This is a genomic window from Microbacterium xanthum (assembly GCF_034531355.1).
Classification (GTDB): Bacteria; Actinomycetota; Actinomycetes; order Actinomycetales; family Microbacteriaceae; genus Microbacterium; species Microbacterium xanthum.
Map to the genome: position 1 here is coordinate 224409 of NZ_JAWHUE010000003.1, position 56886 is coordinate 281294.

Consider the following 56886-nt stretch of genomic DNA (forward strand, 5'->3'; position numbering starts at 1 on the left):
CCCTCGCCCGTCCCGCCCTCCGCGACGAGATCGCCCCGCTGCTGTGTGCCCGCACAGACCTCACGGGGACGGCAGGAAGCCACGATGCGCTGGAGGAGTGGAACGGGGCATCGTGGTACGCGCACGCCCGGCGACCGCGGCCACTTGTCGACCCCGTCACCGGGCTCCTCGCCCGCATCGTCACGCGCCCCGTCGACCCTGAGGCCCCGCCCGGCTTCGTGCATCTGCACGCGGAGCTCCCCCACCTCACGAGTGCGGATCGGAGGTTCCAACCCGACCCCCTCGCCCCGGCCGGCGGGTTCCGCACCGGTACCGGCCCCGGCGACGAAGCGGTCCGCTCCGGGCTCGCACACCTCTGCGGCGCGTACCTGGGACAGGGCCGGATTCGGCTCGCCGACGCGGCGAGCCTGCGCGCCGCCGGAGACGAGGTGCTCACGGTCGACCAGTGGCGCCCGCACCCACCGGAGCTCCACGACCAGCCGGGGTTCCCCTTCACCCGGCTCGGCGACCACGACCCCACGTGGTGGTTGCGCGGCGCCGCGTCGGATGTCACGTGCTGGGTGCCCCTGAGTCTCGTGCACGCCGGATACCTCGCTTCCGAACTCGACCCGCTCCCCCGCACCAACGGGCACAACCTCGTCGGACTGGCTGCGGGGTTCACCGCCGAGGAGGCACGCGACCGCGCCGCCGCGCACGTCATCGCCCACGACGCGGTGGCGCGCTGGTGGGATCGCGGTGACGAGCTCGCCGACGTGTTCGCGCCGGAGACGGTCGACGACGCGTGGGACGGATGCGCGTGGGCCCTCCGCATCCTGGCTGTGCCCTCGCCTCTGGGTGTGCCGGTGCGACTGGCCGTGGTCGACGATCCGGAACGGGACGTGGTCGCGCTCGGGTTCGCGTGCGCACGCGAACCCGCCGAGGCCGCCGAGGCCGCGGCGGCCTCGGCGCTCGTTCAGCACGCATCGGCGCGCGACCTCCTTGCCCCGGCCAGCCTCATCCGAGAAGCGGCGGCGCTCGGCAACGGCGGCGTCGCCGGGCTGGCTCCGTTCGACCCCGGACGGGGATATGCCGATGCGTTCGCCGACCCGCGCCATCTGATCGACCCGATGTGTCACCTCCAGCGCGGTCTCGACCCGCGCGTGATCGCCGACACGCGCCGCCGGACGACACCGGCGGTTCCCCGAACGCCCACAAGCGACACCGCGGGGACTTCCACCCCGAGGCAACGATCGCCCTGGGAGGCGCTCGACGGGTCGACGCGCACGGTCGTGGTCGACGTCGCGACCCCGGACGTCCGCGAAGCAGGGGCTCACGCGGTCCGCGTGCTCGCCCCCGACCTCCGCCGAATCGACGTGGCGGCGTTCGACGACCCGCGCCGCGCCCGCCATCCGTATCCCGGGTGGTGACCTGAGATCCCCGGCGCGCTCACGTGTTCGCATCCGCGGGCTCGTCGGCATGGGCGGCCCCGCCGGAACGACGCGCCGGCGACGAGTGCGTCGATAGACTCGCCCCACCCCGCGCATCCCGACCCGGCGCGGCACGCAGGAGACATGACCCCACTCGCACTGATCCCCTGGCTCGACCCCGAGACGATCATCGATGCCGCCGGCCCGTGGGCACTCCTCGTGGTGTGCGCGATCATCTTCGCCGAGACGGGGCTGCTCATCGGGTTCCTCTTCCCCGGAGACAGCCTGCTCATCATCTCCGGGCTGCTCACCCACACCGTCGACGTGTTCCACGTGAACATCTGGGTGGTGTGCTCGGCGATCGCTCTCGCCGCGTTCATCGGCGGGCAGGTCGGGTACTACATCGGCCACCGCAGTGGCCCCGCCCTGTTCGAGCGGAAGGAGACAGGTCTGATCAGCCGCAGGAACGTCGAACGCACCAACGCGTTCTTCGACCGGTTCGGGGGCCTCGCGATCGTCGTCGCCCGTTTCGTGCCTGTGGTCCGCACCTTCGCCCCGGTCGCCGCCGGCGTCGGTCACATGCCGCTGCGCGTCTACACGCTGTACAACTTCATCGGTGCGGTGCTGTGGGCCTTCAGCTTCACCCTGCTCGGCTACGTCATCGCCTACATCCCGTGGGTGAGCGACTTCGTCACCCGCTACATCGACGTCATCCTGCTCGCCGTCGTCGCCGGCACCGCGATCGTCGTCGGCATCCACTACGTGCGCGAGCGCCGCGCGGCCCGAGTCGAGGCCTGACAGCGCTACGCGAACATGTGCCGCAGCACGTCCAGGTCAGCCTCCTCGAGCGCCTCGGCGATCATGTCGACATCGGAGCTGCGAGGGAACATCTCCGCCAGCCCGCCGGAGAAGATCGCCCGCATCTCCTCGATGTCACCGACGTGCACGGCCGCACTCATCTGCTCCATCGCCCGTTGATACGGGATCTGCTCGTTGAGGTCACCACCTGACCGCACAAGCCGCGAACGGCGTCGCGCGACGCACCCGGGCACGAGCGATAGCCCGATTTTCCGCGCGTCACCGGAGGACGGTGCGGCTGGTCGCGGTGGCCTCCAGGCGCAGGCCCTCGGGCACGAAGAGCGTGACGACCGGTGCATACCAGACGTCGGCGACCGTCACACGTGACGAGACGCCGTCCGGGGATCCCGCGTCCACCAGCACCGCGTCGGCGCCCACCGCGCCGAGGAACGTCTCCGCCTGCTCCGAGACCGCGGCGTCGGTCAGCCGTGCGACCGGCTCGCCGGCGACGACCGTGAACACGAACCCGTCGGCGCCGGCGAGCGCCGCACCGTCGGCGAGGGCGTCCACCCGCTTCTGTGCGAGGTACAGACTCGTCGCGGCCACACACAACAGCACCACGACGAGTGCGAGCGCGAGGTAGCCGAGGGTCAACGGCAGGATGCTGCCGGTGTCATCCGCCGCGACGGTGCGAAGGGCCCTCGGCGCGCTCTGTCGAGCGGCGACCACCGCCCGGGCACGCGCGATCATCCCTCACTCCAGGTGCGGGAGACCTTCTGCACCGACGTCGCTTCCACCGGCACTTGTGCGAGCCGGTCGAGCCCCAGGACGTCCGGCACGAGCGGCAGCGACACCGTCGCCGCCACCGTCACCACGACCAGGGCTCCCGCCTGCGGGCATTCCCCGGCCGGTCGACACTCCACGTCGATCGTCACGGCGCGCGAGTCCATCCCGTACTCGTCGACGACGGAGGCGAGGATCCGATGCGCCCGATCATCGGCTGCCGACGAGCCGCTGGAGGTCGAGATCGCCCGCGCGATATGACGCGCGGCGGCTTCGGCCCCGAGAGACTGGTGCTGCACCGTCGACAGGGTGATGACCAGGTAGACCAGGGGGACGAGCAGGAGCAGACCCACGACGATGAACTCCAACGCCGCCGACCCCGAATCGTCCTGCCATTCGAGGCCTCGGGCGCGGTCAGTCGAAGCTCTCCACCGGCGCATGAGCGGTCACCTCCATCGCCCTCGGAACACCGAACAGCCCTGCCAACGGCAGCGTGCCCCGCACCGTCACGGCGACCGCCGGGTGATCGAGGTGCGACGTGTGTGCGATATCCACCTGGGCCGCGAACGCCGACCCGACGGTGCGCTCGATGATCTCGCGCGTGCGGGCCGCGCCCTCACCGAGAGTCGTGTCTGCCAGCGCCGCGCGATGAGCTCCCTCGACCGCGGCATCGTGCACCACGTTCCGCACGTAGAGCCCGACCCCCAGCTGCAGCACCGCGAGGGTCAGCGCGGTCAACAGCACCCCGACGAGCACGAACTCGGCGGGAGCCGAGCCTGTCTCGTCCGCGAGCGCTGCCCGCACCCGCCGTCGCAGCGCCGCCACGCTTCAGAAGCCGGACACGCGATCGATCGCCTGCTCGAACAGGCCGGCCAACGCCGGTCCGGCGAGCGCCCAGATCACGACGACCAGGCCCGCCGTCATGAGCGTGATGAGCACCCAGCCGGGTACGTCCCCGGTCTCGTCCTCGAATGAATCGACGAGACGGGCGCGAACCGCCGCCTCCAGCCGAGTCCACCATCGCAGCATCCGCATCTCCTTCTGTCTCATCCGACCCCCAGCCGCAGCATGAGGATCCCGGGGAACACCGCGAACAAGACGCTCAACGGCAGAATCAAGAACACCAACGGCACAGGCATGGCACTAAGGTACCTTTATGGACTGCGTCATCTACACGCGCATCAGCCTTGATCGCACGGGTGAGGGGCTAGGTGTGGCCCGCCAGGAGCAGGAATGCCGCGCGCTGGCTGAGCGCCTGGGCATGACAGTCGTCCACATATACAGCGACAACGACATCAGCGCCACGAGCGGCAAGGTGCGCCCTGGCTTTGAAGCCATGCTGAACGTCCAGCCCCCGGCTATCGTCGCCTGGCATCAGGACCGGCTGCTGCGCCTGACCCGCGACCTGGAGCGCGTCATCGCCCTGAACGTGCCTGTCTACACCGTCACCGCTGGCACCCTGGACCTGACTACACCCGCAGGCCGTGCGGTGGCGCGCACCGTGGCCGCGTGGAGCCAGTACGAGGGCGAGCAGAAGGCCACACGTCAGGTCGCCGCCAACGTGCAGCGGGCAGCCAGCGGCGTGCATCAGGGGCGGGTGGGCTACGGCTACCGACGTGACGGCGCGTGTATCGTGCTGGAGCCTACCGAGGCCGCGACTATCCGGGCTGCGGTGGCGCGCGTGCTTGACGGTGAATCGTTGCGGGCGATCTGCAAGGACCTGGATGCGCAGCAGGCACCGACGCCAGGCCGGGGCGCGCGGTGGAACACCACGACCTTGAAGCAGCTATTGCTCAGGCCCAGCCTGGCCGGGTTGACTGTACACAGAGGGCAGGTGGTAGGCAGTGCTCCGGATGACTCCCCCCGCGTCATCGACGAGGACACCCACGAACGGATCAAGGCCGTGCTGACTGACCCGCTGCGCCGTACTGCACCGGCAGGCCGCTCACCGAAGTATCTGCTGGGCGGCATTGCCCGGTGTGGTCGCCCTACAGGCGAGCTGGATGAAGCCGGCGAGCCGGTGGAGTGCGGCGGGGTGATGGTGCGCGCGGTGGGGCGGAAGACGCGCCAGGCCAACGGCAACGAGAAGCGCCAGCCGCCGAGCTACGTGTGCCGCGAGTGCTACCGCGTGCGCCGCAAGCAGGACCCGGTTGATGCGCTGGTCGAGGGCATCGTGCTGGGCCGCTTGCAGATGCCCGACGCGACGCAGTTGTTCAGTCAGGGCGACCCGGCTGCGGTGCAGGATGCCCGCGACAGCATCGAGGCGCTGGATGCCCGCCTGGCCAACGCTGCCGACATGTTCGCCACGGGTGACATCAACGCGGCCCAGCTCACGCGCATCACTGAGCGACTACGGGCTGACCGGGTGCAGGCTGCCGCCGCCCTGGATGCTGCGCTGCCTGGTGCCGTCCCTGCTGAGCTAGTCGGCCCCAACGCGCGCCAGGTGTGGGACGGGCTGTCCATGGACGTCAAGCGCGCTGTGCTGGATACCCTCGTGACGGTGACCATCCTGCCCAGCGGCAGCGGCAAGGCGTTCGATCCGGACTCCGTGCGGGTCGCGTGGAAGAGCTAGAGGATTCACCGTCGCGGCTCACTCCCTATGCTGAGCCCATGCTGCACACGCCATTGCACCGAGCACTCGGGGAGCGCCCGGGACCCCTCACCGATCAGATGATTGACGACGCTGTCGCCCAGGGCATTGCGGAGGGCGACGAACTCGACTGGAAGACAGCTCTCCCTCCTGAGAAGAGCTTTCGCGACTCGGACATAGTGAAGGACATCGCAGCGTTTGCGAATGCAGGTGGCGGCATGCTCGTCTTCGGCGTGACGGACACCGGCGCTGTAGCGGACGGTCGCCACGACGCGGGTGAGTTAACCGAGGGCTACGAACGCACCATCCGGCAGGTGACCATGGCGGCCATCACTCCCCCAGTGTTCGGGGTCCAAGCCTTTGCGATACCTTCCACGACTGGCATGCGTGCAGTCGCACTAGTGATCCCAGCGAGTCCGGATGGCCCGCATCTGGTGTATCGAAATGACCAGTTCGGTGCACCGCTGCGCACCGGGGCGGACACGCACTGGATGAGGGAGCGCGAGATCGAAGCCGCGTACCGGTCTCGCTTCGAAGGCCGTCGCCGAGGCGAGGAAGAACTGCAACAGATCTACGACGACCTAGCATCGGCCGCCGGTAGGACTGAGTGCGCGGTGCTCGTCGGAGCTGCAAGGCCCCGGAGCAGAAGCTCGAGACGTGGCGAGCCTGACGCGGTGCCGAGCCTTATCAATCGCGCAACCTTGCTGACCCGCTGGTGGCTGGCAGAGGCCGACAAGTACAGTCCGCTCGAGGATGTCCAGCCGTATCGGCCCCGCCCGACACTCGACGGACAGTACTTGCCACCGGACAATCCCGGCGACTATCGGGAAGCTCACGCTGTGGTGCTGGACGACGGGTCGCTGGGCCTGTCTTGGCGCGCCGGAGGCCACGTGCGTGACAAGTCCGGCAAACACCACGACGTGCATCAGATCCCCACACTGGCCGTAGAAGCCTTCGCTGCCGCATTACTTGCCATGGTCCATGCCGTCGCCGCAGATGGTCCGGCTGGAGACTACGACGTCGTTCTCGGCGTTGAGTTCGAGGACGCCGCTGGCCTGACACCCGAGTTCCATGAACGCAACGCTGCCCCTCCGGCGGGAGTGCATCGACCTCTCGGTGGGCGCTTCCGTGCCGTGCGGGCCGCCGTGGATCCGTCGGTAAGTGATGCTGATTTCATCCGAGCCGCGATTGCGCTCGCAACCTCCGCGCTTAACCAAGTGGGATTCAAGAAGCCCACGATCCTCGACCCGATGCTCCCCCCACGCCCGCGAGAGTGGGGCTGGTGATCCATTAGCCGGAGAGGCTAGTCGCAGTTCATTTGCTTGAAGGGTCCTGTTCAGGCTTGCCGGTACTACTGCCCTGCCTGCCGTCTACGCTCGTTCTCCAATGTCTGCGCAAACTTCGTCCGCAGCAGTGCGTGCATAAAGACCGACCGCATAAGCACGACGACCTCGAGGCATGACGCCACGAAGAGAACCGAGAGCACCCCGAAGAACCACGGCTCGAGGCCAGGTGGGAGGAACTCGGCCGTCGCAGCAAACCCGACTGCGCCCAAGAGGGTCGCGACCTGAACGCCGACCGCGATCATGAACGGCCGCAAGAAGCCGAGCACTCCGGAATCCGATGCTTGGAGGAGCCGCAGGTAGGAGTCCGACAGCAAGGACGTTACGAGCGCGACGCCGGCGAAGACGATTGCAACCAGGGCTGCCGCTACACCGACGTACAGGCTCGCGACTTCAATGCGATCCCGAGGCGTTCCCAGTGCGAACAATCCGACTGCCAGTCCGATACCGAGAACGAAGCTCGCGGCAGTTTCGACGGAGAAGACGTCGCTCAGCCGCAGGCGCCCAACTGCACGCCAGAAACCGACCTCGCTACGAACTTCGCCCATTAGTCAGCTGCCGCCTCTCCGTCTGGCGCTCAACCGCATCAAGCACGCTGCTGGTCGCAGTTTCCCAGTCACTTCCGACAATGTCGATCGAGGTGCGTGCGACCTGCTTCCGCTGGTCATAGTGAACTGTTCGCCCCCGCCGCTTCCCTTTAGCCCACACTCGACCGAATGCGTATCGCAGAGCTGCGACCATGAATCCTTGCGTGGTGGGGTCTTCTTGGACGGCTTCTTTTTTGAGCCCGGTGGTCTCGTCTCGCGCCCGAATCTCCTCTTTGATTTGATCTGCCTCGTATGCGTCGAGTCGTTCAAAGAGCTCTTGGAACTGCTCCTCACCGTCCGGATTGGGACGCTCAAAGACCATGCGCAGGGTCAGCAGTTGGTCTAGGTCTTGCAACCATTCGTAGAACTCCTGAGAATCCCCGAGGGGCTCAACGCTCCACTCCGTAGTCGCGAACTCCGTCTGCCGCTCGCCGAGGTTGAGGATTTGGCTGAGGACATCGCCCAGGACGGACTCGGTGGAGAAGGACGGGTTCTTCAGTACCCCCAGGATGCGTCCATCTGATGAAAACGCCACGGGAGACACGGCGCTCTCGTCTCGGGCCACGAGGCGGTCCATCCAACTGTGTTGCTCCTCATCCCACGACTGGTTGACAGCCTCGCCCGAGCGCGCCCAGCCCAGGCGGCCAGTGAACGTCCCGCGCTCTCGGTTGAATCTAAGGTCTCCGAGCCTCCAGGTCCGTTTGTACTGCGTGCCGCTGGTAGCCGGCTCGGCGGGTTCCAGAACGCGCTCTAGATGGCCAAGTAGATCAGGGTCCGGATGGAACAAGGACGGGTCGCCACCGATCGGACGCCGATTGATCCTGTAGAAGAGAACCTCCTGACCCGGCTTCGCGAACCACATCTGACTATTGCCGGCACTCTCGACTCCGCCGCCGCTGCCCCCATCGGCCATTCAGGGCCCCTTCCCCCATGTTGCCCTGAACACTAGCGGAACCGAGTGGGTACGAATGATGCGCCGCTTCCGAGGGGCATGCAGGAGCGACCTCAGTCTTCACTCTTCTCGGCAACTGCCAAGTACGCTCGGCTTACGACGTCGTCAATATCGACGATCGCCTGGTTGAAGGCCTCCGCGTGGACTAGCGCGTTCGCGCGCATCTCGGAGTGAAACTTCACAAGGTCCGCTTTACGCTTCATCGTCATGCTGACGCCGATTGAAGACGCGTAGTCCTGAAAATCGAGTTCCCACCAACGCAGGAGACGTTTGCTCCACGCGATGTGGCCGAATTCAGACACGAGCACGGATCGCAGTGTCGTGGTCATCTTGTAGAGCTCGTTGCGCTGATCAGTCGCGAGCCGACCGAGCCTGTTCAGGTTTGCGGCGACACTCGACAAATCAGCTGGAATAGGCGCAACTCCAAGGTTCGTCTTCGTGATCGTGACGTATCCGCCTGCCATGGCTGCGAACTGATTCGCAGCGATAAACCGCTCACTGAAGGGCGTCGAGTTCAGGAGCGCCACTAAGCCGTATGCGTCAAGCTCGCTCAGCGGAACCACAACAACGGTTGACTTTGCAGGCAGGTATGTATGCGGTGTGGAGACCACAGCCTCCACGCGTTGAGCCATACCCGCGACAGCGATCATTGACTGCCCAAGCCACGCTTTCGGTTTGGGCAGGTCGGCCTCCGCCACAACCGGAGCGGTGTACACCTGCTTGATATACCTCATCGGCCAAAGCGCCCAGTCGACGCTGTATGGATCGATGGTGCCGGTATTGATCACCTTCAGTTTCGTCATGGCGCTGGCATCATCGTCGAGCACCTCCTTGAGTGCGTACGCTTCTGCGACCGCAGCCGCCGAGTGCACAGCAGCGATCGCTGAGAGCGGTCGAGTTCCGGCCGGCGGCGCCTCATGAAACAGTCCATCCCAGGTGCCGGTTCCCGGGAGCTCGACAAGAACGACCTCGTTATGGGGGCCAAGACCAGAAGCAACCTCCACCGTTCCTGTCGATGGCGCTTTGCGGGTCGTGACAATCACCGGATAGACATCAACGTCAAAGATGCCGTCGCGGGACACATCCGTGATCGAAACCAGAGAGCCGTGGTCTTCGATGTATTCACGAAGGGCCTGCGCGTACGGAGCGCTGACGATCTTGTTGGGGACGATCATGGTGCAGACTCCCCCACTCCTCGTGAGGTCGAATGCTCGCTGAAAGAACGGCACGAACAGATCCCAGTTGCCACTTGCCGAGGTGAACGCGCCCGTGATGAACGTTCGCTCCAGCGGCGAGGTCCGGACCATCGTCTCGGAGTCGACATACGGCGGGTTCCCGATGACCACATCAAATCCGCCGTCTCCGAAGACGTCGGCGAACTCGGCTTCCCAGACAAGAGCGCGGGCTCCGGCTACCGCATGGTCGGAAATGAGGCTGTTGCCACAGCGGATGTTCGCGTCCAGGGTTGTCAGCTGCTGCCCCTTTCGAGCAGACTTCAACCACAGGCTCAGCTTGGTAATCTCAACCGATCCTGCGTTGACATCCACGCCAAAGAGGTTCTGCTGGAGGATCTCCTTGATGAAGTCTTCTCCCGCAAGCAAATCATCGCCAATTATCTGCGCGATGCGCCGATGCTCGGCAGCGAGGTAGTCAAGCGCTCCGACGAGGAAGGCGCCGGACCCACAGGCGGGGTCGAGCACGCGAATATTGTGCAGGAACGTCCGGTACTGCATGTACGCCACGCGCTCAAGTTCCGCGTACTTCTTGTCCCCGATTCGCTCACGGAGGTTGTTGTCTCGAATGAAGCGCTCCTCCGCCGTGCGTAGGTACCGCCCCAGAGACTCGTCGATGATGGACCGGACCGCAGCCTCGGGAGTGTAGTAGATGCCACCCATCTTTCGCTGCGACAAGTTTGACTCAGCGAGAGAACCCGTAGATGCGGCTGCACTCTGGATGAGTTCGAGATCGTTGATGGACTGTTCGAAAATGTGGCCGAGAATGGAAACGCTGAGGTCCTCCACGAAGTTGTACTGGCTCAGGTTGGCGAGGTCCCGCAGGGCCGCGTCACCGATATTCATGGAGTCGAGAACGTCATCCTTCGCGTAGAGGCCGCCGTTGAAGCCACGCGCAATTCCGAGTTTTGCGCTGCCCTGATCGACCGCCTCGAAAAATGACCGGAACGTGGACCATAGGCTTCCGAACGAGCTAGCGTCCCCGTCGCGCAGCACCCGAGCAACAGTCTTCTCGGGAAGAAGGCCACGGTCCTCTGCGAAGCAGGCGAACACAATTCGGTCTACGACCTTCTGCGCCTTGTCGATCACCACGGCGGAATCAAAACCGCGGTCGCCGTTCAGCAGCCAGATGCTGCTAATGAGTCGTGCGCGCGCGTCCCGGTAGTCCGCGTAGAACTGGCGCCCGATCTCCTCCTGCTTGCCCCGAATGTCCAGGAGCATCTCCTGTGTGGGCGTCTTGCCCACCGGCGCCACGAAGCGACTACTGGCCAACAAAAGGTAGAAGACCCTGAATGTCAGGTAGTCGTCAGCGGGGTCCACGAGGTCGTCGAGCGTCCACGCCTCGTAGTCCAGTTGGTTGTCGTTATAGAGCCGAAACTCGTAGAAGTTGCTGACGATAACAAACTCGCAACCCCGATACTGCGGGCGGTACTTGAAGCCCTGCTGCACGGGGCTTAGGTTGCCGTGGTTCTTCTGAGGCCTATCCAACGAGATCGACGCGCCCTTTAGCTCAACCACTGCAACAGTTCGCTGCATTTGAGCCGCAGAGTCGAACCAACCAATGCGAGCGTCCGGAATTTGTCCCGTGTCAGTAGAGGACTTCGCCTCGAACGTGAAGGGCGACGCGGGCTTGTCTACATAACCGAGCACGACGCCAAACATGTCGCGGTTGTACGCCTGCTCCCGAGACGTTTCGTTGTCGGCCTTCAAAGTTCCATTGTGATAGTCGTTCTGCCACGCTCTCAGCGTCTCAATCTTGACCGCCAGATCGGGGATCTGCAGGTCGGCCGCTAGCTCACGCAACTGGAACTCACCGAAAAGACTCGCCACCCTCGCAGACTAGCTGAGGGGACATATGCCCCCTCGCGCGACCCGCCACCCATCGCTCACAACCCCCGCGCGCTTGCCATCCGCGCGCCCTGCTCATCGCTAGACGCAGTGTCAGCAGCCCGGAGGCGCTTCTGCACCTTGGCGACTGTGTTTGCTGACCACGGCTCTCCCAGTGCGGTGCTGAGACCCTCCGCGTTCAGCTGCGCAGCAACCGCGGCCAGCGTGTGCGTAGCGCGCAACTCGAGCAGACGATCTCCCGTAGGCCTGGGCAGGACCGACACACGCCCCATGTGCCTGCCTTGACGCTTCGCAGCCTGCATCGCAGCTGACGTGCGCTCCCCGATGACCTCCCGCTCCCACTCGGCCACGCTCATCATCACGTTGGCCACAAGCTTGCCCGTGGGGGTGCTGGTGTCCACCCCGAGGTCGATAGCGACGACGGCCCACTTTCGCGCTGCGGCCAGCTTGAGGATGCCTGAGAAGTCATGCACGCTGCGGCTCAGACGGTCGAGCTTCGCCACCACGATGCCGTCAATGTCACGGCGCTTAGGCAGGACGTGCAGCCGGGTAAGCGCGGCCTGAAGCTGGGGACGATCCATGCTCTTGGCCGACAAGCCCTCGTCCACGTAGTAGGTAACCTCCCACCCGTGAGCGTCGGCATATCGCTGGATCGTGTCTCGCTGAGCGCCCAGGCCCAGCCCGCTGGTCGCCTGCTCTTCCGTCGACACCCGGAGGTAGCCGACCATCGTTGTCATTGGGTGACCTCGGTCTCAGCCACCGACGTGACGTGCGTTTCCTGCGCCTCGTCGGCGGGCCACTCGTCACGAGCGAGTTGCTGAATGGCGTCGTGGTGACGGCGGAGTGTCGCGTTCACATGATCTCCCTGAAATAGAACATTTGTTCGACTGCATTAAACTATGCCGCAAGGGGACCCTTCAGGCCAGCAGACTGCTGAACACTGGTTTCATTCGCTGAGCGTTAAGCGCATCTACAGTCGACGCTGTCCCGCCGTCTGAGATGTCAGGCTCCGCCTGCGGCCTTCACTGCGGCGAATTGATGGTTGCGGCTGTGCCCCTGCTCTGCCATGCTCTAAGCAACCGGTCGTCCCTTCGACCGGTGGGCACCGACCAAGCGGGCCGCATATCAAACCATCTGACGTTTGTTGCGCGCTTGAGACGGAGGCTCCGAGATGATTGACATCGGCTACATAGTCGCTCCCCTTGCCGGGGTCTATGTGGTGGCTCTTGTGATCGCTGTGGCCAAGGTCTTGAACCTCAAGAGCTTGATTGCTGTCTGGACCGCGCACCTCGAGATGCGTGCAACCGCCCGTGCAATGCGCGCCTCAGGGGCGTCGGACAAAGCGGTCGCACGATTCCTCGCGGACCACTCGCTGGCCCGCGCAGGTCAGTCGCCATAAGGCTTCCACTCCGCCGGGCGTGCTCGCGCGAGCGTCCTCTAGCTGAGCCGAAGCGGTGCCCTGGGGCTTCTGGCTCCCGTTCCCAGCCACAGGCGAAGAGCCCCCGGCGGGTGCCGAGGGCATCTCAAATCTGGGCGATGCACCGCCCAGCAGGGCGCGGCAAAAAGGGGGTCCGAAGAGCCGCGCCCAGTCTTGCGGTCTGTTCCGTCTGCGCTGAGAACGTGATCGAGTTGTTCGAGCGCGCTATTCAGGTCGCGCCACGCGGCGTCAGGGCTCATGACGTCTTCCTCCTGCGCAGCGTGGGGCATGTCCACACAACCGCGAGCGTTTTTCAGTAATCGCAGGCCTCCGATCCCGCGCTCTTGACGCTGCGCAGCGGTACCGACGACGTGGTACCAGTACCGGACCCCGGTACCGCTCGATGCCTGTACTTGCAGGGAAAAGGTGCGGTGGTACTGGGTGGTACCCCTCCTTATAGGGGGGTACCGCCGGTACCGCAGTACCCTGGACGTGAGTGGGCCTGGCCCGGTACCGAGGAATTGTCATAAGTTGCCCTCTCGTGCGGACAACCACGGGCAGCTGTCGTCGTGGATGACGGTCAGGTGATGCACGCCGAACGCGTCAACTTCTAGCCGAGTGCGGACGTTACAGTCGGGGCAGTGGTAGGCGCGGGCGAAGCACACTGCGCGGGGGTCGAGCTCAGGCATTGGCCATCGCCTCCCGGTACTGCCGCAGGGCTTCCAGCGCACGGGGACCGCCCCACTTCATGCGGGCCATGACGTCACGCTTGGAGGTAGGCGCAGGGTCAAGCGCGCGCAGCTTGTCCACATCTGACTCGACCATCTGCACCTCAAGCGAGCGGGTCGGCGGCTTGACTGGTGCGTCCTGCGGCGCGAAGAACCTCCACTGCGGCTGGTCCTGGGCATCGCGGTTCAGGCCGAAGCTGGCAGCGCGCGGGCGCTTACCGTCACGCGGGGAGTTGTCGCGCACGTTGCCGGGGCGGTCCTTGACGATGCGCAGGTCGGCGCGGCCACCACCGGACGGCGTGAACGTGATGACGTTGACGACCTCGTAGTAGGCACCGTTCGCGGCGCGCTTCTTGGCCATCGTGCCCGACGCCCCGTACGCGCGGGAGTCATGACCCTTGGCCAAGTGGTCGATGGTCACGACGCACGCGCCCTGAGTCGCCAGCCGCGCAGCCACCTTGCGATTGACCGACGTGAAGTCATCAGCCGAGTCGCTGGATGCACCGAACAACGGCAGCAGCTCGCCCACGCTGTCGATGACGACGTAGTCCGGCCCCCACTCGGCGGCGTCGGCCACTGCGCGCAACACGTCCTCCTGACCGTCGAGCACTTCACTGGCAAGGCGGAACCGGGCGCGGTCCATCAGCACGCTGGTGTGGACACCGAACCCTTGCAGCAGCGCCACCATGTCAGGCCCGCCGTTGTGGTCAAGGTCGAGCCACAGCACGCGCCCACCAGCAGCCAGCACATCAGCCGCGATGCACGCCGCGATGAGCGTCTTACCCGACTCGGGGTCGCCCATCAGGGTGTTGACCTTGCCCCGGTAGAACAGCCCCTGGCCGTCCGTGCGCGTGCCGATGGTGGCCTTGGCCCTGCGGCGGGCACCGCGCAGTACCGCAGCAACGTCTACGTACAGGTCATCGCTGTCGTGCTCGTCGCGTGCGCGCGACACGTACTCGGTCGGGGGTGCCTGCATAACGGCGTCCCAGTCGGCCTCAACCCGCGCAATGGCCCGTGTCCATGCCTTGTCGAACGCCTCGCCCGCGTCCGGATAGTTGCGGGTATAGCGTTCACGCGCAATGTCGTACGTGAGTCGGCGACCGTAACCCATCATCAGGGCGTCGACCAGCGGCGTCAGCAGGGCCAGCAGGTCAGGATTGCTCACGCCTTCAAGCGGCATCGCCGCGGCGAGCCTGCGCGCCTTGGCGCTGGGCTCGGGGCTGCGCTCTTCGGCCAGCCAGGCATCCAGCGACACTGTGGACGAGTACCCGTGCTCCTGACGCTGAACGACACCCCATGCCGGGGCCGGTGCGAGCTGCGGTGCCTCGGTGAGCGCGGGGCCGTTGTAGATGACTATGCCCTGGCCTGCTCGAATGTCCACACCTTTCATGCCGTGCACGTCGGTGGCGATGGTGCAGTCAACGTCCGCAGGGGCCGCGTAGAAGTCGTGACGACCCTTGCCGCTGCGGCTGGTGTAGTGGAACGTGCGCGGCAGCGGGCGGCCCTCCGCCTTCAGGCTGGCGAACCCATCGCGGCCGTCCTTGCGGTCACGGTCAACCACCAGCAGGCCGCTGCGCCCGCAGTGGATGCCCACGCGCTCATCGCGGCGGAACCACTTCCTGATGGCGGCACGGTCGGTGGTCGCTTCCTCGCCCCAGCGGACCAGTGGCTTGCCGTTGGCAGCGCACGGGAAAACATGCCAGCCGAGCGCGGCCAGGCTGAGGGCGACGTCTACCGCGCTCACAGAACGACCTCAACAACCTGGTGGTTGCCGGTGCAGCGTCCGCAGCAGCCCAAGCGATTGATCTGCTTCAGTGCGGCGAGGGCGTCAGCAGCGTTGCCGTGCAGGGTGACGGACACGTCATTGGCAGCACCGCACCACGAGATGGTCGCGTAGGGGCCGGACCCCTGCACCCACAACACGCGCCGCGCACCGATCTTGCACTTGATCCAGGCGTGATATTCACGGTGGTTCTGGCTGCATTTGTGGCGACGCCAGGTGCCGACCTGGGCGCTCATCGCTGGCCCCCCGTCCGCAGCAGCCCGGTGAGGAGCTTGATCTGTTCGGGCGTGAGGGGCGGCGCCTTGGCGACGTTGCGTTCGATTGCGGCCTGAATGTTGGCCAGAGCCAGCTCACGGCGGGCATCGGCAATCTGGCCTGGATCTTTGGTCTGTGAAGCCCTGGCCACTGCCACGGCCTTCTGCTTCTTGATGGACGACATGAGGGATGCCCCTAGGACTGAGCCCCCGGAGGAGCCCACGACACGGGGCCACGCAACCGGAGTGAATCGACACGGGAAGCCCTGCCTCAGCCGGGGGCATTTCGCCCGCACCAGCATCAGTCAGTGCTGCACTACCTGCCCAGCCGTTTCGGCTTGAACAGTTGTGCCGAGGTGTCCCTCGACCAGCGCCAGGATTTCCCTGACCCTGTCCGTGCCGCTCTCCACGGCCACCTGCTCCACCGCATTTCGCGGCGTCTGCTTTTGACGTACGATCCGTCGGTGCACCCAGAGGCATTTCGCCTGGGGCATGTCGCCCGCCAACCCAGGCATCCGCCCCGGCTGCTGTTGCTATAACAAATTCTGCATGCCGAGACACCGCGCGCCAAACCAATCGAAGAAACCCCGGTCAGATGGCGTGTTCGGCTGCTGTACCGGCCCCGCACGCCTGCGCCGCGCCGATGCGTTGGCGGTGCCTGCGGCAGTGGTGGGGCCAGGGGCAGGCTGTCAGACCGCTCAGAGGGCGCTCAGAGCCGCTCGCACCGACACCCGTGGGCGGCATGCTGGGTGTCCACACATGGCAGGAGCCGGCTCGGGGCTGGTGGGCCACCGCACGGCGTCAAATTGCCGCGCTGGCAAGCCGTGGCCCAGAAGGTATGTTTACGCAATTGTTTGGGGCACGAGCATCGCGATCTCCTTACGCCCGGCGCTCTCGAGGAGTGCGCGCTTGGCGTCTTCGCGCGCATCCGAGGCCTGCGCGTGCAGCACGTCCGCGAGCGGCGCGCCGCGATCGATGGCCGCGACGATCTGGTCGATGCTCCGGCTGACCGCCGGCAGCGCGATGCGCCGCGACATGCCTGCCAGCGCCTCCGACAGCGACGAGCCCGTGCCGACCTCGACGACCGCGACGCGCACTTCGCCCGTCAACTCGCCCGCGCCCACGGCGGAGACACGTCGGAGTGAATCGAGGATTCCCTCCCCTGCCGACAGGCACAGCGCAAGGAACTCCAGCACCGTGGGAAGCTCCTCGCCGATGCGCGCGAGCCGCGCCGATGCGGCACGCGAGAGGAGGTGGTCGCACAGCAGGAACGCGGCCACTCCCCCGACGACCGGGAGGAGGACGGATGCGGCGCTCGCGCGACCGAGGAGGACCAACGCCACGGCGCCGGCTGCGCCGATTCCGAATCCTGCGAGGGTCCACCCGAGTTGCCGCGCCCGGAAGGCGGTGACATCGATCGGCCTGCCCGCCTGCCGAAGGCGCCGCTCGATCGTCTCCGACGAACCCACCGCGCGACCCAGAACCTCCGCCGCGCGGCGGCCGAGCATGGCCGAGTCCCAGCCGGGCCCCGTCCCCTCGACCACGACCCCTCGGGGATCGACCACGTCGCGCACGTACGGGGCGACCCTGCGCGAGAGACTCGTCGCACCGATGCGCGGCAAGCGCGCCAACAGCAGGCAGACGCCGAGCCCGAATGCCGTGCCCAGCACGATGGCCACGGCGAGTTCCGTCGCGACCATCATGCGAACCACCGCCGCGGTTCGGGAAGCCGGCCCAGGCGGATCATGATGCGGTACGCCACGACCGACACCACGGCTCCGATCACGATCAGCACCACCCCTTCCGCGCTCCCATACGCTCGCGCGCCCTCCGGCCGCAGCGCGAGCAGACCCAGGATCACCCACGGCGCCGTGACACCGAGGACCGCGGCACCCCGCACCCACGACTGACGAGCTTCGACCTCCGCGCGCAGAGCCGCGTCCGCCCGCACCGATGCCGAGAGGGCGCGAAGGACCGCCGTCAGCTCGGTGCCACCCACCTGCCTCGCCATCCGGAGGGTCTCCACGATGCGGTCGGCGACAGGATCACCGAGATTCTGCTTCAATCGCACCGCCGCGGAATCGAAGTGCCCCGACGCGGCGATGTCACGCGCGAAGGCGGCGAAGGCCGGACGCAACGGCGCCGGGGCCGAGTCGGCGAGCGCGGCGACCGCGTCCGGCAGCGACATGCCCGCGCGCACCGAGGCGATGAGCAGGTCGCACACGTCCGGCCAGAGTCCTCGTCGTGCGCGGCGGAGCCGCGTGCGACGGGCGCGGAGGAAGCCGAAAGGCGCGAACGCGGCCGCCACACCGGCGACGAGGGCGAGGACGACCACCGGGATGATCAGCCAGGCGATCGCCGTGGCCAGCAGTGCACACAGACCGGCGACCGCCACGACGCTGCTCGGCGCAACCCTGGCCAGACCGGCCCCCTCGAGCAGAGCCCCGAGCCCGCCGGTGACCGCGGCGGGCACCTTCGGGCGGTGCGGCCACACCCAGGGCGAGATCGACAGCAGGATGCCGGCGGCCAGCGTCGCTCCCCAGATCCACGTCATCGCGCGGACCCATCGTCGTCACCCGCGTCCGGATCGCGTCGCTCGGCTGCCGTGCTCCCGAGGGACCGGTCGTGGTAGAGGGTGCGGGCGCGGATCCCGCCCTCGTCCACCCCGTCGGGGGTGACGATCTCGGTGACACGGCGGCGCCCGTCGGGTGCGCGGCGACAATGCGCGACCAGGTGAACCGACGATGCGATCGCGGGCTGGATGAACCCGGCATCGATGTTGCGCCCCGCCAGCAGAGGAAGCGCGGCGAGCTTGGCGAGCGCGTCCCGCGCGGAGTTCGCGTGCACGGTCGCGGCCCCGGGCACGCCGGTGTTCAGCGCGAGCACGAGATCAAGGGCTTCGGCGTCACGCACTTCGCCGACCACCAGGCGATCCGGTCGCATGCGGAGCGCCTCTTTCACGAGACGTCGCAGACTCACCTCGCCCGTCCCTTCGAGGCTCGGCTGACGGCCCTGCAACGACACCATGTCCGGAGCATCCACGGCGAGTTCGAAGGTCTCTTCCACGGTCACGATGCGCGTCTCGGGTGCGCAGGCGGCGATGAGCGCCCCGAGGAGCGTCGTCTTCCCGGCGTGGGTGGCTCCAGAAACCACGATGCTCCGCCCTGAACGGACCGCATCGAAAAGGATCTCCGCGGCCTCGGGGGCGAGCGAGCCGAGACGCACGAGTTCGCCGAGGTCACGCAGGTTGGCCCGGAACTTCCGGATGTTCACCGCCCAATGACGGCGGGTGATGTCGGGGATCACGACGTGCAGCCGCGACCCATCGGGAAGGGACGCGTCCACGAAAGGCTGCGAGAGATCGACCCGACGCCCGGTGGAGTGCAGCATCCGCTCCACGAGGTCCCGCACCGCGGTGTCGGTCAGTTTCAGGGGAACCCTCTCCGACACTCCGTCCCGTGCCACATGGATGCGGTCGGGCGCGTTGATCCACAGCTCTTCGACGGTCGGGTCGTCGAGGTAGGACTGCAACGCGCCGAAACCGGAGACCGACGCGAGCACCTGCCGGACGCACGCCGCCTCGTCATCCACCGGCCGCAGGCCCCGTGCGAGTGCGAAATCGTTGTGTCGACGCACCTCCGAGCGGGCGATCTGCGCGGCACGATCCGGTTCACGGGACGGGTCGGCGGCTTCACGGCGCAGCCGTTCGCGGACGCGCTCGGCGACCGACACGGCGGGGTCGGCGGCGATGGTCACGCGGGAATCCTTGCAAGTTCGGCGTGTCCGTCGTCTTCGTTATCCACAGGCCGGCGGGGCGGCCCGACGGTTCATACCCGAATCCGGACCGCGGCATAGCCGCCCCATAGCCGACGATTCCACACTCGGATCAACCCCACCGGACCATCGACCAGCGAGGAGCACCGATCATGAGCGAACGAGCACGCGGACGCCGCAACGCCCGGCTGACCACCCTGATGCTCGGCGTGGCCGGCCTCGTCGGCGCCGGCGCCACCGCGCTGGTCGTCGGCGACGCCTTCGCGACCGAGACCGTCGCCGAAGGCGTCACCACCGGCGAGACCTCGTCTGGCGCCTCGAGCACCTCGGAGGACACCTCCGGCACGGCCACCACCCCGGCCGAGACCGTCGACGACGCCGAGTCCGACGACTCCTCGGCCCAGGAGACATCCGGAACCGACACGGACGACGCCGCGCAGACGGTCGAGAGCGAGGACTCGGGTTCGGTGACCTCGAGCTCGTCGTCGGACGCGGCCGCCACCTCGAGCGGATCGTGACCATGACCCGCGACATCGCCACACGCGACTGGACCGTCTGGAGCACCGACGCGCGTCTCGTGCTCGCCGGCCCCGAGGCGCGTGACCCTGCGCGGATGCAGCAGGCCGCTCGCCTCGTCGACGAGGAACTCGCCGGAATCGATGCCGCGTGCAGCCGATTCCGATCCGACTCCGAACTCAACCGGCTGCACACCGCCCTCCCGGACGGAGCCGAGGTGAGCCCGACATTGGCACGTCTGGTCCGCACCGCGCTCGACGCCGCCGTTCTCACCCAGGGCCTGGTCGACCCGACCCTGCGGTATGCGATGGACGCCATCGGCTACGACCGCGACATCGACCTCATCGAGGACGACAGCGGCCTCATCCGCGCGGTCGTCTCCCCCCGTCCGGGTTGGCGCAGCGTGAGTCTGCGCGCTCGCACCCTCCGGGTGCCCGCGCACCTGGCCCTGGATCTGGGCGCGACCGCGAAGGCTGCGGCATGCGATGCCGCCGCCGCGCGCGTGCACGAGGAAGTCGGCGGCGGGGTCCTGATCGCCCTCGGTGGTGACATCGCCACGGCCGGCACCGCACCGGCAGAGGGATGGAACGTCGTCGTGCGCGATCTCCCGGGCGATCCGGCCGCGCAGGTGGCACTGGGTGCGGGCCGCGCGCTCGCGACCTCCAGCACGCAGAAACGACGCTGGAACCGCGCCGGGCTCACGCATCATCACATCCTCGACCCGCGGACCGGTCTCCCCGCCGATCCGGTGTGGCGCACCGTCACCGTAGCCGCACGCACCTGTGTGCGCGCCAACACCTTCAGCACGGGCGCGATCGTCGCGGGGACCGCGGCGCCCGAGTGGCTGGAGGCCCACGGCGTTCCGGCACGACTGATCGGACGTGACGGGAGGACCGTCTTCACCGGCGATTGGCCGGAAGAGGCCGAACTCGCCGCCACGAACAGCGCGAGCGCTGCCTGATGGACGAAGCACTCTGGGCGGTGGGCCGCGCCACCGGGATCATCGGACTCGCCCTGTTCACCGTCGCGGTTCTGTTGGGCATCCTGACGCGGGCGGGCCGTCCGACCATCGGACTTCCGCGCTTCGCGGTGACACTGGTCCACCGGAACGCGTCGCTCCTGGCCACCGCGTTCATCCTCATCCACATCATCACCCTGCTGTTCGACCCCTACGCTCAGCTCGAGCTGATCGACCTCGTCGTGCCCTTCGTCGGCGAATACCGCCCGTTCTGGCTGGGCCTGGGTACCGTCGGCTTCGACCTGCTGCTGGCGATCATGATCACCGGACTGTTGCGCAACCGCATCGGGCGCCGCACGTTCCGCATCGTTCACGGGAGCACCTACGTGATGTGGCCGATCGCGCTCATACACGCGTTGGGAACGGGGACCGACGCCGCCACTCCCGCCTTCATCGCATTCACGGTCGTCTGCACCGCCGCCGTGGCCGCCGCCGTGGTGTGGCGCGTGACCCCTCGGTTCGCACGCCCGGACCTCTCCGCCCCCGTCACCACGATCGCCGCCGCGCCGGCACCCCATCACCCGGCACCACCCACGACGGGAGTCCGCTCATGACCTCCACCGCCGCCGCCCCCCGCCGCTCTCGCGCCCGCGCCGCGACACCCGCCGCCCCCACAGGGGTATCGCGGCTCCTGTCGGCTACCGCGCCGTCATGGCCCGAGCACCTCGCCGTCCACGGACAGCTCCCCCCTGTCGATCGACCGACCCTCACCGCCGCACTCGAGCGATCTGGCCTGGGCGGTCGTGGCGGCGCGGCATTCCCCACGTGGCGCAAGCTCACGGCGGTCGACCCCCGCGGTCGGCGGCCCGTCGTGATCGCGAACGGCGCCGAGGGCGAGCCGTTGAGCATCAAGGATGCGACCCTGCTCGCACGGGCTCCTCACCTCGTACTCGACGGACTGCTCGCGGTGGCCCGCGCGATCGACGCCGCGGAGATCCATCTTGTCTCCGGCTCCCGGCAGCTGACGACGGTGCGCTCCGCGATCGCCGAACGTGATGACGCCGGCGACGTGTCGCTGCACCTCATCGCCGACACCTTCGTCTCCGGCGAGGCCTCGGCCGTGGTCAACTCCCTGCGCACCGGCCGCGCCGTGCCCACCGACCGCACCACGCGGCTGACGGACGCGGGACTCAGGGGCCGACCGACCCTGGTGCAGAACGTCGAGACGCTCGCGCACATCGCCCTGGTCGTCCGGTGGGGCGCGGAGTGGTTCCGCACCATCGGCACGCCGGACGAGCCGGGGACGCGGCTGCTGTCGGTCACCGGCGAGCGCGGTACCCGCGTGGTGGAGGCCGCGGGTGCGATCTCGATCCGCCGCGCCCTCGACGTCGCCGGACTCGACACGACCCGGGTCGGGGCGACGCTCGTGGGCGGATACCACGGCGCATGGGTCGCAGCCGACCGTCTCGACACTCCGCTCAGCCGGTCCGCCCTCGCGCCCTTCGGCGCCTCCCCCGGGGCGGGGATCCTCCTCGCTCTCGCACCGGACGAGTGTCCGCTGGCCACCGCCTCGCGCATCGCGATGTACCTCGCCTCACAGTCGGCACGGCAGTGCGGGCCCTGCCTGAACGGGCTCCCCCGCATGGCCCAGACGCTCACCGACCTCGCCGAGGGGCGAGCGGACGCGCACACCGAAGACGAGATCCGCCGCATGGGCGCTCTGGTGCGTGGCCGCGGTTCGTGCCATCACCCGGACGGCACCGCGCGATTCGTGTTGAGCACGCTGGATACGTTCGCCGACGAGGTCGCCGCCCACCTGACGGGACGATGCGGAAGGAGTCCCCGCTGATGACGCATTCGTTGCACATCGACTGGACCGCGTGCCGGGGGCGCGGGGCGTGTACCGAGCTGCTCGACGGCCTCGACCGCGATGAGTGGGGCTACCCGTTGGCCGTCGACGGCTCGGGCTCGAATGTCCCGGTGCCGCGCCGAGACATGGCCGCGGCCCGCGAAGCCGTCGCACTGTGCCCGCTGCAGGCGCTTTCGCTTCACCGCTCCGATGCGCCCGCGAGGCCATCCCGCGCGACGCGGTGACCTCGCGAGCACCGGGGGTGGTGCACCCGGAGTCGTCGCGTCAGAATAGAGGCGACTGCGAAAGGACCGTCATGGGCACCGCCACGAACAACCTCTCCCCCGTCTCGAAACTGGGCCTCGGGGTGGTCGGCATCCTGCAGGTCGCCTTCGCATCCCTGGCCTTCTGGGACCTCGCGCACCGCGATACCCGGGACGTCGTCGGATCCAAGTCCGTGTGGGTTCCGGTCATCCTCGTCAACTGGATCGGGCCCGCGAGCTATTTCCTCTTCGGCATCCGACGCTGATCCCACATCCGGATCCGAGGGCCCCCCAGGAGACATTCACCGCGGTCAGTAGACTTGCTTCACCCGCGGGAGTGGTGAAATCGGCAGACACGCAGGATTTAGGTTCCTGTGCCTTCGGGCGTGTGGGTTCAAGTCCCACCTTCCGCACGCGAAACCCTCTCGCGCACCCCTGACCGACGCCGTTCCGACGACGGGACTCCCTTGCATCCGCACCCCGCTGCACTGATCCCCTTCCTCGACCCCGCCGCGATCATCGACGCCGCAGGACCCTGGGCGCTGCTGGTGGTGTGCGGGATCGTCTTCGCAGAGACCGGGCTCCTGGTCGGGTTCCTGCTCCCCGGCGACACCCTGCTGATCATGGCGGGACTGCTGTCGAACCCCATCGCGCATCCACCCCACGGCGTCTTCGGGGTGAACGTGTGGATCGTGGGCCTGCTGATCGGACTCGCGGCATTCCTCGGCGGCGAGGTCGGATACCTCATCGGCCACAAGGCCGGCCCGAAGATCTTCGAGCGCAAGGAATCGGGGTTCTTCAGCGTCAAGAACGTCGAGCGCACCAACGCGTTCTTCGAGCGGTTCGGGGGCCTGACGATCATCCTCGCCCGCTTCGTGCCGATCGTGCGGACCTTTGCGCCCGTCGCCGCCGGTGTCGGCCACATGAACAAGTGGACCTATACGCTCTACAACTTCATCGGCGCCGTGCTGTGGGGGTTCGGACTCACCGTCTTCGGCTACGGCATCAGCCTCATCCCCGGGGTCGGCGACTTCGTCGCGGAATACATCGACGTCATCCTCCTCGTCGCCGTGCTCGCCACGGTCGCCTTCGTCGCGACCCATTACGTGCAGCAGCGCCGCAAGGCCCGGCGCGCGGCGGACGCCGGTGAAGACGTCGAAACCGACGAAGACGAGGCGCGCCACCTCGTCCTCGATCACGATGTCTTCGAGCACCCGGAGCGGCACGGCGAGAGCGCCCGACACCACGGCCGTGACGACCCGGACGCGAGCGCTCGCTGACCCCGTGCGTCAGGAGGCCTTCGCGGAGCTCTTCTTCTTCGCCGGTTTGCGAGGTTGACCGCCACCTGATTCGGCGTCGTCCTCCCCGGACGCCTTCGCCTCCTTCGACGACCGCGCCGCGCGGGACTTCTCCACGCTCGCCCGCAGCGCCTCCATGAGGTCGATGACCTCGCCGCCGGATGCCGGTTGCTCGGCCTCGCCGAAGGTCTCGGTGGTGTCGAGGGCATCGCCCTGAGCGAGCTTGGCGTCGATGAGCGTGCGCAGCTCCGCCTGATACTCGTCTTCGAACTCCTCCGGGTCGAAGTCGGCGGCGAAGCTGTCCACGAGGGCGGCCGACATCTCCAGCTCCTTGGCAGAGATCTTCACCGACTCGTCGAGGGCCGGGAACGACGCCTCACGAACCTCGTCCGCCCACAGCAGGGTCTGCAGCACCAGCACATCACCGCGCACGCGCAACGCCGCCAAGCGTGTCTTCTGGCGCAGTGAGAAGCGGACGATGGCCGTGCGGTCGGTCTGTTCGAGTGTCTTGCGCAGCAGCACGTACGCCTTGGGCGACGTCGAGTCAGGTTCCAGGTAGTAGGCCTTGTCCAGGGTCAGCAGATCCACCTGGTCGCTCGGCACGAACTCCACCACATCGATCTCGCGGCTCTTCTCGCTCGGGAGAGAGGAGAAGTCGTCCTTGGTCAGGATCACCGTCTTCTCACCGTCGTCGTACGCGCGATCGATGTCGGCGTAGGGCACCACCTCGCCGTCGATCTCGCAGATGCGCTGGTAGCGGATACGCCCGCCGTCCTTGTTGTGCACCTGATGCAGCGGGACGTCGTGGTCCTCGGTCGCCGAATACACCTTCACCGGCACGTTGACCAGCCCGAAGGTCAGGGCGCCTTTCCAGATCGCTCTCACCACACCAGTAGACACCCGTCACACCCGACCATGCCACCCCTTGCGCCCGAGGCGGGCATTAGCCTGAGGCCATGGCGGTGTCGGAGCAGCTGGTGCGCATCGACGGTCGACGTCTGCGGATCACCAACCTCGACAAGGTGCTCTATCCCGCCGCCGGCACCACCAAGGGCGAGGTGATCGACTATTTCACCCGCGTCGCCGGCGTGCTCCTCCCTCACGTCGCCGGACGTCCGGTGACACGCAAGCGCTGGCCCGACGGGGTCGGCACCGACAGCGAGCCCGCCATGTCGTTCTTCGCCAAAGACCTCGAGGCCGGCGCCCCGTCGTGGGTGCGGCGCGCTCCGATCGCGCACTCCGGCGGACCGAAGGAGTATCCGCTGCTCGACGGCGTGCCGTCCCTGGTCTATCTCGCCCAGGTCGCGAGCCTCGAACTCCACGTGCCGCAGTGGCGGTTCGGTCCCGATGGCGGGCGCGCCAACCCCGACCGCATCGTCTTGGATCTCGATCCGGGGCCCGGCGTCGGCCTGGTCGAATGCGCCGTCGTCGCCCGACTCGCCCGAGGCATCCTCGACGGCATGGGGCTGAACGCCTACCCCGTCACCAGCGGCAGCAAGGGGATCCATCTGTACGCGCACCTGGACGGCTCGTGGACCGGCGAAGAGGTCTCCGCCGTCGCGCGCGAACTCGCTCGCGCGATCGAGGCCGACCACCCCGATCTGGTCATCAGCCAGATGGCCAGAGCCGAGCGCACCGGCAAGGTGTTCATCGATTGGAGCCAGAACAACGCGGCCAAGACGACAATCGCACCCTACTCCCTGCGCGGTCGCACCCACCCGACCGTCGCCGCCCCACGCACGTGGGAGGAGCTCGATGACCCCGCGCTCGCCCACCTGATGTTCGACGAGGTGCTTGCGCGCCTCCCGCGGATCGGCGACCCCCTCGCCGACCTCGATCCGCCGACCGACCACGGCCCGCTGGCGTCGTACCTGGCGAAGCGCACGGCCGCACGCACCCCGGAACCGGTGCCCGACCGTGCGACGGGCGAGCCGTCTGATCCCACCGCCCTCCCCCGATTCGTCATCCAGGAGCACCACGCGTCACGCCTGCACTGGGACCTGCGGCTCGAGCACGACGGGGTGCTCGTCAGCTGGGCGGTGCCCCGCGGGATCCCTCCCACCCACACGCGCAACAACCTCGCCGTGATGACGGAGGATCATCCGCTGGCGTACCTCGATTTCGAAGGTGTCATCCCGACGGGCGAGTACGGCGCCGGCACGATGACGGTGTGGGATGCGGGACGGTACGAGCTGGAGAAGTGGCGTGACGATGAGGTGATCTTCACCGCCCGCGGGCGCGGCGACGGTCCCCTCGGCGAGGTGAGGCTGGCGCTCATCCGCACCGATGGCGAGGGCGAGAAGTCCACGTGGCTGCTGCACCGCATGAAGACGGATGCGGCCGGCCGCCCCCAGCCCGACGGCCCAACCGTCGCGCAGGCCGACCACTCCCACCTGATCGCCGCGGACGCCACCGCCACCGCCACCGCCACCGCCACCGCCGAGGATGTCCCGATAGTTGCTCCCAAGGCCCCTCCGGGCGGACCGAAAGTGGGACATGCTCACCAGCGCACAGGCGCCGTGCCGCCCCCGAGCACGTTGCGGCCGATGCTGGCGGTCAGCGCGACCCCCGGGATCGCCCGGGAGGCCGCGCGCCGATGGGCCGGCGCGGAGGCCGGCGCATGGGCGGAACTGAAGTGGGACGGGATCCGCGCCGTCGGCGTGTGGGACGGCACGACGCTCACCCTGCGTGCCCGCAGCGGCAACGACCTCACGGCGACCTATCCGGACCTCACCGACGCCGGCCTCGATCTGGGACCGGTCCCGGCGGTGTTCGACGGGGAACTCGTCGCACTCGACGATGCGGGCCGACCGAGCTTCCCGCGGCTGCAGAATCGCATGAACCTCGCCGATCGGCACGAGATCGCGCGGGAGGCCGCTCGGACCCCGGTGCAGTGGTACCTGTACGACGTGCTGTCCGTCGACGGCCGCGATCTCGGCGATCTGCCGTTGTCGTTGCGGCGGAAGACGCTGGAGGAGCTCGCCGGAGACATACCCGCACCGGTGCGCGTGCCGCCGGTGTTCGACGACGTCGACGCCGCGCTGGACACGGCTCGCGGCTTCGCCCTGGAGGGCATCGTCGTCAAGGACCCGGCCTCGACGTATCGGCGGGGCGTGCGGGCCGAGACGTGGCTCAAGGTGAAGCTCACCCGGATGCAGGAGGTCGTCATCGGCGCCATCAGACCGGGGAAGGGCGGCCGGGACGGCGGTATCGGATCGCTCCTGGTCGGCGTGCCGGACGAAGAAGGACTCCGCTACGCCGGCCGGGTCGGATCCGGGTTCTCCGATGCCACCCTCCGACGCCTGCAGGAGGCACTCCTCCCGCTCCGCACCGACGAGAATCCGTTCGTCGCCGTACCCGCCGCCGACGCCCGCGACGCGCTCTGGGTACACCCCGATCTGGTCGGAGAGGTCGAGTTCGCCGAGTTCACCCCCGCCGGGATCCTGCGCCACGCTCGCTGGCGCGGGCTTCGCCCCGACAAGTCCCCGGGCGAGGTCAGGCGCGAGGCCCGCTGAATCCCGACCGGACCCTCAGGCGTGCGCGCCGTGCTCGAGGTGATCGGCGGGCTCGAGCTGGAACGTCGAGTGCTCCACATCGAAGTGGTCTGCCAAGCATTCCTGCAGCGAGGCGAGGATCGCCGGCCCCCGCCCGTCTCGCAGACACGCTTCGTCCACGACCACGTGCGCCGAGAACACGGGGGCGCCGCGGGTGAGCTGCCAGACATGAACGTCGTGCACGGTCTGGACCCCCGGCGTGGCCACGATGTGCGCGCGGATCTCCGCGACCTCGACGCTGTCCGGCGCCGCCTCGCTCAGCACCGACGCGGCCTCGCGCAGGAGCGCGATCGCGCGTGGGACGATCAAGACAGCGATGGCCAGCGAGGCCAGAGCATCGGCGCCGGTCCAACCGGTGGTGACGATCACCACCGCGGCGATGATCACCATCGCCGATCCGATGAGGTCGCCGAGGACCTCGAGGTAGGCCCCGCGGACGTTGATGCTGTGACGCTGGGCCGCACTCAGCAGCCACATCGCCACCGCGTTGGCGATGAGACCGATGACGGCGACGACGAGCATCAGTCCACCCGCGACCTCATGGTCGCCGCCGTTGAGCAGGCGGGACACCCCTTCGACGGCGATCCAGACCGACAGGGCGATGAGCACGACCCCGTTGATCAGCGCGCCGAACACCTCCGCCCGCTGATACCCGAACGTGCGGCGGTCGTTCGCCGGACGAGAGGCGATGATGCTCGCGACGAGCGCGATCACCAGCGCCGCGGTGTCGGCGAACATGTGCCCGGCGTCGGCCAGCAACGCGAGGGATCCGGTCAGGACGGCGCCGACGATCTGCACGATCATGACGGAGGCGGTGATGACCAAGGACACCGTCAGCAGCCGACGATTGCTCGCACCGCGAACGCCGGAGGCATGGTCGTGCATGGCTCCAGGCTACGACGCGCGGCCGCACCTCACGCGGGTTCGCGCTACTCGGGAACGAGAGTGATTCTCCGTCGCCGGCACCCTCAGAGATCCGCCAGCAGCGGCAGCAGCGCGGTGAAGGACCGCGAGCGGTGCGAGGCGGCGTTCTTCTCCGCAGCGGACCACTCCGCCACCGTCCGCTCCGCCGCAGGGTCCTGTCCGTCCGGCACGAAGATCGGGTCGTATCCGAATCCGCCCGCACCCGCGGCATGCGTGGCCAGACGCCCGGGCCAGACGCCGGCCACCGTCTGCTCGGCACCGCCCGGGACCACCAGCGCGATCGTCGAGACGAACTGGGCGCCGCGGTGCGGGTCCGAGACATCGGCGAGCTGGTCGAGCAGCAGTTCGAGGTTCGCGACGGCATCCTTGCGATGCCCGGCCCAATACGCCGAGAAGACGCCGGGCGAGCCTCCGAGAACGTCGACGCAGATGCCGCTGTCGTCGGCGAGCGCCGGGAGACCGGTGTGGGCACTCGCGGCTCGGGCCTTGATCAGGGCGTTCTCGGCGAAGGTCACGCCGTCTTCGACCGGCTCCGGTCCGTCATAGCCGACGACGTCGAGGTCGGGACGCGCCGCGGCGACGATCGCCTGGAACTCCTCGACCTTGTGCGGGTTGTGCGTGGCCAGCACGATGCGGCGCGCCGTCTCGGTCATCTGCTCCTCGCCCCGTCCTCAGCGAGGCTGACCGGCGCCGTCGAGGACCGCCACCTGCTGATCGCGCAGGTCGGCGCATCCGGCGACTCCGAGCTCGAGCAGCTGGTCGAGCTCGCGCTTGTCGAACGGCGCCCCTTCGGCGGTGCCCTGCACCTCGACGAACAGCCCGCGTCCGGTGACGACCACGTTCATGTCGGTCTCGGCGCGGACATCCTCGACGTAGGCGAGGTCGAGCATCGGCGTACCGTCGATGATGCCCACCGACACCGCGGCGACCGAATCGAACAGGACGTTCGACTTCTGTCCGATGAACTTCTTCGTCCGGCCCCACTCGATGGCGTCCGCGAGCGCCACGTACGCTCCGGTGATCGCGGCTGTGCGGGTGCCCCCGTCGGCCTGCAGCACGTCGCAGTCGATGACGATCGTGTTCTCACCCAGCGCCTTGGTGTCGACGACGGCGCGGAGCGCCCGCCCGATCAGTCGGGAGATCTCGTGCGTGCGGCCACCGATCTTGCCTTTGACGCTCTCGCGGTTGTTGCGCTCGTTGGTCGCGCGCGGCAGCATCGCGTACTCCGCGGTGACCCACCCCTTTCCCTTGCCGGTCAGCCAGCGCGGCACCCCGTTGGTGAACGACGCGGTGCACAGCACCTTGGTGCCGCCGAACGAGATGAGGGCCGACCCTTCGGCCTGCGACGACCAGCCGCGCTCGATGGTCACGGGGCGCAGCTGGTCGACGGTACGGCCGTCGGCGCGGGTGATGTCGGTCATGGGTGATGATCCTCCTCGGATGCGGTGGCTCAGCGGGGCAGGTCGATGGCGCCGGTCTGCACGAGACGCACGTCGCGCACCTCGCGACCCATCAGGCGGTGGGCGAGACCGACGAAGTCGTCGGCGGATGAGCCGGTCGCCTCGTAGACGTGGGTGGCGACCGCTTCGGGGCGGGCGAGCAGGTCACGGCCGACCAATTGCCGGTAGACGTCCTTCGCGGTCTCGGTGTCGCTGGAGACCAGTGAGACGTCCGGGCCCATGACGTAGCTGATGGCCCCCTCGAGGAACGGGTAGTGCGTGCACCCCAGCACGAGCGTGTCGACACCGGCGTGACGCAACGGCGACAGGTACTCCTCGGCGACAGCGAGCACCTCGGGGGTGTCGGTGACGCCGCGTTCGACGAACTCCACGAACCGCGGGCACGCCTGAGCGAACACCGTGAGGCGCTCGTTGACCTCGAGCATGTCCTGATACGCACCGGACGCGATGGTCCCGGCCGTGCCGATGACGCCGATGCGCCCGCTGCGGGAGGTCGACATCGCCGTGCGCACGGCGGGACCGATCACTTCGACGACGGGCACGTCGTAGCGTTCCCGGGCGTCGCGCAGCATCGCCGCCGACGCGGTGTTGCAGGCGATCACGAGCATCTTCACGCCCTGTGCGACGAGCTCGTCGAGGATCTCCAGCGCGTATCTGCGGACGTCCGCGATGGGTTTCGGCCCGTAGGGCGACCGGGCGGTGTCGCCGATGTACACGATCGACTCGCGCGGCAACAGGGCCGAAACGGCGCGGGCGACCGTCAGTCCGCCCACTCCGGAGTCGAAGATCCCGATCGGCGCATCGTCCACGATCGACCAGCCTACCCGCCGCGCGGGCGTCCCCCGCGGCGTGGCTAGGCTGGCGGCATGAGTGCCCGTGCCAGCACCGCCCTGCTCACCGATCGCTACGAGCTGACGATGCTCGACGCCGCCCTCCGCGACGGCACCGCGCATCGCCGTTGCGTCTTCGAGGTGTTCGGCCGCCGACTGCCGGGCGGGCGTCGCTTCGGTGTCGTCGCCGGCACCGGACGCCTGCTGCAGCTCATCGAGGACTTCCGGTTCGGTGACGAGGAGCTGCGATACCTCCGCGACGAGCGGGTGGTCGACGCCGCAACCGTCCGGTGGTTGGAGGACTACTCCTTCCGGGGCACCGTCACCGGCTACCGGGAGGGCGAGCTGTATTTCCCCGGGTCTCCCGTCCTGACCGTCGAGGGCTCCTTCGCCGAGGCGGTCATCCTCGAGACCCTCGCCTTGTCCGTCCTCAACCACGACTCGGCCGTCGCAACGGCCGCCGCCCGCATGAGCATCGCCGCCGGAGGGCGCCCGCTGGCCGAGATGGGCTCGCGGCGCACCGGCGAGCGGTCGGCCGTCGCCGCCGCCCGCGCTGCGCACATCGCCGGCTTCGATGCGACCAGCAATCTGCAGGCAGGGTCCGAGTGGGGCATCCCGACGATGGGGACGGCCGCCCACTCGTGGACGCTGCTCCACGACAGCGAGGAGGACGCGTTCCGCGCACAGATCGTCGCGCTCGGAACCGGCACGACGCTCCTCATCGACACCTACGACATCCGCACCGGTGTCGAAACGGCCGTCCGGGTGGCCGGCACCGCTCTCGGCGGGGTGCGGATCGACTCCGGCGATCTCCCCACCGTGGCCGCACAGGTGCGTCGCCAGCTCGACGACCTCGGCGCCACGTCGACCCGGATCACCGTGACCAGCGACCTGGATGAGTTCGCCCTCGCCGCCCTCGCCGCCAGCCCCGTCGACGCCTATGGTGTCGGTACCTCCGTCGTCACCGGGTCAGGCACACCGACGGCGGGCATGGTCTACAAACTCGTCGCCCGTCGAGACGCCGCCGGCGCCTGGGTACCGGTGGCCAAGACCTCCTCCGCCAAGGGTTCCCGAGGGGGGCGCAAGGCGGCCTTCCGCACCCTCGTGAACGGGGTCGCCGCCGCTGAGCTGATCGCCGTCAGCGATGGGTTCGACGAGCTGGACACCGTCGCCGAGCATCCGGGTTCCCGACCGCTGCAGACGACCCTGATCGATGAGGGACGATGCGACGCCACGGCCCTCGGCGCGGCGGGCGTGGCCGCGGCGCGCGAACACCACTCCCGGGTGCGCGCCGAGCTGCCCGTGGCGGCCCATGCCCTCAGCCGGTCGGACCCGACTCTCCCCACGATCACCGTCGACGCGAGCTGAACGCGCCGGTGGCGCGATACGGCGCGATCAGCCGTTCAGGCTCTGGTAGATCTCCTTGCACTGCGGGCAGACCGGGAACTTTTCCGGGTCCCGCCCCGGGGTCCACTTCTTGCCGCAGAGTGCGCGCACCGGCTTGCCGGTGATCGCCGACTCCATGATCTTGTCTTTCTTGACATAGTGCGAGAACCGCTCGTGATCGCCCGGTTCGACGCTCTCCTCTTTGATGAGCTCTTCGAGTTCGCGGTCGAGTGTCGCCAGACCGCCCTGGTCGGGACTGTCGAGTGGGGTGCTCATGGAGAGCGATACTACCGCCGTCCGCGCGCACGCGGGTGAGGAGTTCGGTCGGTCAGCTCGCCTCGGCGAACTCCATGATGCGGCTGCCGCGCCGACGGAACACCCCGCCACCGATCGCGATGCCCACCGCCAAGACGACCACACCGATCCCGAGACCGCCCCACAGCGCGTGTTCGGCCGCGTCGAGATCGCCTCCCAGGGCACGCCAGGCCCACCACAGCACGGGCGCGCTGAGCACGATCGTGCCGAGCATGACGAACGACTGCGACAGAGCACCGCTGGCGCCCGTGCGCTGCGGCTGCTGGAACGGGCTGTCCCCGGGGCGCGATACCGGGTAGGGGCCGACGACCGAGGCGATGCTCGACAAGCCGAGCCCGCACAGGAACAGCGACGCGCACACTCCCACCATCGCCGGGAGGACCATCCAGCGTCCGTGCAGCGACACGGCGACGGGCATGCCGATCGCCAGCAGCGGCACGCCGAGGAGGACGACGGGCACGAGGCGACCGACCCGATCCGCCACCCCGTGCAGTCCGCTCGCGATGTGCATCCACACCGCCGTGGAGTCATAGGCGAGGTCGTTGTGGGGAAGCCACCCGAGGAACAACGCGATGATCGGCACCGGGACGAGCGCGACCAGATGTGCGGGCACCCCGGCGAGCAACAGCGGGACGATCAGGATCGCCGCGGCCACCGGGACGACGACCACGTTGACGATGTGCCGGGGATCACGCAACCAGTACACGAGACTGCGGGCGGCCACGGCGCCCGTGGGCGTGCCGGGGGCGACGTTGAACCAGCCGAGCCCGCCGCGCTCCTTCACCGACACCGGGCGCTCGGTGGTCGACAGGACGCGCGTGACAAGAGCCAGCCACGCGGCCCCCAGCGTCAGCGGCGTCGCGATGGACACCGCGGCCGTGAGAGCGACGGACTGACCCGTCAAGATCGCGCCGGGAAGAGCCCACGCGGCCCCGAAGGGGGTCAGCGACAACACGCGCACCGCCGCCATGAGCTGAGCAGGCACGCTGCCCTGCCACTCCAACGATGCGAGGAAGACCACGACCGGCACCACGACGACCAGGACGCCCACCGCGAGCACGCTCGAGAGCTCTCGGGAGCGCCGCTCCCGCAGGAACATCGCGGTGACCGCCATGGCCAGGCGGGCCAGAAGAACGCTCGTCAGCACGATCAGGAGCACGGAGACGAGACCGGCCCACACGGGAACCCCGAGCGAGCCCCACACCACTGCGGTGGTGACCGCCAGGGCGAGCACCGCCCAGACCGGAACGGACACCATCCCCGCGAGCACCAGAACCGCCGCCAGCGGGCGGGGCGCGATCCCGACCACGCCGAAACGACGGGGATCGAGTGGATCCGGAGACCCCGTCACCACCGGAGCGAGCCCGAACCCGAGCGTGATGGCCGCCCCACCCATGACCGCGACGGCCGCGAACGCCTCCGGCGTGGCTTCGTCGAGGGTGACCAGCGCCCAGCATCCCGCTGCCACCGCCGCGATGAGCACGACGACGCCGGCGGCCATCCTCACGGTGTGCCGGGGCTCGCCGCGGAGCGCACCGAGCATCATCGCGATCCTCAGTCGGAGAATGTGTGCAGCCACTCCAGACCTTCCACGTCGCTGAGGCCACCGGCCAGTTCGACGAACCGCTGCTCGAGGGTGAGCTCTCCTCGCACCTCGTCGATCGTCCCTTCTGCGAGCACCTGACCTGCGACGATGACCGCGACGCGGCTGCAGACGCGCTCGACCAGGTCCATGCCGTGGCTGGAGAGGATCACCGTGCCGCCGTGCTCGACATACGTGCCCAAGATGTCGAGGATCACGGAGCTGGAGACCGGGTCGACCGACTCGAACGGCTCGTCCAGGACGAGCACCCGCGGCGAATGGATCAGGGCTCCCGCAAGCATGACCTTCTTCGACATGCCGACCGAGTAGTCCGACACCACGCGCCCGAGCGCGTCGGTGAGGTCGAAGGCACGGGCGAGGTCGGCGGTGCGCGATTCGACGACCGACGGCGACAGGCCGCGCAGCATGCCGTAGTAGTAGAGCAGCTGACGACCGGTCAGGCGATCGAAGGTGCGGAGCCGGTCCGGGAGGACGCCCATCATGCCCTTGGCGTGCACCGGGTCGGCGATGGCGTCCACGCCGTTGACGCTGATCGCGCCGCGATCGGGCTGCAGCAGTCCGGCGATCATCGACAGGGTCGTGGTCTTGCCCGCGCCGTTCGGCCCCACCAGTCCGTAGAAGGTCCCCGCCGGAACGGTCAGGTCGATCCCGTCGACGGCACGGGTCTGGCCGAAGACCTTCGTCACTCCGCGGAGGGACAGCGCCGCATCCTCCGCCGGCACGTCGTCTGCGAGAACCGAGGAGACGATGTCGGTCAGCGGACCGTCCGCGGATTCGTCGGTCTCGATGAGTACCTGCGCGAGCTCGCCGGCCTCGATGAGCTCCCCGGTGTCCCCGTGCGCGGTGTCGGCACCCGCGTCCGGGGTGTCGGCATCCGCGGCCGTGTCGTCGTCCGCGTCGGCATCCGCATCCGCGTCGACATCGGCATCGGAATCGGCATCGGCATCGGCATCGTCGGCAGAGCCCGCGTCGTCGAGGTCGACGCCCGTGTGGAGGGCAGCGGGGTCCGCGTCGGCGGCGAAGGAGCCGTCGGCATCGTCGGCAGAGCCCGTGACGTCGACCTCGACGTCGGCGCTCAGGGTATCGACGTCGGCGAAGGCGTCGTCGTCAGCATCGTCGGCGGCGTCGTCCGGGATCACCGCCGGCTCGTCGTCGACGAGCAGATGCTCGTCGACCTCGTCTTCGCCGGAGACATCCTCCTCGAGCCCGTCCTCCTCGAGTTCCTCATCACCGAGCTCGTCCAGGTCGGCACCGGGCACACGCGATTCGACCCGAGGCAGCGGCGGCCGCGGTGGGATCAGGAGTTCGGGTTCTCCCGCCGCCCGGGGGCGGTCGTGGACCCCGCGGGGAAGCGGTGGCGGCGGACCGGGATCGGTGCGGGAAACCAGGTCTGCCGGAAGCGGAGGCTTCGGCGGAAGCGAGATGAGCGCGCCACTGTCGCGCACGCTCGCGCCACGAACGCCGTTGTGCGGCGTATCAGGGTCCCCCGGAATGGGCAGCGATGCTGTCACCGACCCAAGGTATCAACCTCGCTCCGCTTGCCCGTAGCGCACGGCGCGACGTTCAGAGGATTCGCACAGAGCGGGCATCGACACGGGGCACCCGGGGAGCCACCGAGAGGCGCAGCGGATTCTGCGCTGGACATATCACGAATCGGACACACCGGCCAGGGACTCTGTTCGTTCTCAGGCGTTCTCGCTACCATTCACAAGGCACAACGGGGTGTCGCGTCGGTGAACCGACGGTGAATCAACACTCCAGGAGACTTCAACGTGACGACTCAGATCGTGATCCTCGCGGCAGGGATGGGCTCGCGCCTCGGCCGAAGCCTGCCCAAGCCGCTGACCCAGCTGTCCGACGGCCGCTCGATCATGCGCCAGCAGCACGACAACATCCGCGCGGCGTTCGGTTCGGACGCCCGCGTGACCACCGTCGTCGGCTATCGCGCCGAAACCATCGTGGAGGCCTTCCCCGAGGCCGACTACGTGTACAACGACAGCTACGACCAGACCAACACCTCCAAGAGCCTGTTGCGCGGCCTGTCCAAGACGGGGCGCGCCGGCGTGCTGTGGATGAATGGCGACGTCGTGTTCGACCCCCGCGTGCTCGGACGGGCGCTGTCCCTCATCGCGGCCGACCGGTCTTTCGTCACCGTGAACACCTCGAAGGTCAGCGACGAGGAAGTCAAATACACCGTCTCCCCCGACGGCCACATCGACGAGCTCTCCAAGACGGTCCGAGGCGGCATCGGCGAAGCCGTCGGGATCAACTACATCTCGTCGCGCGACAAGAAGGCGTTCATGCGTCACCTGCACCGCGTCGACGACCAGGACTACTTCGAGCGCGGCCTCGAACTGGCCATCGCCGAGGACGGTCTCCGCGTCGCCCCCCTGGACATCTCCGACCTGTACGCCGTCGAGGTCGACTTCGCCGAAGACCTCGAGCGCGCCAACCTCTTCGTCTGACGACCCACGCGAATCGACAACGCCCCGGCCGGATCGCGATCCGATCGGGGCGTTTCGGGCTCCACCCCGGCCGGGCGACGTAGGATCACCGTGATGTCCGAGAAGGTGCACCGCATCCACTCGCTGTCCGGAGAAGCCCCGTGGGACGGCGGTCTCCCACCCGTGGGCTCCGACGAGCACCCCCACACGATCCGCGCGCTCGACCGGGTCCTCGCCATCCAGCGTCCCGCCGTCCTGGCTCACCTGCGCAGCATCCGACTTCGCCATCCGGACGCACCACCCGAACACATCATCAGAATGCTCGAGCGCCGCTACCTGGCGGCGGTGACCACCGGCGGAGCGGCCGTCGGAGCGACCGCCGTGATCCCCGGCATCGGCACGGGGGTCACTCTCGCACTCAGCGGGGTCGAGACGGTCGGGTTCCTGGAGGCGACCGCCCTGTTCGCGCAGTCCGTCGCGGAGGTCCACGGCATCCCTGTCGACGACCCCGACCGGGCGCGCGCGCTCGTGCTCACCCTCATGCTCGGGCAGGAAGGTGTCGATCTGGTTGCACAGCTGGCGAACCAGGCCGCCGGCAAGGGCCCGACGCGGGACCGCTACTGGGGCCAGATGGTCACCCAGACCCTTCCCCGCGCCGCGGTCGGACCGCTCGTGGACCGGCTCAAGACCACATTCGTCCGCCAGTTCGCCGCCCGAGGCGGCGCCTCGTGGATCGGGAAGGCGCTGCCCTTCGGCATCGGCGCCGCTGTCGGCGGCGCCGGCAACAACATCTTGGGGCGACGCGTGCTCGTGAATTCGCGCCGGGCCTTCCCGGACGCGCCGTTCACGCTGCCGCCGCAGCTCGAGCCCCTTCCCGGAGCGACGCGCCTGGAGTACCAGGCCGGCCGCCGCATCCGCCGGGTCAGCGACGCGCTCACCGGCGGCACCGCCCGCGGCGCCGCCGCCGTACGCGGGGCGATCACTCGCGGCAGGGGTTCACGCGGCCGCGACGCGCCGGAGATCGCGTCGGCCGATGAGGCCCCGGAGGCCACCGGACCCGACGCGCCCCGCTGACCGACGGACCTCGGCGACGACGAGCGGGCTCGCATCCGTCCAACGGCCGGAGTCAGGCGTCGAGCTCGGCCTCTTCCGGATCGTGCTGCTCGTCGTCCAGGCGATCCCACCGCTCCCATTCGTCCATCAGGTGCGCCACGGCTTGGTGGAAGCGTGCGGTGGCCGCACCGGGAGACGTGTCGCCGAAGTAGTGCCGCACCCAGTGCTCGAGCCGGGCCACGGCCTCCGGATCGGCGAGCACCCGATCGGTCTGCTCGACGATGTGGGCGGCGAGTCCGGCATCCAGCCACTCGCATGCCGACAGGTAGCCGTGTGTGTCCACCGCCGCCGCGGGGTCGGCGGGGCGCGTCACCAGCAGCGGCTTGTCGGCCGCGAGGCGGTCGTAGACCATCGCCGAGATGTCCACCACGGCGACGTCGGCCGCGGCGAGCTGCCAGCCGAGGTCCGGGCCGTCGTCGAAGACGTGCTGTGCGGACGGATCGGCGTCGTTGGCCTCCGCAAGCGCGGCGACGATGCGTCGATTGGCGGCGCCGTATTCCGGATCCACGACACCGGACCGCGGGTGCGGACGATAGATCACGCGGTGCCTGCCCGTCTGCAGCAGCGCCTTCACCAGCGCCTCCCCGTGGGTGCGGATCGAACCGTAGTGCGCCGAGGGCCGGTCACCCTCCCACGTGGGCGCATATAGGACGACGGTCCGCTCGTCGGGCGTGTAGGGGGTGGCACCGGAGTAGTGGTCCGCCTGCGGACGACCGATCTCGATCGTCCGCGCCTCGAGGTCGTAGCCCCACAGGACGCGCGAGAGTCGCCGGCGCGCGGCGTCGCCGGCGACGAAGGCGTAGTCGTACGCCTTGAACTGATTGGTGGTCATGTACATCTTGTCGGACTCACCGTGGTTGATGAACACGTGCCAACGCCGCCCGTAGCGGAACATCTGGAAGTTACGGGTGTTCTGGTTCACGTAGAGCACCACGCGGATGTCCTGCTCGGCGACGAACTGCTCCAGGTGCCGCACCGTCGGCACGAAAGCCACCGGGAGCGCACCGTCGGAAAGGAGCGCCGACGCCCCCGTCACCGCACGGCTCAGGACGACGACGGGCCACGTCTTCGACAGCTCCGCCAGCGGCTTGTACCACTGCCGCATCTGATACATGTTCACATCGCCGTCGGCGAAGTAGACCGCGACACGGTAGTGCCGGCCGCGATGCGGCGGCTGAGCCGCGACCCGCCGCTTGACGTCCCGGACGGCGCGTCGCTGATCGACGGCCTTCCGGAGCAGAGCGATCGCCTTGCGCGCGTCGGTCACCACACTCACCCTCCCAGCCTACCCAGGCCCCGCATGACATGATCGTCGGGTGCATGTCCACCAGCCCGGGCGCGAGGATGCGCCGGAGGTCTCGGACGCCACCGGCGTGACCTTCGTGATGCCGGTCCTCAACGAGAGGGCGTACCTGCGCCGGGCGGTCGAATCGGTCCTGTCCCAGCAGGTCCCCGGTCCGTTGGAACTCATCCTCGCCCTGGCGCCCTCCTCCGACGGCACCGAATCGGTCGCCGCCGAGCTGGCCGCCGAAGACCCCCGCGTCCGCGTCGTGCACAACCCCGCCGCCGACATCCCCGTGGGGCTGAATCTGGCCATCCGTGCCGGCGCGCATCCGGTGATCGTCCGGGTGGATGCGCACTCGGAGCTCGAACCCGGCTACACCCTGCGCGCGCTGGAGACCCTCAACCGCGTGGGGGCCGCCAACGTGGGCGGTGTCATGCGTGCCGACGGCCGGACACCGTTCCAACGGGCCGTGGCTCGCGCCTACAACTCCCCCATCGGCCTCGGCGGTGGCGCCTACCACGGCGGCGCCACCGAGGGCGAAGCCGAATCGGCCTACCTCGGAGTCATGCGGCGCGAGGTCCTCGAAGAAGTCGGCCTGTTCGACGAGAGCATCCGCCGCGGCGAAGACTGGGAGTTGAACCTGCGGATCCGCCGAGCCGGCCACCGCGTGTGGTTCGACCCGGCACTGGCGGTGACCTATTGGCCGCGCGACAGCTGGACCCGCTTGGCTCGGCAGTTCTTCGCCACCGGCCGTTGGCGCGGTGAGCTCGTGCGGCGTTACGGTCGGACCAACTCGCTGCGCTTCTTCGCCCCGCCGGCCCTGGTGGTCGCTTCGTCGTCAGCGGTCGTGGCCGGCGCCCTGCAGCTGACGCGCGTGCTGTCCGGAGCCTGGGCGTGGCTGGCCGCCGCGCTCTATCTGCCCGTCCTCGCGTACGCGGTGCTCATCAGCGCGGTCGCCGCCGGTCGCGGCGGCGGATCCGGTTGGCGAGACAAACTCTGGACCCTCGCGGTGCTTCCCACCATGCACCTCGCGTGGGGCGCGGGGTTCCTCGTCGGCACCGTTCGCGGCGCCGACGACACCGTCGACACCTCGCGGCTGGGCGGACGCAACACCCCGCTCCCCTGAGGTCTCCCGTGGCAGAAGTCGGGCTCACGCGGGGTCGACATACCCCTGGTCGAGGATGCGGTCGACCACGCGCTCCGCGGCATGGCCGTCGTCGCGTGCGTTGAACGTCGCGCGCCAGCGGGCGTACCGCTCCTCGTACCGCGGGGAATCATTTCGCCCCAACGCCGCGACGAGTTCGTCTTGGGTGCGCACCAGCGGCCCCGGGGCCCGTTCGGCCAGGTCGAAGTAGAAGCCGCGGAGCTCCCCGCGGTAGCGTTCGAGGTCCGGCACGAGGAAGTACATCGGTTTCCCCGTGACGCTGAAGTCGAACATCACCGAGGAATAGTCGGTGATGAGGGCGTCGGCAGCCAGCAGGAGACCGGCGGTGTCGGGATAACCCGTGACATCGATCACGCGCGGCCCCTCGGCGTCCCTCCCCGGATGCAGCGTGCGGGAGTGGCCGCGCACGAGGACGACCGCTCCGGTTCGGGCGGCAAGGCCCGCCGGGTCGACGAAGTCGACGATCTCGCGCCGGTCGTCGCGCCACGTCGGCGCGTAGAGCAGGACCCGCTCATCGGGCGCGATCCCGAGCGCGCGGCGCGTGGCGCCGTCGTCACCGCGCACGAGCACGTCATTCCGGGGATACCCCTCGATCCAGATCGGCCGGGTGAGGAACGCGTAAGCCTTGCCGAGCACCTTCGCCGCGTAGGGGTTCTGGGCCAGGAGGACATTCCATCGTCGCGACTCCTTGAACACCGCGGCCATGCGCCGCGGGTCGAATCCGGGCCGGTGCAGGGCCAGACGCTTCAGCGGAGTGCCGTGCCACGTCTGGAGCACGACCTGGCCGCGTGTCCGGACGAAGCGGCGCCGAAGCCAGTCGTTGACGACGAGCAGCCGACTGCGCCCGCGGGCGCGCCACCACTCCGGGCTCCCCTCGACGACGGCGATCGCCCCATCGGGCACGCGCACCGACAGGTCCACGACGCTCCAGTAACGAGTCACATGGGGCGCACGGCGCGCCAACTCGCGGTCGATGGCGAGGGGGTTGCAGCCGGCGTTGCGCCCGTAGAAGCTCTCGAAGAACACCGCGTTCTCGAGCCCGCCGGGGCGTGTCGCGTAGCGGCGTTCCAGGGCATCCTGGCCCTCGCCCGAGTCATATGCCGGGTCCAGGGGCGGGCCGGCGGTGAGGATGCCTGCGGCCAGCTGCGCACGCAGGCCACCCAGGTGCGTGCTCGGCACCTCCTGAATCGATGTGGGGGTCTCCTCCCCGTCCGCCGGGGTGATCTCGACGCGGTAGTCGCCGGCAGGGACCGGCAACGACGGCCCACCCCACCGTGACGCGGTGAGGGGCAGCACCGCGCGCCACGTCTTGCCGCGGCCGGTCAGGCGCGCGGTGGTGCGCGCGCGTGCCCCGGCCAGGTCCACCGCGCGAGGACGTGGGCCGGTGCCGGTGAGCACGAGCGCGGGTTCGTCGCCACCGTCGAAGCGGGCCTGGATCATCGGATCGCCTTTCTTGCGCAGGCGCACCGCTCGTCGGCGAGCGCGACCAGAATGGCACGGTACACCCGCGCGGCGTTCCCGCCGTCGCGGTGGGCATGCATCCGTGCGTCCAGGGTTCGCGCGCGAGCGAGACGGCGTTCGTGCTCGGCCGGATCGGCGAACACCGCATCGAGCTGAGCGGCCGCCTGCGCCCACGAGGTCGCGACATCGTCGCCGGCGATATCGCGGTACGAGCCGTAGAAGCCACGTTCCGCGGCGTAGCGGTCGATGTCGGGGGCGAGGAAGACCACCGGCAGGGGCACCAGTGCCGAGTCGAACACGAGCGAGGAGTAGTCGGTCACGAGCGCGTCGAAACCCGGCAGCAGCGGGGTGACGTCGGCGACGAGATCGGTGCCCAGCATCCGGATCCGTCCGCCGGAGAGACCGGCCGGCGGCGCATACTCTCCGGCGCCCAGCGGGTGCGAGCGGATGTGCAGCACCGCGTCGTGGCGCTCCAAGACCTCCGCGATCGCCTGCCACTCCTCGTCATCGGGGACCGCCGGATCGGGCTCGCCATCCCGCCATGTCGGCGCGTACAGCACCCGACGCCGCGCCGCGTCAGAGGGGTCGGAGAACGACGCGAGGGCCGATCGCCGCCGCTCGATGGCACGTCCCGCGGACAGGACGTCCACGCGGGGTTCGCCGGTGACGGGGACCTTCGCATCGGCGAGCGCGAAAGCGGACTCGAGGCGGCCGCGGACCCGATGGGACGCAGCGGGCACGAGGCTGATCCGCCGGGCGGCCCCGCGGTACATCCATGCCAGCAACGCGCGCACCCACGGGGACGCAGGGAGGATCCCGCTGCGGAGGGTCACGGGCGAATCCAGACCGATGCGTTTGAGGGGGATCCCGTGCCACAGCTGCACGACGAAGGCGCCGGTGACGGCGTAGCGCTGCACATCGCCGAAGCCGTGCGTGACGACGACCACGCGGGCGCGCGCGGTACACCAGAATCCGCGGACGGAGTTCTTCCGCACCCACGGGATGCCGCGCCGGTCCGCCTGCGCGGCCTGGGCGGCATCCGCGACCAGCCAGGTCGCCCGTCCCGCCAGGTCGTCGGCGGCGACGTTCCACAGCGCGAGTGCGCCGTCTGCGACGCCGACCGCGCATCCGAACACCCAGCGGTCGCGAGAGCGCGGGATGGCGAGGGTCGCGACGCGTCCGAGGGCGTAGAGCGGGATGCTCAGGAGTTTGCGCGCATTCCCCGCGCCGAACGAGAAGGACGCCACCCCGCGAGCCTATCGCGGGGTGGCGTCGGTGCTGCGGAAGCGGGGGTCAGCCGAGTTCGCCGAGGGTCACCTCGACGGATCGGGTCTCTCCGTCGCGCACGAAGGTCACCGTGGCAGCGCTGCCGGCGGCGGCTGCGCGGACCTGAGCGGTGAGGTCGGTCGCGTCGGTGATCGGCACGCCGTTGAAGCCCGTCACGATGTCACCGATCTGCAGGCCGACAGCGGCAGCGGCGCCGCCCTCGGAGACATCGGCGAGATACGCACCCGAGATCGTCGCCCCCTCGACCGACGCGGCAGGCATGACGCTCGCCCCCAGCAGACCGTGCGTCGCGCTGCCCTCCGCGATGATCTCGTCGGTGATGCGCTGCACCACGTCCGAGGGGATGGAGAACCCGACACCGATCGAGCCCGACTCCGAGGAGCTGCCTGCGGAGGCGATCGCGACGTTGATGCCGATGAGGTTCCCCTCATCGTCGACGAGCGCGCCGCCGGAATTCCCCGGATTGATGGCCGCGTCGGTCTGGATCACGGCGATCGAGATGGTCTCGGTGGCGGTGGGCTGCTGCCCCTCGTCGCCGAAGTCGAAGTAGAACGGCGGGGTCCGGTCGTTGCCGTCGTCCTGCGTCTCGTCCTGCTCGGTGTCGGGCGCGGCCGAGGAGGCGATCTGGATCGACCGGTTGAGGGCGCTCACGATCCCCGTGGTGACGGTGTTGGACAGCCCCAACGGCGCGCCGACGGCGACGGTGGTGTCGCCGACGTTGAGATCGGCGGAGGAGGCGAAGTCGATGGGCGTGAGGTCTTCGGCGCCCTCGAGCTTGATCACCGCGAGATCGTAGATCGGGTCGGTGCCGACGATGGTGGCGCTGAAGACGCGACCGTCCGACGTCGTGACCGAGATCGACGCGTCCGCCGTCGCTCCGTCGAGGGTGACGACGTGTGTGTTGGTGACGACGTAGCCGTCTTCGCTGAGCACCACACCCGAACCCGTGCCCCCGGTGCTGCCGTTGTTCGCCGAGATCGTCACGACGCTCGGGACGACTTTCGCGGCGATGCCGGTGGTCTGATTCACCGAGTCGGTGTCGTTGACGGTCACGGTCGAGGGGCCGGCGACGGTGGTCTCGCTCGTGGACGAGAACAGGGTCGCTCCGGCGTATGCCCCGCCCAGGCCCGCCGCACCGCCGACGATCGCGGCGGCGACCATGATGCCGACGACCTTGCCGGCGCCGAGCTTCTGGCGTTTCTGCGACACGGGCGCCTCGCCGAGAGGCAGCGTCTGCTGGGTGCCCGTCGGCGTGCCCTGGGCGGGACCGAAGGCGTACTGGCCGTACGGCGGCTGCGGACGCGGCGGCACACCCTGCGCGGTCGGGCCCGGATCGATCGGTGCCGACGATGCCGTCGGCTGTGCCGGCGCGGCCTCGGGCGTCTGCGACGCCGCGTCGGCGGCGCGGTCCTGCGGGCCCGGGACCGGCCGCGGGGGATAGCCGTCGGCGGCCGGAGTGGTCGGCAGGGGTGGCTGAGCGGGCGGCTGCCACACGGCGCCGGCCTGCGGGTCCTCGGGGGTGCGGTCTTCGGGGCGCTCGCCCTGGTTCTCGGTCATTGCTGCTCCTTCTGCCTGACGTCGACAACGATGCCGAGCGAGCCTGTGGGTTCCCTATGCCCGAGATGGGATGCCTCTATGCGAGTAGCCTGGGCCGGATGCGAGAGATACCCGGCGCCTGGCGACGCACCGCACGGGGCGCAGGCCTGTTGAATGCGGACGGCGTGGCCTCCCCCACCATCTTCGCCGAGATGTCGGTCCTGGCGGCCGGTTCCGGTGCGATCAACCTCGGACAGGGCTTCCCGGACGAGGATGGGCCGCCCGAGGTCCTGGAGGCCGCCCGGCGCGCGATCACCGACGGCGTCAATCAGTACCCTCCCGGGCGCGGCTTCCCCGACTTCCTCCAGGCGGTCGCCGAGCATCGGGCGCGGTTCGACGGCGTCCGTCTCGATCCGGGCACCGAGATCATCGCCACGGCCGGCGCCACCGAAGGCCTCGCCGCCGCACTCCTCGCCCTCATCGATTCACCCGACGACGAAGTCGTCGTGTTCGAGCCGTACTACGACGCGTACGCGGCGCTGGTCGCACTCGCCGGCGCACGCCTGGTGACCGTTCCGCTGCGGTGGCCCGACTTCCAACCCGATCTCGACGACCTGGCAGCCGCCGTGGGCGACCGCACGCGCGTCATCCTGGTCAACGATCCGCACAACCCCACCGGGACGGTCTTCGCCCGCGAGGTTCTGGAACGCGTGGTCGCGCTGGCGGAGCGGCACGACGCGTTCATCGTCACCGACGAGGTGTACGAGCACCTCGTCCTGGAGGGCGAACGCACCGTGATGCAGAACCTGCCGGGCGCACGCGAACGCACGATCTCGATCTCCTCCGCCGGCAAGACCTTCGCGACGACCGGGTGGAAGATCGGTTGGGCCACCGGCCCCGCCGATCTCGTCGACGCGGTGATGACCGTCAAGCAGTACCTCACCTACGTCAACGGCGCACCGTTCCAGCCGGCCATCGCCGCGGGGCTGCGCCTGCCCGATACCTTCTTCACCGGCATCGCCGACACCCTCCGACGAAAACGCGATCTGCTCGGCGAAGGGCTCGCCGAAGCCGGCTTCTCGGTGTCGCGGCCCGCCGGGTCGTATTTCACCGTCGCCGATGCCGGTCCGCTGGGCGCGCACGACGCCGACGACTTCTGCCGCAGCCTGCCCGCCCGTGCCGGTGTGGTCGCGGTGCCGCTGACCGCGTTCGTCACCGATGCGCGCCGCGCCGAGTACGCCACGCTCGTGCGCTTCGCCGCGTGCAAGAAAGAAGACGTCATCCGCGAGGCCGGAGCCCGGCTCGCGTCGATGGTCTGAAAGATGTCGGAGCGGGCTAGCCCCGTGGGACGACCGCGAACCGGCGCAGCGCCAGCGCGGGGTTCACGCGTCGCACGCGCGTGATGGCCTCGGGATCCAGGTGCGCCACGGCGACTCCGGTGCCGGTGCCCACCGCGGCGATCTCAGCCCCCTGCGGGTCGACGACCATCGACTGCCCCACGCCCAGGGGCGGCGGGTGGTCGGCCGCCGCGACGAAGAACGTGTTCTCGATCGCACGCGCGTGCAGCAGTGTGCGCCAGTGGGCCTCCTTCATCGGCCCCCGCACCCACTCGGCGGCGACGAGAACGACCTCTGCCCCGGCGTCGGCCAAGAGCCGCGTCACCTCGGGGAAGCGCAGGTCGTAGCACGTCATGATCCCGAAACGCATCCCGTCCACGGAGAACACCGGCGGGTCGACGATCTCGCCCGGCTCCACCCAGTCGGACTCGCGCTGACCGAAGGCGTCGTAGAGGTGCAGTTTCCGATAGGCGGCCACCAGGCCGGTCTCATCCACCGCGACGACGGTGTTGCGTACGCGGTCCCCGTTTCCCTCCTCGAGGAGCCCGGCGACGACGGTCACACCGTGAGCGGCGGCCAGATCGCGCAGCGCGGCCCCGAAGGGCCCGTCGACCGGCTGGGCCTGGTCGCGGAGAGTGGCATCGAACGGGTCGATGAAGTAGCTGGAGTACTCCGGCAGAACGACCACACGGGCACCCCGTTCGGCGGCGACGGCGACGAGGTCGCCGATCTCGCCGATGTTGCGGTCGGTGTCGGCGGCGGGCGCGAACTGCGCGACGGCGACGGCGACGCTCATGCGCTCCCCCTTTCCTCTCGCCGGCGGGTGCGCACCACGAGAGGGGCGAGGACCCACGCGGCGATCACGAGCGTACCGAGCGCGGCCAGGATGAGCCACGCGGCGGATCCGCCGAGGACGACGTCGAAGACGAACGCGACCACGCCGATGACGAGGACCGCCACGAGCACGAGCGCGGCGATGACAGCGGCATGGCCGAGGGAGACCACCTCTGCCTTCACCCGCTGACGGAACAGGAGCCGGTGCACGGCCACCGGCGCCAGCGCGGTGATCGAGGTGACCCCGGCCAGCACGACGAGCGACAGGTAGAGCACCCGCTGCCCGTCGTCGAGGTCGCCGAACGCCGGCTGGAAGGCGAGGGCGAGGAGGAAGCCGGCGAGGATCTGCGCGCCTGTCTGCAGCACCCGCAGTTCCTGCAGCATCTCGTTCCAGTTGCGGTCGGCGCGTTCGTACGGTGTTTCATCGCGCCCCTCGCGTCGGTCCTCTGAGAGGTCGGATGCGGACGGTTCAGCCATGCCGTCATCCTCGTCGCGCGTCCCCCGCCGGGCAACGGAGACCACGATTCTGGGGCCGATTCGACAGCCCCAAAAGCCCGTGCTAGGCTTTTCTCTTGTGCCGCGGGGTGGAGCAGTTCGGTAGCTCGCTGGGCTCATAACCCAGAGGTCGCAGGTTCAAATCCTGTCCCCGCAACGGACGAAGGCCCGGATCCATCAGGATCCGGGCCTTCTGCATACACGATCTCGACGCCGCCTGCCACGCGTGGACACCCGCCCGGACCGACAGGTAGCATCGGACCCAAGAAGTATTGCTAGGCAAACTAGCAATGTGGAAAGGCGCCGATGATCGACACCGACGCTCGCGCAGCGACCGATGAAGCCATCGCGCGCAGCCTCGCGCGGGTCCGAGCGCGCGCCACCGGACTCGGCACCGACATGGCGGCGCTCGGCGCCGCCATCGAACGCGCTGCGGGCGGAGGCAAGCGCTTCCGACCCGCTCTCGTCGTCGCCTCTTTCCGGGCGTTCGGCGGGGCAGACGCCGACGCGCTCGGCGTGTACGACACGGCGGCGGCGTTCGAGCTCCTGCACACGGCGTTCGTCGCCCACGACGACGTCATCGACCACGACATCGTGCGCCGGGGCGTCCCCAACATCGGTGGCGAGTTCCGAGACCGCGCCCTCGACACCGGCGCCGACGAGGACGGCGCCTCGCTCTTGGGAGACGCCGCGGGGATCCTCGCGGGCGATCTGCTCCTGCACGAGGCGCAACGCATCATCGCGCTCTCCCCCGCACCGGAACCGGTGCGTCGCGCACTTCTGGACGAGTTCGACGAAGCCGTCTACGTCTCGGCCGCCGGCGAGCTCGCCGACGTCGGCAACGCCGTCGCGGCAGACGTCGCCGACAGTGCATCGATCTTCGCCGCCGCCTACAACAAGACCGCGGTGTACTCCTTCTCCGCGCCCCTGCGCGCCGGCGCGCTCCTCGCGGACGCCGGACCGCTCGCCGTCGAACGCCTCGGTGTCGCCGGGGGACGGATCGGACTGGCCTTCCAGCTGGTGGATGACCTCATCGGAGCCTTCGGAACCGCGCACGCCGCCGGCAAGGACGAAGGCGTCGATCTCCGAGAGGCGAAACGGACTCCGCTGATCGCCTACGCACGCGAGAGCGCTGAGTGGGCGCGGGTGGATGCAGCCGTGGCGGTCGCCCACACCGGACCCGTCGCGGTGCGCCAGGCACAGCGGCTCCTCGAGAGCAGCGGCGCGCGGCAGCGGCTGCGGACGGTGATCGACGACACCCTCGCCGAAGCCGTCCGCCACGCCGGCGACCCGACGCTTCCGCCCGCCGTCGAGAACCTGCTGGGCGACCTCGCCGAGCAGGTGAGGGAGCGCATCCCGTGAGCGGTGCACCGACGGGCCTGGAGCTCTACGACCGCACGGCGCAGGCTGCCGCGGCTGCCGTGATCTCGCGGTACTCCACATCGTTCGCCCTGGCCTGCCGTCTGCTCGGTCCGCGGCCCCGGCCGCACGTGCGGAACATCTACGCGCTGGTCCGCGTCGCCGACGAGATCGTCGACGGTCCCGGCGAGGACGCCGGGCTCGACGCGGCCGCGCAGCGGCAGGTGCTGGACGACCTCGAGACCGAGACCTATCGCGCGATCGCACAGGGATTCAGCGCCAACCTCATCGTCCACGCCTTCGCCCGCACCGCACGGGAGTGCGGGATCGGACAGGACCTCATCGAGCCCTTCTTCCGGTCGATGCGCGTGGACATCACCACGCACGAACACGACCCGTCGTCCCACGACGCCTACGTGTACGGCTCCGCCGAGGTGGTGGGCCTGATGTGCCTGCAGGTGTTCGTCAACGCCGGACAGCCGCATCCCGCCCCCGCCCCGGGCGACCTCGTGGAGGGCGCCCGCCGGCTGGGCGCCGCCTTCCAGGACGTCAATTTCCTGCGCGACCTCGATTTCGACGAAGACGCGCTGGGACGCGACTACCTCGGGATCGACACCGGAACGGCGACACGCACGGCGGTGCTCGACCGCATCGACGCCGATCTGGCGGCGGCGGCCGCGATGGTGTCCGCCCTGCCGGCGGACTGCCGCCGCGCCGTCACCGCCGCGCACGATCTGTTCGCCGAACTGTCGATGCGACTGCGGCGCGAGGGCGAGACCGCCCGTGCCCGCGTGCGCGTCCCCGATCCCGTGAAGGCCCGGCTCGCCGCGCGGGCCTGGCTGGGGCTCGCCCCGAGAGGAGCACGAGCGTCATGACGCAACGAACGATCGTCATCGGTGGAGGGATCGCCGGCCTCGCCACCGCCGCCCTCCTGGCCGAGGAAGGCCACGAGGTCACCGTGGTGGAGGGGCGTGACGAACTGGGCGGGCGCGCCGGGTCGTGGGAGCAGGACGGGTTCCGCTTCGACACCGGACCGAGCTGGTATCTGATGCCCGAGGTCTTCGACCACTTCTTCCGCCTGCTGGGCACGACCGCGGAGGCCGAGCTCGATCTCGTCCCACTCGACCCCGCCTACCGGGTGTACGGCCCGCCGGGAAGCTCCCCCATCGACGTGCGCTCCGGCCGCGAGGAGGCAACCGCGCTGTTCGAGAGCATCGAGCCGGGCGCCGGGGACAGACTCGCGTCGTACCTCGATTCCGCAGGCGACGCCTACGACCTCGCCGTCGGGCGCTTCCTGTACGACACGTACGAGACCACCGCGGGTCTGCGCGACCCCGCGATCCTGCGCCGCGTGCCCCAGCTGGCCCCGTTGCTGACCCGCACCCTCGCCAGCCACATCGACAAACGCTTCTCCGACCGGATGCTGCAGCAGATCCTCGGCTATCCCGCGGTCTTCCTCGGCGGCTCGCCCTATGCCGTCCCCAGTCTCTACCACCTCATGAGCCACCTCGACCTCGACGAGGGCGTGCTCTACCCCCAGGGCGGGTTCACCACCGTCATCGCGGCGATCGAGCGCCTCGCCCGCGCACGTGGGGTCGTTGTATACACCGGCACACCCGTCGCCGCGATCACCACCGAGGGCGCTCGGGCCACCGGCGTCCGCCTCGCCGACGGCCGCGAGCTCGAAGCGGATCTGGTCGTCTCCACCGCCGATCTGCATCACACCGAGACAGAACTGCTGCCCGAGCGGCTGCAGAGCTACCCCTCGTCGTGGTGGGACAAGCGCACGCCGAGTCCCGGCGCACTGCTCCTCCTGCTCGGCGTCGAAGGCCGGATCCCGGAGCTGGCCCACCACACCTTGATGTTCACCGACGACTGGCGCACCAACTTCGACGACATCTTCGGCGACCGTCCGCGCATCCCCGATCCGGCGTCGATCTACATCTGCCGGCCGAGTGCCAGCGACGCCACCGTCGCCCCGGCGGGCCACGAGAACCTCTTCGTTCTCGTCCCCATCCCGGCCGATCCGGGGCTCGGCCACGGTGGCACCGAAGGCGACGGCGACCCGCGCATCGAAGCCGCCGCCGACCGGGTGATCGAGCAGATCGGTTCGTGGGCGGGCATCCCCGACCTCGCAGGGCGCATCGTGGTGCGACGCACCATCTCGCCCGGCGACTTCGCGACCGACCTGAACTCGTGGCGAGGGAACTCCCTGGGACTCGCGCACACGCTCGGACAAAGCGCGATGTTCCGTCCACGCAACATGTCGCGCCGCGTGTCGAACCTCGCCTACGCGGGCACGTCGGCACTTCCGGGGATCGGCCTGCCGATGTGCCTCATCTCCGCGGAGCTGGTCGTCAAGCGCCTGCGGGGCGACCGCACGGCAGGTCCGATCGCCGAGCCGGCGCCCGCGGAGCTCTAGGGGTGCCCGGAACCTATCTCATCGCGATCCTGCTGTCTCTGGCGGGCGTCGTCCTGCTCGACCTGCGGTTCGCGCTCGCCGTGCGTGCCCACCCGTGTCGGACGGGTGCCGTCACGGCCATCGGAGCGGCGTTCTTCCTCGCATGGGACCTCGTGGGGATCGCGTCCGGCGTGTTCGTCAAGGGCGACAGCCCCCTCTATCTCGGGATCGACCTGGCTCCCCACCTGCCGCTGGAGGAACTGGTCTTCCTGATCTTCCTGAGCTACCTCGCCGTGGTCTGCTGGTCGGCTGCTCTCCGCGTCTTCACGCGGCACGACCGTCCCCGCCGCACCGTGGACGGACAGGCCTCATGACCTACGCCCTCATCGTCCTCCCGTTCGCACTCGTCACCGCGGTGGTGACCCTCGCCACCGTGCGACTTCCCCGTTTCGGCCGGCGGATGGCCGCATCCGGTCTGGCGGCGGCGGCGCTGTGCGTGCTCACCGCCGTGTTCGACAACGTCATGATCGCCGCGGGACTGTTCAGCTATCCCGACGAACATCTCAGCGGACTTCGCGTGGGCCTGGCTCCCCTGGAAGACTTCTCCTACCCGCTGTGCGCAGCCTTCCTCGTCCCGGCCGTCTGGGCGATGTTCCAGGCCCGCGCCGCCCACCCACCCCGGGAGACCTCCGCATGAGCACCCCCGCGCCCCTTCGCCCCGCCGGCGTCCTGTCGCAACTGTTCGTCTCGTCCCGACCGGTCAGCTGGATCAATACCGCCTATCCGTTCGCCGCCGCCTACCTGCTCACCACGCGAGAGATCGACCTCACCCTCATCGTGGGCACGTTGTTCTTCCTCGTGCCCTACAACCTGGCGATGTACGGCATCAATGACGTCTTCGACTACGAATCCGACCTGCGCAACCCGCGCAAAGGCGGTGCCCACGGCGCGATCCTCGATCGACGGCTGCACCGCATCACCCTGTGGGCCGCGGGCCTGAGCTGCGCGCCGTTCCTGCTCTACCTGGCCGCCGTCGGCACCTGGCAGGCCGGTCTCGTCCTGGCCGCCAGCATGTTCTTCGTCGTGTTCTACAGCGCACCGCCGCTGCGACTGAAGGAGCGCCCGTTCGCCGACTCCGTCACCAGCAGCATCCATTTCTTCTCACCGGCCGTCTACGGGCTCGTGCTGGCCGGCGCAACATGGACCTGGCCGCTGGGGGCCGTGATCACGGCGTTCGCCCTGTGGGGTGTCGCCTCGCACGCCTTCGGCGCCGTGCAGGATGTCGTCGCCGACCGCGAAGCGGCCATCGCCTCGATCGCCACTGCGCGCGGTGCACGGTGGACCGTCCGCTTCGCGCTGGCGTGCTACGCCGCATCGGGCGCGCTGATGCTCGCGACGTCATGGCCGGGCCCGTTGGGCGCGCTCATCGCGGTGCCCTACCTCGTGGCGGTGTGGCCGTTTCGGAACCTCACCGACCAGACCGCGCACACCGCCACTCGCGGCTGGGACCGATTCCTCTGGATCAACCAGCTGGCCGGATTCCTGACCACGCTGCTGTTGATCTGGTATGCCCTGCTGACCGCGTGAGGCCGGACGACGAGGGGCGGCGGGGATGACCCCGCCGCCCCTCGATCCGTGTTCCTAGCCGCTCACTCGCCACCGAGCTCGATCAGACGGTCCACCGCCGCGGTCAGACGGGCGTCGGCCTCACCGTACGCCGTCCAGTCCCCGGCCTGCAGCGCGGCATCGCGATCGAGCATGGCCTGCTGCGCCTCGACGAGAGCCGCCTCGTACTCGAGAGTCGGGGTCGAACCGCCGGTGTCACCGGTGTCACCGGTGTCACCCGTGTCGTCGGTGTCACTCGGGTCGGGTGTGGGCACGTCCGTCGGGTCGACGTCGCCGTCACCGGCACTGGCGCCCGAGTCGCCGCCGAACAGGGCGTCCAGGGCCTCATCCAGGGTGTCCTCGAAGGCGATGTCGTCACCGAAGGCGACCAGCACCTTCCGCAGCTGCGGCAGCTGAGTGCCCTGCGAGGCCTGCACGAAGACCGGCTGCACGTAGAGCAAGCCACCGCCGACGGGTAGCGTCAGGAGGTTTCCGTTGAGCACCTCGGACTGCCCCTGGCGAAGCAGGTTGATCTGGGAGGAGACCAGCGTGTCCGAGTCGAAGGTGTTCTGCACCTGTCCGGGCCCGGGGACCGTGGTGTCGGCCGAGATCTCGAGCAGACGGAGTTTGCCGTAGCCGTCGCCGATCACCCCCTCCTCGGAGCCCGCGTTCGAATCGACCGCCAGGTAGCCCATGAGGACGTTCCGGCTCGCGCCGCCCTCGGAGGACGGGATGAAGGTCGTGAACATCGAGTAGGACGGCTCGTCCTGATCGGGCATCTGCATCGTCAGGTAGTACGGCGGCTGCAGTTCCGCATCGCTCTGCGGGTCTTCGGGCGTCGCCCATGCGTTGTCACGCTGGTAGAACGACTGCGCGGTGTCGACGTGGTACACCTGCAGCATCGCCCGCTGCACCTTGAACAGGTCCGTGGGATAGCGGACGTGGGCCATCAACTCTGCCGACATGTCCTCATAGGACTGCAGGTTCGACGGGTAGACCTTCTGCCATGCCTGCAGCAGCGGATCCTCCTCGTCCCACGCGTACAGGGTGACCGACCCGTCGTAGGCGTCCACGGTGGCCTTGACCGAGTTGCGGATGTAATTGATGTCGTCCAGCGCGAAGCGGGGCGCGGGGTTGGTCGAGTCCGAGATCGCGGAGGACAGGCTCACGGTCGACGAATACGGGTAGTTGGCGCTCAGGGTGTAGCCGTCGATGATCCACACGATGCGGCCGTCGACGACGCTGGGGTACGGGTCGCTGTCCAGCTCGAGATACGGCGCGACCTTCTGCACACGGACCGAGGGGTCGCGGTCGTAGAGGATCTGGGACTCCTCGTTGATCGCGTCGGAGAAGAGGATCTGCTCGGCCTGGAACTTCATCGCGTACACGAGTCGGTTGAAGGCGTTGCCGACGCTCGGGCCTCCGTCGCCCTCGAAGGTGGTGCGGGTCTCGGAAGCGCCGTCCTCGCCGGTCGGATAGTCCAGCTCGATCGGATCGGATCCTTCCGGGGCACCGACGATCGAGTATGTCGGCGAGTACTCGCCGAAGTAGACGCGAGGCTGGTAGTCCTCCTGCGCGGAGAGGAACCCCTGGGCGGGGATCCCGCGCTCCAGGAACACGGGGTCGCCGTCGGTGGTGCGCTCATTGCCGGCGGCGGCGACCAGCCCGTACCCGTGGGTGTAGGTCAGTGTCGTGTTCTCCCACGACGTCGCCGCACCGAGCTGGTCGATGTTCAACTCGCGGATCGACATGATCGTGTCCTGCGAGACGCCGTCGATCTCGTAGCGGTCCACATCCAGCGGGTCCTGGAACTGGTAGAACGCGCGGTACTGCTCGAGCTGACGGATCGTCGGGCCGATGATGCTCGGGTCCATGATGCGGATCTGCGCAGTCGTCGCGGCGTCGTCTCGCAGCTGTCCGGCCTCGGCGGTCGTCTCGGCCTGGAACTGCGTCTTCTCGACCGTGTCGATCCCGTACGCCTCCTTGGTCATGTCGACGTTGCGCTGGTAGAACTCACGCTCCAGGGTCAGCTGGTTCGGCTGCACCTGGAAGGTGTTGACCACCCACGGGATCCCGACGCCGACGACGATCGCCGAGATCACGAGCAGCGCGGTACCGATGAGGGGAAAGCGCCAGCGGCCGATGACGGCGGTGACGAAGAACAGAATGGCCACGATCGCCGCGACGATGGCCAGGATCGTCAGACCCGGGATGGTGGCGTTGACGCCGACGTAGCCGGGACCGGTGATCCGCTCACCGGGCTCGACCATGGTGGCGTAGCGATCGAGGTAGAGGCTCACTCCCTGAACCAGCAGATAGAGGCCGGCCAGGACGGCGATCATGATCCGCGCCGACTTCGAGATGCGCAGCTCCCGCTGGCCCACCCGGACCGAGCCGTACAGGTATGACACCAGTCCGGTCACGAGCAGGCAGATCAGCAGAACGGCGGAGACGTAGCCGGCGAGGGTCGTGTAGAACGGCAGCGCGAACAGATAGAACCCGGTGTCGAGGCCGAACTCGGGGTCGACCGTGCTGGTGGCCACACCGTTGAACCACAACCAGGTCGTCTCCCACTGCGCGGAGGCGGCGAAGCCGGCGAAGAACCCGAAGAAGACCGGGATACCCCACATCGCCAGCCGACGCAGCGGCTCGACGACCTCCTGGTAACGGTCGAGCTGCGAACTCAGGCGGGCATACACCGGGCGCAGCCGATAGGCGAGCTGGATGGTCACCCAGACCGGGATCGCCATTCCGAGGAATCCGACGACGAACATCACGGTGCGAGCCACCCATTGCGTGACCAGCACCTCCTCGAAGCCCAGCTGAGCGAACCACAGCCAGTCTGCGTAGAGGCCCGCGAAGACGAAGAACGCCACGACGAGCGCGGCGATGATCGCGAGGGTGATGCCGATGATTCGGCGGGATCGGGAGGGCGTGGCCGGGGTCGGCGCTGAGGTCGTGGTCACCCGTCCATCCTAGGCGCGACGGCGAACCGCCGAGCTTGTCCGGCGTCGGGATTCAAGGGACTCCCAGCGCGTCGTGACCCCAGAGTGACCTGCGTCCGCTGACAGCGGAATCACTCGCAGGTGGCAAGCGCCGAGGTGTCACCGTCGGAGCGGACGACATCGAGCACGGCGAGCGCATCGTCGAGGTCGCCGACGGCGAAGACCTTCAGCCCGTCGGGGATGTGACCGACGACCTCGTCGCAGTTCGCATCGGGTGCGAGGAACCATCCGGCGTCGGCGTCGACGGCGCCGTACATCTTCTGACGGATGCCGCCGATGGGCCCGACCGTGCCGTCGGCGGTGATGGTGCCGGTCCCGGCGACGTTCTCGCCGCCGTTGAGCTCACCCTCCGTGAGAGTGTCGATGATGCCGAGCGCGAACATCATGCCGGCGCTGGGGCCACCGACGTTGTTGAGCTGGATGGTCACGTCGATCGGGAAGTCGAAGGTCGTCGACAGGACGATGCCCAGCAGCCACGACGTCTCGCCGTCGGCCTCCACGGCGGCCGGCGTCACCGTCTCCACGACGTCCTGCCCGTCACGCCGCACCGTCAGCTCCACGGGATCGCCTTGTGCGGCCGCGACGATGTCGCGCAGCTGCGCGACGTCCAGAAGGTCCTGACCGTCGGCGGCGACGACCACGTCACCGGCCTGGATGATCCCCGCGGCAGCGGCATCCTCCCCCACCTCGACGACGGTCAGCTCCGGGTTCACGTCGTAGCCCAGTTCGATGAGGGCCGCCGCGGTGGCCTCCTGCTGCGAGTCCACCATGAGCGCGGCGCTCTGCTCACTTCTCTCCTCGGTGGAGACCCCCTCGGGGAACACGGACTCGATCGGCAGCACGGCGCGGCTCGAATCCATCCACGCCACCGCCAGCTCCAGCCAAGAGGGCGTGCGTTCGCGGTTTCCGACGACCTGCACGGTGAGCAGGTCCAGTGCGCCGTCGGTCGGATAGGTCTCGGCGCCCTCGACGCGGATGAGCGGGACCTCGTCGCCGTCGGCGGTCTCGGCGCTGCCCAAGGTGTTGTACACCGGCCCGGGCTGCTGGATCACGTACGCCGTGGGAAGGAAGGTGAGCACGAGGAGCGCGATGAGGGCGATCACCAGCG

56 protein-coding genes and 2 tRNA genes (2 of these 58 running past the window's edge) are annotated in these 56886 nt (G+C 68.8%); 26 read left to right on the plus strand and 32 right to left on the minus strand.

What is annotated here, in order from left to right; translation table 11 throughout:
• Together RZO50_RS11140 and RZO50_RS11145 are read left to right on the plus strand one after the other, a co-directional pair.
• Positions 1-1406: the 3' portion of a YcaO-like family protein gene (locus RZO50_RS11140; RefSeq protein ID WP_322599800.1), read on the plus strand. The gene continues 463 nt to the left of window position 1, outside the view; only the last 1406 of its 1869 coding nucleotides appear in the window; its start codon lies beyond the left edge, outside the window; its stop codon occupies positions 1404-1406.
• Between the two features lie 144 nt (positions 1407-1550).
• Positions 1551-2204 (plus strand): DedA family protein, encoded by a 654-nt coding sequence (locus tag RZO50_RS11145; RefSeq protein ID WP_322599801.1) that lies wholly within the window; start codon positions 1551-1553, stop codon positions 2202-2204.
• Between the two features lie 5 nt (positions 2205-2209).
• Here RZO50_RS11145 and RZO50_RS11150 read toward each other — a convergent pair whose 3' ends face one another.
• The 5 genes from RZO50_RS11150 to RZO50_RS11170 form a co-directional block, all read right to left on the minus strand.
• The gene (locus RZO50_RS11150; RefSeq protein WP_322599802.1) at positions 2210-2374 is read right to left on the minus strand and encodes a hypothetical protein; all 165 of its coding nucleotides are present in this window, start codon (positions 2372-2374) and stop codon (positions 2210-2212) included.
• Positions 2375-2483: 109 nt separating this feature from the next.
• Complete coding sequence (locus RZO50_RS11155; protein ID WP_322599803.1) at positions 2484-2954, minus strand: pilus assembly protein TadG-related protein; 471 nt, start codon at positions 2952-2954, stop codon at positions 2484-2486.
• Positions 2951-3427, minus strand: coding sequence for a TadE/TadG family type IV pilus assembly protein (locus RZO50_RS11160; RefSeq protein ID WP_322599804.1), 477 nt, complete (start codon positions 3425-3427; stop codon positions 2951-2953). Before RZO50_RS11160 ends, RZO50_RS11155 begins: the two co-directional genes overlap by 4 nt.
• A complete protein-coding gene (locus tag RZO50_RS11165; protein WP_322599805.1) occupies positions 3402-3812 on the minus strand; it encodes a TadE/TadG family type IV pilus assembly protein in 411 nt (136 codons plus the stop codon). Before RZO50_RS11165 ends, RZO50_RS11160 begins: the two co-directional genes overlap by 26 nt.
• Before the next feature lie 3 nt (positions 3813-3815).
• The gene (locus tag RZO50_RS11170; RefSeq protein WP_322599806.1) at positions 3816-4016 is read right to left on the minus strand and encodes a hypothetical protein; all 201 of its coding nucleotides are present in this window, start codon (positions 4014-4016) and stop codon (positions 3816-3818) included.
• Positions 4017-4143: 127 nt separating this feature from the next.
• Between RZO50_RS11170 and RZO50_RS11175 the strand changes: the two genes are divergently transcribed.
• Together RZO50_RS11175 and RZO50_RS11180 are read left to right on the plus strand one after the other, a co-directional pair.
• Positions 4144-5559, plus strand: a complete 1416-nt coding sequence (locus RZO50_RS11175; RefSeq protein WP_322599807.1) for a recombinase family protein — start codon at positions 4144-4146, stop codon at positions 5557-5559.
• Between the two features lie 38 nt (positions 5560-5597).
• Positions 5598-6863, plus strand: coding sequence for an AlbA family DNA-binding domain-containing protein (locus RZO50_RS11180; protein ID WP_322599808.1), 1266 nt, complete (start codon positions 5598-5600; stop codon positions 6861-6863).
• Between the two features lie 65 nt (positions 6864-6928).
• Here the strand turns inward: RZO50_RS11180 and RZO50_RS11185 are convergent, their stop codons facing one another.
• The 5 genes from RZO50_RS11185 to RZO50_RS11205 form a co-directional block, all read right to left on the minus strand.
• A complete protein-coding gene (locus RZO50_RS11185; RefSeq protein WP_322599809.1) occupies positions 6929-7468 on the minus strand; it encodes a hypothetical protein in 540 nt (179 codons plus the stop codon).
• A complete protein-coding gene (locus RZO50_RS11190) occupies positions 7452-8420 on the minus strand; it encodes a hypothetical protein (protein ID WP_322599810.1) in 969 nt (322 codons plus the stop codon). Before RZO50_RS11190 ends, RZO50_RS11185 begins: the two co-directional genes overlap by 17 nt.
• A 92-nt stretch (positions 8421-8512) precedes the next feature.
• Positions 8513-11521, minus strand: coding sequence for an Eco57I restriction-modification methylase domain-containing protein (locus tag RZO50_RS11195; protein WP_322599811.1), 3009 nt, complete (start codon positions 11519-11521; stop codon positions 8513-8515).
• Positions 11522-11577: 56 nt separating this feature from the next.
• A complete protein-coding gene (locus tag RZO50_RS11200) occupies positions 11578-12276 on the minus strand; it encodes a recombinase family protein (protein WP_322599812.1) in 699 nt (232 codons plus the stop codon).
• Positions 12273-12395: a hypothetical protein gene (locus RZO50_RS11205; RefSeq protein ID WP_322599813.1), complete on the minus strand. Its 123-nt coding sequence runs from the start codon at positions 12393-12395 to the stop codon at positions 12273-12275. The genes RZO50_RS11200 and RZO50_RS11205 overlap by 4 nt, the downstream gene beginning before the upstream one ends.
• A gap of 315 nt (positions 12396-12710) precedes the next feature.
• Between RZO50_RS11205 and RZO50_RS11210 the strand changes: the two genes are divergently transcribed.
• The gene (locus RZO50_RS11210) at positions 12711-12938 is read left to right on the plus strand and encodes a hypothetical protein (RefSeq protein ID WP_322599814.1); all 228 of its coding nucleotides are present in this window, start codon (positions 12711-12713) and stop codon (positions 12936-12938) included.
• Positions 12939-13637: 699 nt separating this feature from the next.
• Here RZO50_RS11210 and RZO50_RS11215 read toward each other — a convergent pair.
• The 6 genes from RZO50_RS11215 to RZO50_RS11240 form a co-directional block, all read right to left on the minus strand.
• Positions 13638-15428, minus strand: coding sequence for a bifunctional DNA primase/polymerase (locus tag RZO50_RS11215; protein ID WP_322599815.1), 1791 nt, complete (start codon positions 15426-15428; stop codon positions 13638-13640).
• The gene (locus RZO50_RS11220) at positions 15425-15703 is read right to left on the minus strand and encodes a hypothetical protein (protein WP_322599816.1); all 279 of its coding nucleotides are present in this window, start codon (positions 15701-15703) and stop codon (positions 15425-15427) included. The genes RZO50_RS11215 and RZO50_RS11220 overlap by 4 nt, the downstream gene beginning before the upstream one ends.
• Positions 15700-15906 carry a hypothetical protein gene (locus RZO50_RS11225; RefSeq protein ID WP_322599817.1) on the minus strand — a complete coding sequence of 69 codons (207 nt, stop codon included), beginning with the start codon at positions 15904-15906 and terminating at the stop codon, positions 15700-15702. Before RZO50_RS11225 ends, RZO50_RS11220 begins: the two co-directional genes overlap by 4 nt.
• 657 nt (positions 15907-16563) lie before the next feature.
• The gene (locus RZO50_RS11230; RefSeq protein ID WP_322599818.1) at positions 16564-17424 is read right to left on the minus strand and encodes a type II secretion system F family protein; all 861 of its coding nucleotides are present in this window, start codon (positions 17422-17424) and stop codon (positions 16564-16566) included.
• Positions 17421-18275 carry a type II secretion system F family protein gene (locus tag RZO50_RS11235; protein WP_322599819.1) on the minus strand — a complete coding sequence of 285 codons (855 nt, stop codon included), beginning with the start codon at positions 18273-18275 and terminating at the stop codon, positions 17421-17423. Before RZO50_RS11235 ends, RZO50_RS11230 begins: the two co-directional genes overlap by 4 nt.
• Positions 18272-19477 carry a CpaF family protein gene (locus tag RZO50_RS11240; RefSeq protein ID WP_322599820.1) on the minus strand — a complete coding sequence of 402 codons (1206 nt, stop codon included), beginning with the start codon at positions 19475-19477 and terminating at the stop codon, positions 18272-18274. Before RZO50_RS11240 ends, RZO50_RS11235 begins: the two co-directional genes overlap by 4 nt.
• Before the next feature lie 170 nt (positions 19478-19647).
• On the opposite strand from RZO50_RS11240, the gene RZO50_RS11245 reads away from it, so the two are divergent.
• The 8 genes from RZO50_RS11245 to RZO50_RS11280 all read left to right on the plus strand — a co-directional run bounded on the left by RZO50_RS11245 (position 19648) and on the right by RZO50_RS11280 (position 24361).
• Positions 19648-20013, plus strand: a complete 366-nt coding sequence (locus tag RZO50_RS11245) for a hypothetical protein (protein ID WP_322599821.1) — start codon at positions 19648-19650, stop codon at positions 20011-20013.
• Between the two features lie 2 nt (positions 20014-20015).
• Positions 20016-20972, plus strand: a complete 957-nt coding sequence (locus RZO50_RS11250) for an FAD:protein FMN transferase (RefSeq protein WP_322599822.1) — start codon at positions 20016-20018, stop codon at positions 20970-20972.
• Positions 20972-21583: a ferric reductase-like transmembrane domain-containing protein gene (locus RZO50_RS11255; RefSeq protein WP_322599823.1), complete on the plus strand. Its 612-nt coding sequence runs from the start codon at positions 20972-20974 to the stop codon at positions 21581-21583. The genes RZO50_RS11250 and RZO50_RS11255 overlap by 1 nt, the downstream gene beginning before the upstream one ends.
• The gene (locus RZO50_RS11260) at positions 21580-22818 is read left to right on the plus strand and encodes an NADH-ubiquinone oxidoreductase-F iron-sulfur binding region domain-containing protein (RefSeq protein WP_322599824.1); all 1239 of its coding nucleotides are present in this window, start codon (positions 21580-21582) and stop codon (positions 22816-22818) included. Before RZO50_RS11255 ends, RZO50_RS11260 begins: the two co-directional genes overlap by 4 nt.
• On the plus strand, positions 22818-23063 hold the full coding sequence (locus RZO50_RS11265) for a ferredoxin (RefSeq protein WP_322599825.1): 246 nt from the start codon (positions 22818-22820) through the stop codon (positions 23061-23063). Before RZO50_RS11260 ends, RZO50_RS11265 begins: the two co-directional genes overlap by 1 nt.
• Before the next feature lie 71 nt (positions 23064-23134).
• On the plus strand, positions 23135-23347 hold the full coding sequence (locus RZO50_RS11270; RefSeq protein WP_322599826.1) for a PLDc N-terminal domain-containing protein: 213 nt from the start codon (positions 23135-23137) through the stop codon (positions 23345-23347).
• A gap of 65 nt (positions 23348-23412) precedes the next feature.
• Positions 23413-23494: transfer RNA gene (locus RZO50_RS11275), tRNA-Leu, on the plus strand.
• A gap of 54 nt (positions 23495-23548) precedes the next feature.
• Complete coding sequence (locus tag RZO50_RS11280) at positions 23549-24361, plus strand: DedA family protein (RefSeq protein WP_322599827.1); 813 nt, start codon at positions 23549-23551, stop codon at positions 24359-24361.
• 9 nt (positions 24362-24370) lie between these two features.
• Here RZO50_RS11280 and ku read toward each other — a convergent pair whose 3' ends face one another.
• Complete coding sequence (gene ku, locus RZO50_RS11285; RefSeq protein WP_322599828.1) at positions 24371-25264, minus strand: non-homologous end joining protein Ku; 894 nt, start codon at positions 25262-25264, stop codon at positions 24371-24373.
• 71 nt (positions 25265-25335) lie between these two features.
• Here ku and RZO50_RS11290 point away from each other — a divergent pair, with 71 nt between their 5' ends.
• Positions 25336-27894 (plus strand): ATP-dependent DNA ligase, encoded by a 2559-nt coding sequence (locus RZO50_RS11290; RefSeq protein ID WP_322599829.1) that lies wholly within the window; start codon positions 25336-25338, stop codon positions 27892-27894.
• A 15-nt stretch (positions 27895-27909) separates the two neighbouring features.
• Here the strand turns inward: RZO50_RS11290 and RZO50_RS11295 are convergent, their stop codons facing one another.
• The 4 genes from RZO50_RS11295 to murI form a co-directional block, all read right to left on the minus strand.
• The gene (locus RZO50_RS11295) at positions 27910-28818 is read right to left on the minus strand and encodes a cation diffusion facilitator family transporter (RefSeq protein ID WP_322599830.1); all 909 of its coding nucleotides are present in this window, start codon (positions 28816-28818) and stop codon (positions 27910-27912) included.
• Between the two features lie 83 nt (positions 28819-28901).
• Positions 28902-29510 carry an RdgB/HAM1 family non-canonical purine NTP pyrophosphatase gene (rdgB, locus tag RZO50_RS11300; protein WP_322599831.1) on the minus strand — a complete coding sequence of 203 codons (609 nt, stop codon included), beginning with the start codon at positions 29508-29510 and terminating at the stop codon, positions 28902-28904.
• Positions 29511-29528: 18 nt separating this feature from the next.
• Positions 29529-30278: a ribonuclease PH gene (rph, locus tag RZO50_RS11305; protein WP_322599832.1), complete on the minus strand. Its 750-nt coding sequence runs from the start codon at positions 30276-30278 to the stop codon at positions 29529-29531.
• 29 nt (positions 30279-30307) lie between these two features.
• Positions 30308-31126 (minus strand): glutamate racemase, encoded by an 819-nt coding sequence (gene murI, locus RZO50_RS11310; protein ID WP_322599833.1) that lies wholly within the window; start codon positions 31124-31126, stop codon positions 30308-30310.
• A gap of 57 nt (positions 31127-31183) precedes the next feature.
• Between murI and RZO50_RS11315 the strand changes: the two genes are divergently transcribed.
• Positions 31184-32515 (plus strand): nicotinate phosphoribosyltransferase, encoded by a 1332-nt coding sequence (locus RZO50_RS11315; RefSeq protein ID WP_322599834.1) that lies wholly within the window; start codon positions 31184-31186, stop codon positions 32513-32515.
• A gap of 27 nt (positions 32516-32542) precedes the next feature.
• Here the strand turns inward: RZO50_RS11315 and RZO50_RS11320 are convergent, their stop codons facing one another.
• The 3 genes from RZO50_RS11320 to RZO50_RS11330 are packed head-to-tail and all read right to left on the minus strand — an operon-like array spanning position 32543 to position 35710.
• Positions 32543-32809, minus strand: a complete 267-nt coding sequence (locus RZO50_RS11320) for a DUF3039 domain-containing protein (RefSeq protein ID WP_322599835.1) — start codon at positions 32807-32809, stop codon at positions 32543-32545.
• A 52-nt stretch (positions 32810-32861) separates the two neighbouring features.
• Positions 32862-34391, minus strand: a complete 1530-nt coding sequence (locus RZO50_RS11325) for a hypothetical protein (protein ID WP_322599836.1) — start codon at positions 34389-34391, stop codon at positions 32862-32864.
• Between the two features lie 11 nt (positions 34392-34402).
• On the minus strand, positions 34403-35710 hold the full coding sequence (locus RZO50_RS11330; protein WP_322599837.1) for an ABC transporter ATP-binding protein: 1308 nt from the start codon (positions 35708-35710) through the stop codon (positions 34403-34405).
• Between the two features lie 513 nt (positions 35711-36223).
• Here RZO50_RS11330 and RZO50_RS11335 point away from each other — a divergent pair.
• Both RZO50_RS11335 and RZO50_RS11340 read left to right on the plus strand, forming a co-directional pair.
• Positions 36224-36916 (plus strand): phosphocholine cytidylyltransferase family protein, encoded by a 693-nt coding sequence (locus RZO50_RS11335; protein ID WP_322599838.1) that lies wholly within the window; start codon positions 36224-36226, stop codon positions 36914-36916.
• Between the two features lie 93 nt (positions 36917-37009).
• Complete coding sequence (locus RZO50_RS11340) at positions 37010-37969, plus strand: hypothetical protein (RefSeq protein WP_322599839.1); 960 nt, start codon at positions 37010-37012, stop codon at positions 37967-37969.
• Between the two features lie 52 nt (positions 37970-38021).
• Here the strand turns inward: RZO50_RS11340 and RZO50_RS11345 are convergent, their stop codons facing one another.
• Positions 38022-39284 (minus strand): CDP-glycerol glycerophosphotransferase family protein, encoded by a 1263-nt coding sequence (locus RZO50_RS11345; protein ID WP_322599840.1) that lies wholly within the window; start codon positions 39282-39284, stop codon positions 38022-38024.
• 109 nt (positions 39285-39393) lie between these two features.
• On the opposite strand from RZO50_RS11345, the gene RZO50_RS11350 reads away from it, so the two are divergent.
• The gene (locus RZO50_RS11350; protein ID WP_322600025.1) at positions 39394-40419 is read left to right on the plus strand and encodes a glycosyltransferase family 2 protein; all 1026 of its coding nucleotides are present in this window, start codon (positions 39394-39396) and stop codon (positions 40417-40419) included.
• A gap of 24 nt (positions 40420-40443) precedes the next feature.
• On the opposite strand, the gene RZO50_RS11355 is transcribed toward RZO50_RS11350, so the two are convergent.
• The 3 genes from RZO50_RS11355 to RZO50_RS11365 are packed head-to-tail and all read right to left on the minus strand — an operon-like array spanning position 40444 to position 44763.
• Positions 40444-41898 carry a CDP-glycerol glycerophosphotransferase family protein gene (locus RZO50_RS11355; protein ID WP_322599841.1) on the minus strand — a complete coding sequence of 485 codons (1455 nt, stop codon included), beginning with the start codon at positions 41896-41898 and terminating at the stop codon, positions 40444-40446.
• Positions 41895-43166 (minus strand): CDP-glycerol glycerophosphotransferase family protein, encoded by a 1272-nt coding sequence (locus tag RZO50_RS11360; RefSeq protein ID WP_322599842.1) that lies wholly within the window; start codon positions 43164-43166, stop codon positions 41895-41897. Before RZO50_RS11360 ends, RZO50_RS11355 begins: the two co-directional genes overlap by 4 nt.
• A 46-nt stretch (positions 43167-43212) precedes the next feature.
• Complete coding sequence (locus tag RZO50_RS11365) at positions 43213-44763, minus strand: S1C family serine protease (RefSeq protein WP_322599843.1); 1551 nt, start codon at positions 44761-44763, stop codon at positions 43213-43215.
• 98 nt (positions 44764-44861) lie between these two features.
• On the opposite strand from RZO50_RS11365, the gene RZO50_RS11370 reads away from it, so the two are divergent.
• Entirely contained in the window at positions 44862-46061 is a 1200-nt protein-coding gene (locus tag RZO50_RS11370; RefSeq protein WP_322599844.1) for an aminotransferase class I/II-fold pyridoxal phosphate-dependent enzyme, read from the plus strand.
• Positions 46062-46077: 16 nt separating this feature from the next.
• Here the strand turns inward: RZO50_RS11370 and RZO50_RS11375 are convergent, their stop codons facing one another.
• Entirely contained in the window at positions 46078-46875 is a 798-nt protein-coding gene (locus RZO50_RS11375) for a carbon-nitrogen hydrolase family protein (protein WP_322599845.1), read from the minus strand.
• Complete coding sequence (locus RZO50_RS11380; RefSeq protein WP_322599846.1) at positions 46872-47390, minus strand: DUF6328 family protein; 519 nt, start codon at positions 47388-47390, stop codon at positions 46872-46874. Before RZO50_RS11380 ends, RZO50_RS11375 begins: the two co-directional genes overlap by 4 nt.
• A 101-nt stretch (positions 47391-47491) precedes the next feature.
• Here RZO50_RS11380 and RZO50_RS11385 point away from each other — a divergent pair.
• The 7 genes from RZO50_RS11385 (at position 47492) to RZO50_RS11415 (ending at position 52755) form a co-directional block, all read left to right on the plus strand.
• Positions 47492-47565, plus strand: a tRNA-Met gene (locus tag RZO50_RS11385).
• Between the two features lie 149 nt (positions 47566-47714).
• Positions 47715-48770, plus strand: coding sequence for a polyprenyl synthetase family protein (locus RZO50_RS11390; RefSeq protein ID WP_322599847.1), 1056 nt, complete (start codon positions 47715-47717; stop codon positions 48768-48770).
• On the plus strand, positions 48767-49642 hold the full coding sequence (locus RZO50_RS11395; RefSeq protein ID WP_322599848.1) for a phytoene/squalene synthase family protein: 876 nt from the start codon (positions 48767-48769) through the stop codon (positions 49640-49642). The genes RZO50_RS11390 and RZO50_RS11395 overlap by 4 nt, the downstream gene beginning before the upstream one ends.
• Positions 49639-51189, plus strand: coding sequence for a phytoene desaturase family protein (crtI, locus tag RZO50_RS11400; RefSeq protein ID WP_322599849.1), 1551 nt, complete (start codon positions 49639-49641; stop codon positions 51187-51189). Before RZO50_RS11395 ends, crtI begins: the two co-directional genes overlap by 4 nt.
• Before the next feature lie 2 nt (positions 51190-51191).
• Complete coding sequence (locus RZO50_RS11405; protein ID WP_322599850.1) at positions 51192-51542, plus strand: lycopene cyclase domain-containing protein; 351 nt, start codon at positions 51192-51194, stop codon at positions 51540-51542.
• Positions 51539-51865, plus strand: a complete 327-nt coding sequence (locus RZO50_RS11410; protein ID WP_322599851.1) for a lycopene cyclase domain-containing protein — start codon at positions 51539-51541, stop codon at positions 51863-51865. Before RZO50_RS11405 ends, RZO50_RS11410 begins: the two co-directional genes overlap by 4 nt.
• A complete protein-coding gene (locus tag RZO50_RS11415) occupies positions 51862-52755 on the plus strand; it encodes a prenyltransferase (RefSeq protein ID WP_322599852.1) in 894 nt (297 codons plus the stop codon). The genes RZO50_RS11410 and RZO50_RS11415 overlap by 4 nt, the downstream gene beginning before the upstream one ends.
• A gap of 62 nt (positions 52756-52817) precedes the next feature.
• Here RZO50_RS11415 and RZO50_RS11420 read toward each other — a convergent pair whose 3' ends face one another.
• Entirely contained in the window at positions 52818-55739 is a 2922-nt protein-coding gene (locus RZO50_RS11420; protein ID WP_322599853.1) for a UPF0182 family membrane protein, read from the minus strand.
• A 110-nt stretch (positions 55740-55849) separates the two neighbouring features.
• Positions 55850-56886: the 3' portion of a YlbL family protein gene (locus RZO50_RS11425; RefSeq protein ID WP_322599854.1), read on the minus strand. The gene runs 82 nt beyond the window's last position; only the last 1037 of its 1119 coding nucleotides appear in the window; the start codon falls outside the window, past its right edge; the stop codon is at positions 55850-55852.

Bases quoted from the DNA above. Each gene is read 5' to 3' on its own strand.
- RZO50_RS11380 (WP_322599846.1), bottom strand. From the start codon at position 47,390: ATGGCTGAACCGTCCGCATCCGACCTCTCAGAGGACCGACGCGAGGGG.
- RZO50_RS11325 (WP_322599836.1), bottom strand. From the start codon at position 34,391: ATGCTCGGTGCGCTCCGCGGCGAGCCCCGGCACACCGTGAGGATGGCC.
- RZO50_RS11155 (WP_322599803.1), bottom strand. From the start codon at position 2,954: ATGATCGCGCGTGCCCGGGCGGTGGTCGCCGCTCGACAGAGCGCGCCG.
- RZO50_RS11295 (WP_322599830.1), bottom strand. From the start codon at position 28,818: ATGCACGACCATGCCTCCGGCGTTCGCGGTGCGAGCAATCGTCGGCTG.
- RZO50_RS11225 (WP_322599817.1), bottom strand. From the start codon at position 15,906: ATGTCGTCCATCAAGAAGCAGAAGGCCGTGGCAGTGGCCAGGGCTTCA.
- rph (WP_322599832.1), bottom strand. From the start codon at position 30,278: ATGACCGACATCACCCGCGCCGACGGCCGTACCGTCGACCAGCTGCGC.
- RZO50_RS11270 (WP_322599826.1), top strand. From the start codon at position 23,135: ATGGGCACCGCCACGAACAACCTCTCCCCCGTCTCGAAACTGGGCCTC.
- RZO50_RS11235 (WP_322599819.1), bottom strand. From the start codon at position 18,275: ATGACGTGGATCTGGGGAGCGACGCTGGCCGCCGGCATCCTGCTGTCG.
- RZO50_RS11255 (WP_322599823.1), top strand. From the start codon at position 20,972: ATGGACGAAGCACTCTGGGCGGTGGGCCGCGCCACCGGGATCATCGGA.
- RZO50_RS11210 (WP_322599814.1), top strand. From the start codon at position 12,711: ATGATTGACATCGGCTACATAGTCGCTCCCCTTGCCGGGGTCTATGTG.
- RZO50_RS11355 (WP_322599841.1), bottom strand. From the start codon at position 41,898: ATGATCCAGGCCCGCTTCGACGGTGGCGACGAACCCGCGCTCGTGCTC.
- RZO50_RS11340 (WP_322599839.1), top strand. From the start codon at position 37,010: ATGTCCGAGAAGGTGCACCGCATCCACTCGCTGTCCGGAGAAGCCCCG.
- RZO50_RS11220 (WP_322599816.1), bottom strand. From the start codon at position 15,703: ATGAGCGCCCAGGTCGGCACCTGGCGTCGCCACAAATGCAGCCAGAAC.
- RZO50_RS11370 (WP_322599844.1), top strand. From the start codon at position 44,862: ATGCGAGAGATACCCGGCGCCTGGCGACGCACCGCACGGGGCGCAGGC.
- RZO50_RS11175 (WP_322599807.1), top strand. From the start codon at position 4,144: ATGGACTGCGTCATCTACACGCGCATCAGCCTTGATCGCACGGGTGAG.
- RZO50_RS11160 (WP_322599804.1), bottom strand. From the start codon at position 3,427: ATGCGCCGGTGGAGAGCTTCGACTGACCGCGCCCGAGGCCTCGAATGG.
- RZO50_RS11230 (WP_322599818.1), bottom strand. From the start codon at position 17,424: ATGATGGTCGCGACGGAACTCGCCGTGGCCATCGTGCTGGGCACGGCA.
- RZO50_RS11265 (WP_322599825.1), top strand. From the start codon at position 22,818: ATGACGCATTCGTTGCACATCGACTGGACCGCGTGCCGGGGGCGCGGG.
- rdgB (WP_322599831.1), bottom strand. From the start codon at position 29,510: ATGACCGAGACGGCGCGCCGCATCGTGCTGGCCACGCACAACCCGCAC.
- RZO50_RS11290 (WP_322599829.1), top strand. From the start codon at position 25,336: ATGGCGGTGTCGGAGCAGCTGGTGCGCATCGACGGTCGACGTCTGCGG.
- RZO50_RS11350 (WP_322600025.1), top strand. From the start codon at position 39,394: ATGCCGGTCCTCAACGAGAGGGCGTACCTGCGCCGGGCGGTCGAATCG.
- RZO50_RS11150 (WP_322599802.1), bottom strand. From the start codon at position 2,374: ATGGAGCAGATGAGTGCGGCCGTGCACGTCGGTGACATCGAGGAGATG.
- RZO50_RS11365 (WP_322599843.1), bottom strand. From the start codon at position 44,763: ATGACCGAGAACCAGGGCGAGCGCCCCGAAGACCGCACCCCCGAGGAC.
- RZO50_RS11415 (WP_322599852.1), top strand. From the start codon at position 51,862: ATGAGCACCCCCGCGCCCCTTCGCCCCGCCGGCGTCCTGTCGCAACTG.
- RZO50_RS11315 (WP_322599834.1), top strand. From the start codon at position 31,184: ATGAGTGCCCGTGCCAGCACCGCCCTGCTCACCGATCGCTACGAGCTG.
- RZO50_RS11260 (WP_322599824.1), top strand. From the start codon at position 21,580: ATGACCTCCACCGCCGCCGCCCCCCGCCGCTCTCGCGCCCGCGCCGCG.
- RZO50_RS11410 (WP_322599851.1), top strand. From the start codon at position 51,539: ATGACCTACGCCCTCATCGTCCTCCCGTTCGCACTCGTCACCGCGGTG.
- RZO50_RS11390 (WP_322599847.1), top strand. From the start codon at position 47,715: ATGATCGACACCGACGCTCGCGCAGCGACCGATGAAGCCATCGCGCGC.
- RZO50_RS11200 (WP_322599812.1), bottom strand. From the start codon at position 12,276: ATGACAACGATGGTCGGCTACCTCCGGGTGTCGACGGAAGAGCAGGCG.
- RZO50_RS11185 (WP_322599809.1), bottom strand. From the start codon at position 7,468: ATGGGCGAAGTTCGTAGCGAGGTCGGTTTCTGGCGTGCAGTTGGGCGC.
- RZO50_RS11145 (WP_322599801.1), top strand. From the start codon at position 1,551: ATGACCCCACTCGCACTGATCCCCTGGCTCGACCCCGAGACGATCATC.
- RZO50_RS11375 (WP_322599845.1), bottom strand. From the start codon at position 46,875: ATGAGCGTCGCCGTCGCCGTCGCGCAGTTCGCGCCCGCCGCCGACACC.
- RZO50_RS11170 (WP_322599806.1), bottom strand. From the start codon at position 4,016: ATGCTGCGATGGTGGACTCGGCTGGAGGCGGCGGTTCGCGCCCGTCTC.
- RZO50_RS11320 (WP_322599835.1), bottom strand. From the start codon at position 32,809: ATGAGCACCCCACTCGACAGTCCCGACCAGGGCGGTCTGGCGACACTC.
- crtI (WP_322599849.1), top strand. From the start codon at position 49,639: ATGACGCAACGAACGATCGTCATCGGTGGAGGGATCGCCGGCCTCGCC.
- RZO50_RS11190 (WP_322599810.1), bottom strand. From the start codon at position 8,420: ATGGCCGATGGGGGCAGCGGCGGCGGAGTCGAGAGTGCCGGCAATAGT.
- RZO50_RS11245 (WP_322599821.1), top strand. From the start codon at position 19,648: ATGAGCGAACGAGCACGCGGACGCCGCAACGCCCGGCTGACCACCCTG.
- RZO50_RS11180 (WP_322599808.1), top strand. From the start codon at position 5,598: ATGCTGCACACGCCATTGCACCGAGCACTCGGGGAGCGCCCGGGACCC.
- RZO50_RS11250 (WP_322599822.1), top strand. From the start codon at position 20,016: ATGACCCGCGACATCGCCACACGCGACTGGACCGTCTGGAGCACCGAC.